Annotated in this window: 46 protein-coding genes (2 of these 46 running past the window's edge); 8 read left to right on the top strand and 38 right to left on the bottom strand. The window is 45.3% G+C overall.

All coding sequences use genetic code 11. The annotated features are described in order from the left end of the window. From addA to DWZ93_RS08400, 6 genes are all read right to left on the bottom strand, one after another. On the bottom strand, window positions 1-1,547 hold the 5' portion of the coding sequence (gene addA, locus DWZ93_RS08425) for a helicase-exonuclease AddAB subunit AddA (RefSeq protein ID WP_118452575.1). 2,086 nt of this gene lie to the left of the window's left edge; the window shows 1,547 of its 3,633 coding nt (coding positions 1-1,547); it begins with the start codon at window positions 1,545-1,547; its stop codon lies off the left edge, out of view. Further along, window positions 1,508-4,927 (bottom strand): PD-(D/E)XK nuclease family protein, encoded by a 3,420-nt coding sequence (locus tag DWZ93_RS08420; protein ID WP_118452599.1) that lies wholly within the window; start codon window positions 4,925-4,927, stop codon window positions 1,508-1,510. Before DWZ93_RS08420 ends, addA begins: the two co-directional genes overlap by 40 nt. A gap of 49 nt (window positions 4,928-4,976) precedes the next feature. Beyond that, window positions 4,977-6,224: a GTPase HflX gene (hflX, locus tag DWZ93_RS08415; protein ID WP_118452574.1), complete on the bottom strand. Its 1,248-nt coding sequence runs from the start codon at window positions 6,222-6,224 to the stop codon at window positions 4,977-4,979. A 27-nt stretch (window positions 6,225-6,251) separates the two neighbouring features. Continuing rightward, window positions 6,252-6,779: a tetratricopeptide repeat protein gene (locus DWZ93_RS08410; protein ID WP_118383951.1), complete on the bottom strand. Its 528-nt coding sequence runs from the start codon at window positions 6,777-6,779 to the stop codon at window positions 6,252-6,254. A gap of 183 nt (window positions 6,780-6,962) precedes the next feature. After that, window positions 6,963-9,602, bottom strand: a complete 2,640-nt coding sequence (locus tag DWZ93_RS08405) for a YfhO family protein (RefSeq protein WP_118452573.1) — start codon at window positions 9,600-9,602, stop codon at window positions 6,963-6,965. Then, complete coding sequence (locus DWZ93_RS08400; RefSeq protein ID WP_118452572.1) at window positions 9,583-10,539, bottom strand: glycosyltransferase family 2 protein; 957 nt, start codon at window positions 10,537-10,539, stop codon at window positions 9,583-9,585. Before DWZ93_RS08400 ends, DWZ93_RS08405 begins: the two co-directional genes overlap by 20 nt. A gap of 145 nt (window positions 10,540-10,684) precedes the next feature. Here DWZ93_RS08400 and DWZ93_RS08395 point away from each other — a divergent pair, with 145 nt between their 5' ends. Together DWZ93_RS08395 and DWZ93_RS08390 are read left to right on the top strand one after the other, a co-directional pair. Then, window positions 10,685-11,389 (top strand): response regulator transcription factor, encoded by a 705-nt coding sequence (locus DWZ93_RS08395; RefSeq protein WP_118452571.1) that lies wholly within the window; start codon window positions 10,685-10,687, stop codon window positions 11,387-11,389. Then, the gene (locus DWZ93_RS08390; RefSeq protein ID WP_243061228.1) at window positions 11,382-12,758 is read left to right on the top strand and encodes a sensor histidine kinase; all 1,377 of its coding nucleotides are present in this window, start codon (window positions 11,382-11,384) and stop codon (window positions 12,756-12,758) included. The genes DWZ93_RS08395 and DWZ93_RS08390 overlap by 8 nt, the downstream gene beginning before the upstream one ends. Here the strand turns inward: DWZ93_RS08390 and DWZ93_RS08385 are convergent. From DWZ93_RS08385 to pepT, 3 genes are all read right to left on the bottom strand, one after another. Further along, window positions 12,755-13,369 carry an N-acetyltransferase family protein gene (locus DWZ93_RS08385; RefSeq protein WP_330421748.1) on the bottom strand — a complete coding sequence of 205 codons (615 nt, stop codon included), beginning with the start codon at window positions 13,367-13,369 and terminating at the stop codon, window positions 12,755-12,757. The genes DWZ93_RS08390 and DWZ93_RS08385 overlap by 4 nt on opposite strands. 234 nt (window positions 13,370-13,603) lie before the next feature. Beyond that, a complete protein-coding gene (locus tag DWZ93_RS08375) occupies window positions 13,604-14,983 on the bottom strand; it encodes a peptide MFS transporter (protein WP_118452568.1) in 1,380 nt (459 codons plus the stop codon). A 136-nt stretch (window positions 14,984-15,119) separates the two neighbouring features. Beyond that, the gene (gene pepT / locus DWZ93_RS08370; protein WP_118452567.1) at window positions 15,120-16,337 is read right to left on the bottom strand and encodes a peptidase T; all 1,218 of its coding nucleotides are present in this window, start codon (window positions 16,335-16,337) and stop codon (window positions 15,120-15,122) included. 195 nt (window positions 16,338-16,532) lie between these two features. Between pepT and aroF the strand changes: the two genes are divergently transcribed. Genes aroF through DWZ93_RS08355 form a run of 3 tightly spaced genes read left to right on the top strand, consistent with a single transcriptional unit; the run spans window position 16,533 to window position 19,401 of the window. Then, on the top strand, window positions 16,533-17,546 hold the full coding sequence (gene aroF, locus DWZ93_RS08365; protein WP_118383960.1) for a 3-deoxy-7-phosphoheptulonate synthase: 1,014 nt from the start codon (window positions 16,533-16,535) through the stop codon (window positions 17,544-17,546). A 13-nt stretch (window positions 17,547-17,559) separates the two neighbouring features. Further along, window positions 17,560-18,618: a 3-dehydroquinate synthase gene (gene aroB, locus DWZ93_RS08360; protein WP_118452566.1), complete on the top strand. Its 1,059-nt coding sequence runs from the start codon at window positions 17,560-17,562 to the stop codon at window positions 18,616-18,618. Window positions 18,619-18,654: 36 nt separating this feature from the next. After that, window positions 18,655-19,401 (top strand): SDR family NAD(P)-dependent oxidoreductase, encoded by a 747-nt coding sequence (locus DWZ93_RS08355; RefSeq protein ID WP_118452565.1) that lies wholly within the window; start codon window positions 18,655-18,657, stop codon window positions 19,399-19,401. 45 nt (window positions 19,402-19,446) lie between these two features. Here DWZ93_RS08355 and DWZ93_RS08350 read toward each other — a convergent pair whose 3' ends face one another. The 25 genes from DWZ93_RS08350 to DWZ93_RS08230 form a co-directional block, all read right to left on the bottom strand. Continuing rightward, a complete protein-coding gene (locus tag DWZ93_RS08350) occupies window positions 19,447-20,382 on the bottom strand; it encodes a bile acid:sodium symporter family protein (RefSeq protein ID WP_118452564.1) in 936 nt (311 codons plus the stop codon). Further along, the gene (locus DWZ93_RS08345) at window positions 20,366-21,280 is read right to left on the bottom strand and encodes a ketopantoate reductase family protein (protein WP_118452563.1); all 915 of its coding nucleotides are present in this window, start codon (window positions 21,278-21,280) and stop codon (window positions 20,366-20,368) included. The genes DWZ93_RS08350 and DWZ93_RS08345 overlap by 17 nt, the downstream gene beginning before the upstream one ends. Window positions 21,281-21,304: 24 nt before the next feature. Beyond that, a complete protein-coding gene (locus tag DWZ93_RS08340; protein ID WP_118452562.1) occupies window positions 21,305-22,123 on the bottom strand; it encodes a tetratricopeptide repeat protein in 819 nt (272 codons plus the stop codon). 130 nt (window positions 22,124-22,253) lie between these two features. Beyond that, window positions 22,254-23,402 carry an iron-containing alcohol dehydrogenase gene (locus tag DWZ93_RS08335; RefSeq protein WP_118383966.1) on the bottom strand — a complete coding sequence of 383 codons (1,149 nt, stop codon included), beginning with the start codon at window positions 23,400-23,402 and terminating at the stop codon, window positions 22,254-22,256. 113 nt (window positions 23,403-23,515) lie between these two features. Next, window positions 23,516-26,005, bottom strand: a complete 2,490-nt coding sequence (gene hpfG, locus DWZ93_RS08330) for a (2S)-3-sulfopropanediol dehydratase (RefSeq protein ID WP_330421747.1) — start codon at window positions 26,003-26,005, stop codon at window positions 23,516-23,518. Between the two features lie 56 nt (window positions 26,006-26,061). Then, window positions 26,062-27,021: a (2S)-3-sulfopropanediol dehydratase activating enzyme gene (gene hpfH, locus DWZ93_RS08325; RefSeq protein ID WP_118383967.1), complete on the bottom strand. Its 960-nt coding sequence runs from the start codon at window positions 27,019-27,021 to the stop codon at window positions 26,062-26,064. 188 nt (window positions 27,022-27,209) lie between these two features. Continuing rightward, entirely contained in the window at window positions 27,210-28,127 is a 918-nt protein-coding gene (gene sucD / locus DWZ93_RS08320) for a succinate--CoA ligase subunit alpha (protein WP_118383968.1), read from the bottom strand. A gap of 2 nt (window positions 28,128-28,129) precedes the next feature. Next, window positions 28,130-29,263, bottom strand: a complete 1,134-nt coding sequence (locus tag DWZ93_RS08315; RefSeq protein WP_118383969.1) for an ATP-grasp domain-containing protein — start codon at window positions 29,261-29,263, stop codon at window positions 28,130-28,132. Between the two features lie 110 nt (window positions 29,264-29,373). Next, a complete protein-coding gene (locus tag DWZ93_RS08310) occupies window positions 29,374-30,732 on the bottom strand; it encodes an aldehyde dehydrogenase family protein (protein WP_243061225.1) in 1,359 nt (452 codons plus the stop codon). Window positions 30,733-30,842: 110 nt separating this feature from the next. Further along, window positions 30,843-32,273: an SLC13 family permease gene (locus DWZ93_RS08305; RefSeq protein WP_118452560.1), complete on the bottom strand. Its 1,431-nt coding sequence runs from the start codon at window positions 32,271-32,273 to the stop codon at window positions 30,843-30,845. 384 nt (window positions 32,274-32,657) lie between these two features. Next, window positions 32,658-33,236: an SGNH/GDSL hydrolase family protein gene (locus tag DWZ93_RS08300; protein WP_118452559.1), complete on the bottom strand. Its 579-nt coding sequence runs from the start codon at window positions 33,234-33,236 to the stop codon at window positions 32,658-32,660. Between the two features lie 17 nt (window positions 33,237-33,253). Further along, on the bottom strand, window positions 33,254-34,048 hold the full coding sequence (locus DWZ93_RS08295) for an IclR family transcriptional regulator (RefSeq protein ID WP_118452558.1): 795 nt from the start codon (window positions 34,046-34,048) through the stop codon (window positions 33,254-33,256). A 33-nt stretch (window positions 34,049-34,081) separates the two neighbouring features. Next, entirely contained in the window at window positions 34,082-35,218 is a 1,137-nt protein-coding gene (locus DWZ93_RS08290; RefSeq protein WP_243061222.1) for a response regulator transcription factor, read from the bottom strand. 49 nt (window positions 35,219-35,267) lie between these two features. Continuing rightward, the gene (locus tag DWZ93_RS08285; protein WP_118383974.1) at window positions 35,268-35,777 is read right to left on the bottom strand and encodes a heme-degrading domain-containing protein; all 510 of its coding nucleotides are present in this window, start codon (window positions 35,775-35,777) and stop codon (window positions 35,268-35,270) included. A gap of 286 nt (window positions 35,778-36,063) precedes the next feature. Further along, on the bottom strand, window positions 36,064-36,765 hold the full coding sequence (locus DWZ93_RS08280) for a response regulator (RefSeq protein WP_118452557.1): 702 nt from the start codon (window positions 36,763-36,765) through the stop codon (window positions 36,064-36,066). Then, complete coding sequence (locus DWZ93_RS08275; protein ID WP_118452556.1) at window positions 36,758-38,446, bottom strand: DUF4118 domain-containing protein; 1,689 nt, start codon at window positions 38,444-38,446, stop codon at window positions 36,758-36,760. The genes DWZ93_RS08280 and DWZ93_RS08275 overlap by 8 nt, the downstream gene beginning before the upstream one ends. A gap of 31 nt (window positions 38,447-38,477) precedes the next feature. After that, entirely contained in the window at window positions 38,478-39,125 is a 648-nt protein-coding gene (locus DWZ93_RS08270) for a potassium channel family protein (protein ID WP_118452555.1), read from the bottom strand. A 12-nt stretch (window positions 39,126-39,137) separates the two neighbouring features. Next, window positions 39,138-40,475: a TrkH family potassium uptake protein gene (locus tag DWZ93_RS08265; RefSeq protein ID WP_118452554.1), complete on the bottom strand. Its 1,338-nt coding sequence runs from the start codon at window positions 40,473-40,475 to the stop codon at window positions 39,138-39,140. Between the two features lie 146 nt (window positions 40,476-40,621). After that, window positions 40,622-41,401, bottom strand: a complete 780-nt coding sequence (gene trpA, locus DWZ93_RS08260) for a tryptophan synthase subunit alpha (RefSeq protein ID WP_118452553.1) — start codon at window positions 41,399-41,401, stop codon at window positions 40,622-40,624. Continuing rightward, entirely contained in the window at window positions 41,394-42,584 is a 1,191-nt protein-coding gene (trpB, locus tag DWZ93_RS08255) for a tryptophan synthase subunit beta (RefSeq protein WP_118452552.1), read from the bottom strand. Before trpB ends, trpA begins: the two co-directional genes overlap by 8 nt. Continuing rightward, complete coding sequence (locus DWZ93_RS08250; RefSeq protein ID WP_118452551.1) at window positions 42,581-43,189, bottom strand: phosphoribosylanthranilate isomerase; 609 nt, start codon at window positions 43,187-43,189, stop codon at window positions 42,581-42,583. Before DWZ93_RS08250 ends, trpB begins: the two co-directional genes overlap by 4 nt. Next, the gene (gene trpC, locus DWZ93_RS08245; protein WP_118452550.1) at window positions 43,186-43,971 is read right to left on the bottom strand and encodes an indole-3-glycerol phosphate synthase TrpC; all 786 of its coding nucleotides are present in this window, start codon (window positions 43,969-43,971) and stop codon (window positions 43,186-43,188) included. The genes DWZ93_RS08250 and trpC overlap by 4 nt, the downstream gene beginning before the upstream one ends. A gap of 2 nt (window positions 43,972-43,973) precedes the next feature. Next, window positions 43,974-44,999, bottom strand: coding sequence for an anthranilate phosphoribosyltransferase (gene trpD / locus DWZ93_RS08240; protein WP_118452549.1), 1,026 nt, complete (start codon window positions 44,997-44,999; stop codon window positions 43,974-43,976). A gap of 449 nt (window positions 45,000-45,448) precedes the next feature. Further along, window positions 45,449-46,852: an alanine/glycine:cation symporter family protein gene (locus DWZ93_RS08235; protein ID WP_118452548.1), complete on the bottom strand. Its 1,404-nt coding sequence runs from the start codon at window positions 46,850-46,852 to the stop codon at window positions 45,449-45,451. A gap of 26 nt (window positions 46,853-46,878) precedes the next feature. Further along, window positions 46,879-47,259, bottom strand: a complete 381-nt coding sequence (locus DWZ93_RS08230; RefSeq protein ID WP_118452547.1) for a C-GCAxxG-C-C family protein — start codon at window positions 47,257-47,259, stop codon at window positions 46,879-46,881. Between the two features lie 478 nt (window positions 47,260-47,737). On the opposite strand from DWZ93_RS08230, the gene DWZ93_RS08225 reads away from it, so the two are divergent. The 3 genes from DWZ93_RS08225 to DWZ93_RS08215 all read left to right on the top strand — a co-directional run bounded on the left by DWZ93_RS08225 (window position 47,738) and on the right by DWZ93_RS08215 (window position 52,425). Further along, window positions 47,738-48,796 (top strand): NCS2 family permease, encoded by a 1,059-nt coding sequence (locus DWZ93_RS08225; protein ID WP_118383982.1) that lies wholly within the window; start codon window positions 47,738-47,740, stop codon window positions 48,794-48,796. Between the two features lie 16 nt (window positions 48,797-48,812). Further along, the gene (locus DWZ93_RS08220) at window positions 48,813-49,382 is read left to right on the top strand and encodes a phosphoribosyltransferase family protein (protein ID WP_118452546.1); all 570 of its coding nucleotides are present in this window, start codon (window positions 48,813-48,815) and stop codon (window positions 49,380-49,382) included. A gap of 202 nt (window positions 49,383-49,584) precedes the next feature. Continuing rightward, window positions 49,585-52,425, top strand: coding sequence for an HD domain-containing phosphohydrolase (locus DWZ93_RS08215; protein WP_243061220.1), 2,841 nt, complete (start codon window positions 49,585-49,587; stop codon window positions 52,423-52,425). Between the two features lie 25 nt (window positions 52,426-52,450). Here the strand turns inward: DWZ93_RS08215 and DWZ93_RS08210 are convergent, their stop codons facing one another. The 4 genes from DWZ93_RS08210 to DWZ93_RS08195 all read right to left on the bottom strand — a co-directional run. Further along, window positions 52,451-53,206, bottom strand: coding sequence for an inositol monophosphatase family protein (locus DWZ93_RS08210; protein WP_118452545.1), 756 nt, complete (start codon window positions 53,204-53,206; stop codon window positions 52,451-52,453). Between the two features lie 20 nt (window positions 53,207-53,226). Next, complete coding sequence (locus DWZ93_RS08205) at window positions 53,227-55,290, bottom strand: toll/interleukin-1 receptor domain-containing protein (protein WP_118452544.1); 2,064 nt, start codon at window positions 55,288-55,290, stop codon at window positions 53,227-53,229. 158 nt (window positions 55,291-55,448) lie between these two features. Then, entirely contained in the window at window positions 55,449-55,883 is a 435-nt protein-coding gene (locus DWZ93_RS08200; protein WP_118383986.1) for a V-type ATP synthase subunit K, read from the bottom strand. A 21-nt stretch (window positions 55,884-55,904) separates the two neighbouring features. After that, window positions 55,905-57,671, bottom strand: the 3' portion of a protein-coding gene (locus DWZ93_RS08195) for a V-type ATP synthase subunit I (protein WP_118452543.1). It continues 75 nt past the right edge of the window; the window shows 1,767 of its 1,842 coding nt (coding positions 76-1,842); its start codon lies beyond the right edge, outside the window; its stop codon occupies window positions 55,905-55,907.

Below are 57,671 nucleotides of genomic sequence, written 5' to 3'. Positions count from 1 at the left end.
GCTTGGGGATCTGATATTTCAGGATAACTTGCCCCCGGATATAACGCTGCCCGGTCATCGTATTCTACACCGCCCAGATCCCTGATCATGATCTGCCGAAAAATGTCATTGGCTCCGGCCAGCACTTCTTTCCTGCTTCGAAAATTCTTATGCAGATCAATTCTCTGCTCCGGTCCATCCGTCAATGTATAAGAATCGTATTTCTCCATAAATAATTCCGGTCTGGACAGACGGAATCGGTAGATGCTCTGTTTCACATCACCTACCATAAAGATATTATTTCTGCCCGTCCATTTACCGGACACACTGGTCAAAATTGTTTCCTGTATCAGGTTACTGTCCTGATATTCATCGATCATGATCTCATAGAATTGCTTCTGATACTCCTCCGCCACCTTGGATGGCACAAGTCTGCCATCCTCTTCGCGGGTAAGAATCCGCATGGCATACTGCTCCATATCATCGAAGTCAATCATATTACGGGAACGTTTTATCTCTTCAAAGCGCTTCGAAAAGTCAGTTGTCAGGCGCGCCAGCATCTGCATATAAGGTCTGCACCGTCCGATTTCTGTCAGCACATCCTCTCCCGGTAATTCATAATACAACGACTTCAGGTCTTTTATCATGTCCTTGACGTTATCCCGCACTCGTTTCACGAAATTCGCTTTCTCTTCCGAAGCCTGATTCTTGCGGTTCGAAGCAAGACGTTTCCAATTAATCCGCTGAATGGCTTCGTAAGTCTCTTCGTATCCTTCTGCCTGTTCCAATCGTTCAATCTGACGCAGGTCATCTTCCAGCGCATCCATATACATCTGCGGTCCATCCGGTGCCATACATACAGCAAGTCCCTGCTGCAAGAGCTCTTTTGCTCCTGCCATATAGCCCACCATATTTTTCTGCATTGCCTGATAATACACCGTCGCCTGCAGTTCTTCCATATTCTCCACTTCGTATGCATGTACACATTCTGCCAGCCATCTGTCCGGTTCCGGATAGCTGCGCGAAAATTCATACAGACGCTCGATCAGTTCCTCGATCTTCTTATCATCACGGCTTCCTCCGTAGCTTTCTACCAGATTTAGGAACTCCGGATCCGCTTCTTCATAATACTGTTCTAACATTTCCTGCATCACATCGCCACGCAGAAGCTTTAATTCTCCCTCTTCGCCAATCCGAAATGCCGGATCCAGATCAATGGTATGAAAATGTTCCCGGATTACGGATAAACAGAAACTGTGAATGGTCGTAATCTGCGCACTGTGGATCAATGTCGCCTGCCGGTTCAGATTCGCATCCTCCGGCCGCTTCTCTGCCTGATCTTCAATTGCCTGTCGGATACGCTCTTTCATCTCTGCCGCTGCTGCCTCGGTAAATGTCACGATCAGCAGCCGGTCTACATCCACAGGATTCTCTTTTCTGGTGAGCATGGTAATGATTCGTTCCACCAGCACCGCTGTTTTTCCGGAGCCAGCTGCCGCCGACACCAGAATATTACGCCCGCCAAGCTCTATGACCTGCCGCTGTTCTTCGGTCCACTGAACTCCCATGACGTATCCTCCTTTCTAATAAAAGCATCAGGTGTCTTTCCGGTTTCTCCTGATACTGCACTCTGCATCTTTGCAAACGCTTCCTCGCGCGTCAGCTTCTTTCTGTCCAGATATTCATAGCCGTCAAGCTGCGGATCAAATCCACAGATCTGCTGATAAATACAATGCTCGCACCCATGATTTTGACCCTGACGATATGGCTGCACTGCCACCTCCCCCCGGACAATCTGCTGTCTGATCTCTGCTGCTTTCTGATCCGCATACTCCATCATGGTGTGAAAGTCTTCCTGTCTGACCGCTCTGGATACTTTAGCAAGGCTTCCGTCATTATTAAACTTCACCGGCACAGCCAATGAATCTCCTGTACGATCCCTTTCCAGATGTTCCAGACTATTCTGCTCCAGATTCACCACGCCGTCCGGGCGCAATTCCTTCAGAAGCCTTTTTTCAAGATCTGCTTTACCATTTTTCTCCAACAGCGGATCCTTCATCCGGTAATAAAATACGCCCGACGGGATCACCTGTTTACCCGGATATCGTTTCTTCATACGGTCGGTTGCCGCATTCATATATACCATCAGCTGTAACTGCAATCCATAATAAAGTGCTGACACATCGAATCCCTTCTGTCCGGTCTTATAATCGATAACCTTCACATAGACTTCATCCCGTGTCTCGCACACATCAATCCGGTCGATCTTGCCACTGCCAAAGGACAGCTCATATGCCGACGGCTCAAAATCACCCCTGGCTAACTGTTCGGTAAGTGCCCAGACCGTGCGGTTCAGCAGACGGTCAAGTCTTGTGATCATGTATTCATTTCTGGCAGAACTGTACAGTACAGAATTACCGTAATCCGCAATGGATTCATCCAGACTCTCCCGCACCAGCTGCTGTCGCTTCTCTTCTTCTATCTTTGTCCATCCGCCTTCTTTTTCCGCTTTGCCGGAATAGCGCTCCATCGCACTGTGAAAGACATTTCCCAGATCCAGTGGCTGGAACTCGTATTCGTTCCGTTCCTTCAAACGTAATCCGTACGCCAGAAAATGTGCAAATGCACAGGCAGAGAATTTCTCCATTCGGGAAATGCTGTTCTGGAAATGCGTACCGTAAAGGAGCTTTGCAGCTTCCTCACTGATCTGTTTCGGATGATAAGAATAAAATGACGCATCCAGAAGATTTCCGATCTTCTCTGCCCATTCGGGATGCTTCTTATACCAGTTATAAAGCTCCATCCAGCTGCTGCCGCCTGCATCACTCTGCATGCGGAGTCCCCGGATCAGTTCCTGCAGTCCGATCTCCGGCGTCAGCTCCTGCTCAGTTAACGGCCTTGACGCCTCATCGATCACCGGCGCATCCGGGAATAATCTGCGGATCTCACCGATCAGATACGCCGGACGCTTTGCTTTGCCATCTGCTCCCGATCTGCTGTAAAACAAATGCAGTTCCTCTTCCGGTTTGGTCAGATTCAGATACAGATAAAATTTCTGAATATATGCCTGTTCTCTTCCACCCGGTGTGAGTGAGAGATTTTCCTGCTCAAACTGCGCTCTGTCCTGTTCACTTAACAGTCCTGTCCGCATCAGATTGCCCGGAAGCAGCGAATCATTGACTCCAAGCATCAGCAGTACACGGATATCTTTTAATCTGGTTCGCTGTACATCCCCGGCGATCACCTGATCCAATCCCGGCGGAATTACACCAATCTTAATCTCATTCAGTCCGGCATCCAGAAGTTCCACGTATTCCTTTAATGTTACCGGTTCGTCTCCCAAAAGCTCTACAAATTTGTCGAAGAGACCAATCAAAGCACTATATACCTGTGCATATTCTCTGGCAAGCGCAAGTTCTCCCTCTTCCGTGAATGCATCCTCCTGCCGTTTTAATTCCTGCTGCAGTTCCTGCTCTTCCAGAAAACGATAAAGTGCCTCGGTAATATCACGCACCGTTTTCTTCCGCTGCCGCAGTACAAAAAGCAGACCGTCCACCAGCTCCACCAGTTTCACCCGAAGGTGATTCAGATGCTCCAGTTCGTCCTCTGTCACATCTGCACCTCTGCGCACCCATCGCTGCTGCCAGTTTTTATACCCACGGATACCAAGTGCCAGACAGTAATTCTCCAGCTCATCCACCTCGTCATCTGTAAACGGTCCATAACCTGCTCTTAAGAAACGAAACACGCTCTCATAAGTAAAGCTCTGCTCCGCCATATTCAAAATGCTTCGCACATACTCCACAAAAGAATTCAGCAGAATACTCCGCTTATAATCCATAAATACCGGAATCCTGTATTTGGCAAATGCTTCTTCCAGATAATCGCCATAGCCATTAAGATCCGTTGCCACTACGCCAATCTCCCGGTAGCGCATGCCCTCTTCCCGCACAAGCCTGCGGATCTGCGCAGCTGCCGCATAGGCTTCTTCTTTTGGTGTTCTGGTCTCATGAATCGCGATCGTGTCCGGCTTCCCGATATAATATCTGCCCGAATAACGGAAAAGATGCTCCTCCAAAAAGGCAAGTGCCTCGCTTTTCCGGAAACGGTAAAACGGTCTCTTTTTGAGCCATACCGGTTCCCTCTGTTCCACACCGCACGCTCTGGCAATCCTCGTCAGTGTTGTCACCGTATGCTTACTCATCCCAAACATCTGGCAGGCATCCGTATAACGGTAAGGATCTTCTCTGTCATCGATGGTTACTGTCACGATCACATCTCTGGCAAGCTTCATAAGCTCCGCAAGCAGTCTGTTCTGCACCGGAGTAAATCCGGTAAATCCATCCAGCACGACCACACTCCTCTTCAGCAGTTCCGATTCTGGCACTGTTCTGCACAGCACATCCAGAATTTCCTCTTTGGTAATATATCTGTCCTGGAGATATTCCCGAAACTTCTTATATATAAGTCTCATATCCTGTAACTTATAATACAGATAAGATTCTTCTCCTGCCCGCTTCATCACGCAGTCCAGTTCTTCTTCCCCGATATCATACTGGTCGAACTCCGACAGAACCGACTTCACCTCACTGATATAGCCGAGACGCTTCATGTTGCCTTTCAGCACACGCAGCTCCGGTTCGATGTCTCCGGCAATCTTGCGCAAGATCAGGTTCTTGCCCTCATCGTCCAGCACAGGTGTATTTCCTTTCCCTGTCTCTTCAAAAATCCGATATGCCAGTCGTCCGAAACTCAACACATCGATATTCATAATGCCCTTTTTCTCGTTCATCAAAACAAGGTCCTTCTGCGTCTGCATCGTAAACTGCTCCGGCACCAGGACCATGTAATTAAGGGCAGGGTGTTCCCCTGCCTCCTGTATAATTCTCTGATATAAATAGTGGGACTTTCCGGAACCGGAACCCCCAAATACAAATTGTAATGCCATATATTCCTCCCGGCATCTGTCTTGAAATCTGTCAGCCAATTCTTCCAGGCTATGAATCTGCAAATATTTTTCCATATATCGGAATCGGCACATAGGCTTCCACAGCAATGCCGTCTTCCAGATATTCTTCTCTGAGAAGCTCTCCGTACTTGCGGATCAACTGGATCTTCGCTGCGTCTTTATATGGAAATGTATACTCTACCAACGCCTTCTGTCCCCGGAGCACCTCTTCCAGCTTGCTCTCCAGTGCATCAATCCCCGCTCCTGTCGCCGCTGAGATCGGCACTGTCGCATCTGCCTGAAAATCCCGCAAGATCACAGGCTCTGTCAGCAGATCCTGCTTATTAAACACGGTGATCACAGGCTTATCCTGTACGCCCAGTCCCCGCAGCGTCTCATATACAATATGCATCTGCTCATCCAGCTGTGGATTCGACGCATCCACCACATGCAGGATCAGATCTGCATACTTTGCTTCCTCCAGTGTACTGCGAAATGCATCAATCAGGTGATGCGGCAGCTTCCGGATAAATCCAACCGTATCTGTAAACAGCACCTTTTGTCCGCTGCCAAGCTGATATCCCCTGGTCGTCGGATCCAATGTGGCAAATAGCTTATTCTCTGCCAGCACTTCCGCTCCCGTCAAATAATTCAGAAGCGTCGACTTGCCCGCATTGGTATAGCCTACAATGGCAATAACCGGAAGCATCTCCTTCTTCCGCTGTTCTCTTGCCACCTGTCTGTGATTCTTCACTTCCGTAAGTTCCCGGTTCAGTCTGGCAATTCGTCCTTTGATCAGTCGTCGGTCCATCTCCAGCTTCTTCTCACCGGGACCTCTGGTACCGATACCACCTCCAAGCCTTGAAAGTGATGTACCATATCCGGTAAGTCTCGACTGACGATACTTTAACTGTGCAAGCTCCACCTGGATCTTACCTTCATTGGTAGATGCTCTCGCGGCAAAGATATCCAGGATCAGCAGCGTCCGGTCCATGATCTTCGTATGCAGCTCATCCTTCAGATTGCCGATCTGTGCCGGCGACAACTCGTCATCACAAATAATGCCATCTGCTTCTGTCTCCCACAAGAGATCTCGGATCTCGTCAATCTTACCCTTGCCCACATAGGTTCCCGGATGGATCAGTTCTCTCTTCTGGATCACTCTGCCCACGCACTCCGCTCCGGCAGTGCGCGCAAGTTCTTCCAGCTCATCCAGCGACTGATCCACATCCTCTGCATCGGATAAACTGATTCCCACCAGAATTACCCGTTCTTTTTTCTGTTCTGTCTCATACATCTATGTTCTGTTCCTTCTGTAATTCTGTTATTGTGTCTCCAGAAATTCTGCTTCCTTCGTTCCGCGTTCGTCATCCGGATAATCCTTCACATACTCCTTCAGCTTTGTCCTGGCATTCTCCCATTTGCCAAGCTTCTCATATGCTACAATCTCGTTATACTTCATCTCCTGCATCAGTTCCTTGCTGGCATCATCACATTCCTGCCCAAGATTGTAATAATTCAGAGCTTCTTTTGGATTATCCAGCTTCAGTTCACAGCTTCCGAGGAAATTATACAGTGCCGCGGTCTTCTCCGCACCATTATCCAGCGCTGACTGAAATGCACTGAGTGCTGCTTCATACTCACCCAGTTCCCATTTCGCCATACCGATGCCGCGGTACGCCTCTCCGGTATCCTGTCCTTTATCCGCTGCCTCCTTGAACTTCGTGACAGCTTTTTTATAGTTGCCATCCTCCAGGTAAGTTGTACCCTCTTCGATCGCTTTGGATCCACAGCCTGTCAATGCCAGGCACAGCAGCATACATATTGCAATAAAACTTACATGTCTCTTCATGTTATCCTCCCCATTAGAGATTATTCTATGAATCCATTATGCCAAATCCAGAAAGACATTTCAATACGAAGAAAGGAACTTACCTTAGTAAGTCCCTCTTTTTGTCCGTCTCTTCTCTAGTCAAGCGGATATTCGCAATCCGCTTCGCTACTTGCTCATAACCGAATGCTGCTTTGCAGCTTATCAGGAGTGGCTTGCACCACTCCTGATACAAGCAATTGAAGCAGGGGACTTGCTTGATTCGGTTAAAAAAATAACTGCCATCATCACAAGTCCCACAAGACTTAAGAATTTGCCTGCTGCCACACCGGAAGCGTGATATATGATCACAACACTGTGTTCGCCTGATTCTATTGGAAATCCTAAAAATGCTGTGTTCACCTTTTTAGGCACTGTCTGGTCCCCATCCACATAGATGGTAAAGTTCTTATCATATGGGATCGACGTAATAAAATATCCGGTATTCTGTACATCGATCTTACCTGCGATCGTATTGCCTTTTGTATCATCCCTGTCCACCTGAAATGCAGACTGATACAAATTCTGATCTTCTTCCATATCCTCCGTATACGCACTTGCGGATCCTATATAACACTGTACTCCTGTCAGCTCATATTCACCTGCTCCAAAGGTTATCTTCAGATCAGTCTGGTCTGACGGAAGTGTCATCACGTAGGTAAATGTCGTATTTCCATTATAATATAAGTGACTTTCGGAACTCAGCTTATTACGGATTCCATTTACCCAGATTGCCACATCATGATTCGGTCTGTGATTGTCCACCTGAAACTGAAGATATAGATTATAGTCTGTCGCTTCACTATATGCTGATGTCTCCGCAGGCACAGATACATTTACCGAAGTTTTATTCTTTGCCTTAATCTCAATGTTACCATCTGCATCCGTTGATATCTTTATCTGTTTTGTATTCATATCCGGAATCGTAAATGTACTTTTTTCTGCCGTAGCTTCAAACAGACTCTTGCACCCCTGATCATCCGCATCTGCCTCCGCATTATCTGTACTGTTTGCATTTACTACAGCGTAATTCATCAGCGCAGTCTGGTTATATGGAAATGCAAGCGTCTGATACTCTTCCTCCGCCATCACACGGTCTGTAGCATAGGCCACCGGTGCCACGCCTGCATTTTCCGTTACGATCGGTGTTCCGTCCTTTTTCTGTCTGATCTGATACTTTACACCCATAAACCGCTGATATAATGGATTCTTCGCCACACTCTGCATCAGATTATTGCGGTATGGCTGTTCCAATCCAAACGTATCCTTGCGGAAATCCTGATAATCCGTATTATACGCGGAAGAATAAAGGGATGACACCCACTGTCCGGATGACCAGACCCGATTCAGATCTGCGGCATTTTCCGTGTCTTTCCCCATCTGTTCGATCCGATAAAAGGAAGAATCATGCTGCAGGATATCATTCACGGTATCTCCAATCCTGCTGTCTGTCACTTTCGCATACTCTGCGGGTTCGATCAATTCACTGCTGTACGCATTGGCCACACCTTCAAACAGTGTCAGACAGATCAATGGTGGAACGATCAGTACCGCTATCCTGCGTTTCCAACAAAATACAGCAACGGATATCAATGCGATCACTCCATCCAACATGAGCAACTGCCACTGCATTTCATACGAAATCGTTGCATTTCTTCCATAATAGTCATACATAATCACTGCCAGCGTAAGCACTGCAGCAATCAGATTAACCGGCAATGAAATCTCATGTTTCTTATTCTTCCAAAGATATAACGCGATCAGATAGCAAATCAGCGGTAAAAATGGAATGACAGCCTTATCTCTTATATATAATCCACCATTCAGAAGCCATGCAAATACCGGCAGGCTAATAACCAGCATACAGCCCCAGGCAAGTACACGCTCACTCCACCTTCGGTAAGTAAGTCCGACAATTAATACGGTAATTGCAAGAGTGGTAAGTCCCAGTCCATAAGTTCCATACGCTACACGAAGCGGCGGAAACTGCGGTATCAAAAGCTCCCCGATCTTCATGCCGGCTGCTTCCTGCTTTCTCCCAAAAAGGGCTCTTGCCGTCGGCACCAGCAGGATACCACTCATACATACAGCTGCAAGCATCGGCATCACAAAGCGAACTCCATCTCGCAAAAATACAGGTACCCGGAACTTTGGTGTGATTTCCAGATACCGGTACACACCATAGAGCACCAGTGCCAGCATACCGCCAATGCTGAAATAAAAGCTGGTCATAATCATCAGAAATACACTGATCAGATACAGATCCGATCGTTTCTTATCAAAATACCGATCGACCCCGATCAGTGACATATAAAGGAACGGCATATAGTTGACAAACATCACCTGATGACAGGACTGATAGATCACAGGCCCTGCCAGCATATACATCAGTGCTACGCCAAGTCTTATCTCTTCCGGAAATCCGCGTCTGCCAAGCCAGTAATACAGCAGGCACACAGATACCGCGATCCCTGCAATGCTGACTGCGATTATATAATCGCTCATTTTTACAAAAGGCAGCAGATAGGACAACAGAATTACCGGACTATATAAACCGTAATAGGAAAAATTATAAATATTCTGTCCACCGCCAAGATTGGCTGCAAACTCCGGAAACAGTTCTCCTGTATCATAGAACTGCTGTCTGAAATAATCCGGAATCACGCTATGCTGGCTGATCCAGTCTACCTTTGCCCCAAACACACCATTTCGTCCCACAAAGAGCCAGCAGACAAATACGGTCAGCAGGCATAGCAGCAGATAGATCACACCACGGATCTTTTTCTTACCTTTTATGATCTGCATACATCTCTCCTTCCTCACTAGATTCCCGAAGCAGATAGATCGGACGATGCTTAGTCTCAAGATAAGTCTTAGACAGATACTGTCCAAGAATTCCAAGGCACAATAGCTGTACACCGCTGACCATGAACACGATACATGCCATGGACGGCCATCCGGATACCGGATCTCCCCATACAAGTGTCCGGATAATAATTACCAGGATCACCAGTGCCGACAGTCCACAGAACAGAATTCCCAGTACCGATGCAAGCGCTAATGGTACTACTGAAAATCCGGTGATTCCTTCTAATGAATAACGGAACAGTTTCCACACTGACCACTTCGTCTCACCTGCAGAACGCTCTACATTTTCAAAGTCCAGCCATTTGGTCTTAAATCCTACCCATCCAAAGATTCCTTTGGAAAAACGGTTGTACTCACTCATCTGTAATACTGCATCTGCCATCTTACGGTTCATCAAGCGGTAATCTCTTGCGCCATCTACGATCTCCGTCTTAGATATTTTGTTGATAAAACGATAAAACTGTCTGGACAGGAACGACCGTATCACCGGCTCTCCTGCTCTGGTGGAACGTCTCGTTGCCACGCTGTCGTAATCTTCTTCTTTTAATATCCGGTACATCTCCGGCAAAAGTGACGGCGGATCCTGAAGATCTACATCCATCACCGCAATATAATCTCCTTCTGCATGTGTAAGTCCCGCATAGATTGCTGCCTCTTTTCCGAAATTTCTGGAAAATGACAGGTATCTGCACCGGGCATCTATCTCGTGAAGCTTCTTCATTTCCTCCAATGTTTTATCTGCTGAGCCATCATCTACAAAGATTAGTTCAACGTCTGTATCCATCTGACCTATGATCCGGCTCATTTCTTTATAATATATCGGCAATGCCGCTTCCTCGTTCCAGCACGGAACGATAATTGATATCTTATCCATAATCTTATTCACCTCTGGCGGATATTTTATCTCACATATCTTAAGTATTTGTCAAATTAAATCTTAAAGTTTCTTAAATTAAAATGATTTTTTATTAAATTCTTGTATACTTATCAGCAGAACGAATATGAAAGGAGATTTTATTATGGATGCCCATATTCTGGCAGTAGATGACAACCCGGAAATCCGGGAGATTATAGAGATACTATTAACCGGTGAAGGCTTTGCAGTCGATCAGGCAGGAGACGGCACACAGGCGCTTGCTATGCTGAAAGAAAAGCATTATGACCTGATTATTCTGGATATTATGATGCCAGGCATGAATGGATACCAGACCTGTCTGGAGATCCGTAAGCTCACCAATGCTCCAATTCTGTTCTTAAGTGCCCGCACCAAAGACAGTGATAAAACTCTAGGCTTCTCCAGCGGCGGAGACGACTATCTGGCGAAACCTTTTTCCTATCCGGAGCTGATCAGCCGGGTAAAGGCATTGATCCGACGTTACCAGATATATAAAGGAAAGGATGAAGAGACAATTACCGAAGTCCCTTCCCATATCCATTACCACAATCTGGATATTGACAGGAATACCGAAACCGTTTACCGGGATAGTGAAGCAGTAGATCTTACCAGCACCGAATATGCCATGCTGCTTACACTGGTTACCCATCCTGGTCAGATTTTTTCTGCCGAGCGGCTGTTCGAAGTTGTCTGGAATGAGCCTTATTACTATGGTGCCAGCAATTCCGTCATGGTGCACATCCGAAATCTGCGCCGCAAGATTGAAGTCGATCCTGCTGCTCCGACCCTGATCACAACCGTCTGGGGAAAGGGGTACCGCTGTGAATAAGCTCCGTACTAAAATTCGTACCAAACTTCTGCTTCTGATCATCATCACCGGGCTTGCAAGTGCACTGCTTTTCCAGGGAATGTGGAACTGCAGATGGAAGGTCTGGGACGTACTGTCAGATGCCGGATTTTTTGATGATATACTGCCGAGTGCAGACGATAATTTCTGGAATAATCTTTTTAATAAAGCTGCTGATTATGACCTTCCTGCCTCCGAAACGGATTCCAAGGCAATCGATGCACTGACTCCTTTCTTCGATGAAACAGCAGACGAATATACCAGCATATATCTTTATTCTCTGACCGAAGGGGAATATCTGGTCGGTCGTTATGCCCAGATTATGGATTCCGAAAATTTTCGTGTACCATTTGACATTGCCTACCGATGGACAGACGGAGCCAATGAAGAACGCTTCGAAATGCCGGTTAAGTTTAAGAATGGATATGCTACTGTCATCGTCTATTTCTATCATCAGACGTATTTCATTACACCATATTTCTTCGCCTGCCTTATCTGCTGCCTGACGCTGTTCCTTGGAAGCATCCTGTACTTTGTCCGGCGCAAAATGAAAGAAGTGGATCGATTAGAACAGCATATCCTGACCATGGCATCCGGTGATCTGACAACACCTGTAATCCCCGGCAGCAAAGATGAGCTTGGCATACTTGCAAGAGAACTTGACAACCTGCGAATCACACTGCATGAAACAATCACCAATGAGCAGGAAAGTCATCAGGCAAATCAGGATCTGATCACCGCCATGTCCCATGATCTGCGCACCCCGCTCACGGTACTGAAAGGCTATCTGGAAATACTGCGTCTCGGAAAAAATGCAGACATGCAGACCGAATACCTGAACCGCTGTATTCAGAAAACCGAAGATATCCAGGAAATGTCAGACCGGATGTTTGAATATGCACTCGTCTATGAAAAGGACATCCAGCCTGAATTTCGTAGGCTCCCTGCTACACTTCTGCTGGAACACCTGATGGAAAATGCAGACTTCCTGCATCTGACCGGATTTCAGACTTCACCTCAGATCCCCGGTGAACCACTTTCTGATTTTGAAGGCGATCCTGCGCTGATCAAGCGAATCTTTAACAATCTGTTCTCCAACATTCTCAAATATGGAGACAAAAAAGCTCCGGTCGTCATTACATTCTGTCAGAATACAGACAGTCATAATGTGCCGCAGCTGATTATCACCTTAGAAAATGCTGTCAAATCAGACCTTGCCGGCATCGAGAGCAACCGGATTGGTCTGAAGAGTGCAGAAAAAATGATGCAGCTGATGCATGGTCAGCTGAACTATACACAATCGAGTAATTTCTTCACTTCTACCTTAACATTTAAAGGGCTTGCGGATTAATCTTCCGCAGCCCTTTTCCATATCTCTTCACATTTTCTATTATATTGTTCCTGTAACTCCGTAAACCAGATCACAGGTTCCGGCGTATCCGGATGCTCTGCAATCGCTTTTTCCATCCATACCATATGATACCAGCGTCCGAATTTGTACGCACACTGGTGGAATGTTCCGATCAGCCGGTAACCGAGATGTTCATGATACTCTACACTATTGTTAGTAAGATACTCATCCGGTTCTTCCGGATACGCAATACACGCATTCAGATTGATGATGTGCATGGCATCCAACGTGTCTTCCAATGCCTGATAAAGACGGCTTCCGATTCCATGTCCGCGTACATTCTCTGCCACATAGATCGACGTCTCTACCGACCAGTCATAGGATTCCCTGGTATTCAGCGGAGAGGCATAAACATAGCCCACGATCTTTCCGTCCAGCTCTGCTGCCAGATAGGGATATTTTTCCAATGTGTGACGTATCCGCTGTCGAAATTCCTCCACGGACGGCACATGACACTCATAAGTGATCGCCGTATGCTCCACATAATATCGATATATTTCCACCAGCGCCTCTGCGTCATCCTCACTGACTACACGTATCTTAAGTTCCATTCCCAACATCCTTTCCCGAAAATTATCTTCTCTATTCAAGAATGCCTCGGCGTTCTTGCTGCGAGGTGCGTGTCATGCAATTGCATGACATACTTCTACTGCGCACCTCTGCAATCCTGCCGGAGGCTATATCAGCTGGGTGATTGACTCCCATCTGATATACTGCATCTACGATAGCACACAAAAAAATATCACGCAACCATACAAACATGGTGCGTGATATTCATATATCTCTTAATCTTCTACCAGTTTATTCAACTGCTTATTCGCCGCAAACAGCAATGCAGTAAACGCCATCATGATCACGAAGATTCCAACGAATACCGGGAATACATCGAATTTCTCAATGAATGCCTGTACATATGGGCTCAGTTTATTTGCCACAAATGTAGATACCGCGATAACTCCCATCAGCAGTGACAGGTATTTCTTCGGTGCATATTTACTTACGAATGCATTACGCAGTGGCGAGAAGCACATCTCTCCGATGGTAATTACGGCAGAGAACAGGATCGGCCAGAGTACACTTGCCTTAACAGATGCATCTGCACCAACACCACGGAATAATTCGCATAATACCATTACACCGAATGCCAGTCCTACAAACAGAAATCCCAGACCGACTTTCTTGAACATATTCATATCGCCCTGCGGACGCTCTGCAAGCTTCTTCCAGATTGCAGCCATAACGCCACCAAGTACTACACACAGCAGACCGTTCCATGTAGTTGTGATCCATGACGGTGCAATTTCGAACGAGCCAAGGCTCATCTTCACATAGTCTGTCATGTAGATTACCAGTGCCAGATCCTGCTGATAGTAGAACAGCCAGAAGATGACGGACAATGCGGATACCAGAATGATCGCTCCCATTCGTTCCTTCTCTTTCTTTGACAATGGTTCTTTCTTGCCTGCGCCCTCGTCAGCAGTATGTGTAGATCCGATGATCTCACCCTTTTCATCCGTCAGGTACTTGAATGGCTTAATGCCCTGTCCCTGGAGATTGCCCCAGTTCAGCACAAACCATACCAGACCTACGATACACCACAGTGCTGCCATGAGGAAACACTGACGGAATCCAAGTACATCTCCCTTTTTAAACACATGTAGATACAAGAAGCCTGTCAGCAATGATCCCACAAATGCTCCTACATTTACATAGGAATACTGAATGGAAAATGCCGCATCCAATAATTCCTTGTTATGATACTGTCTTCCGATCAATGCGTTCAGATTGCCTTTAAATAAACCTGTTCCGATAGACACCAGAATGATCATTGCATTAATCATAGCCGGACTATCTGCCCGCCATCCTACAATGTATCCTAATGCCATAATAATGTAACCAAACGAGATGGCATATCTTGCCCCAAGCCATCTGTCTGAAATCACGCCTCCGATCAGCGGTGCCATATAAGTGTACGCTGTCAGATTCGCAGCCATGATCGCCGCGTCTGTCCTCTCAATTCCCAGACCACCTTCTGCCACAGCAGTAATCAGGAATAAGAGCAGCAACGGCTTTGCCCCATAGAATGCCAGACGTTCAAACATGAACGTGATACAGCACGCATAGAAGCCCTTTGGGTGTTTCTCTTTTGTCTTTGTTGCTCCCATTTTTGTTCTCCTTCTATACTTTGATGATCGCTGTCACTTCCCCAAATAACAGCAGACAATCCGTACTATACCATATTCTAGAACACGGTTCAATTAAAATAGTATAAACTCCACATTTTCCCTGTGTTTTAAATGTTTATTCTGCAATCTGTCTTACAATATCTTTCACGATTTTAACTCCGAGATCCATTCCCTCTACCGTAATGTGCTCGAACACACCGTGAAATGCGTGACCGCCCGTTCCAAGATTCGGGCATGGAAGTCCCATGAAGCTGAGTCTTGCTCCGTCTGTGCCTCCACGGATCGGTTCTACGACCGGTTCCAGTCCCACATTCTTAATCGCAGCAAGTGCCATATCTACCAGCTCCATACACGGTTCGATCTTCTCCCTCATATTACGATAAGACTCCGTCACCTTCACTTCTACGCTGCCTTCTCCGTATTTCTGATTAAGTACTTCAGCAATCTCCTGCATCTTTTCTGCGCGCTTATCAAAATTCTCCTTATCAAAATCACGGATGAGATACTTCATATTCGTAGTAGTTACATTACCACTCATTGCATTCAGATGATAGAAGCCTTCGTATCCTTCGGTCGTCTCCGGACGTTCATCTGCCGGAAGCATCTGGTGGAATTCCGTTGCGATCGTCTGCGAATTCACCATAATATCCTTTGCAGATCCTGTGTGTACACTGACGCCGTGACATGTTACAAAGCCTGTAGACGCATTAAAATTCTCATACTGGATCTCACCCTCTGCGTCACCATCCAATGTGTAAGCGTAATCTGCCCCAAATCCTTCTACATCAAAATGATCCGAACCTCTTCCGATTTCCTCATCCGGTGTGAATCCGATGCAGATCTTACCATGTGGAAGTCCTTCCTTTATAATCTCATCTACAGCTGTCAGGATTTCTGCAATACCAGCCTTGTCGTCAGCACCAAGAAGTGTCGTTCCGTCTGTTGTGATCAGAGTTCGTCCTTTCAGACCTGCCAGATGTGGGAATTCTGCTACTGATAATACATTGCCGCTTGCTCCAAGCACCACATCACCGCCATCATAGTTCTTGATAAGCTGTGGCTTGATATCTTTACCGGACGCATCCATCGCTGTATCCATATGCGCAATCAGTCCCAGAGCTGCTTTGTCCTCGCATCCCGGTGTAGCAGGAACAGAACCATATACATAGCCCTTGTCATCCACTCTCGCATCCTCGATGCCAAGTCCTTTCATCTCTTCTACCAGCTTCTTCGCCAGATCCAGTTCTCTCGCTGCTGAAGGAACCGTATCGCTGTTCTCATCACTTGTTGTCCATACTGCAACATACTCCAAAAATCTTTCGTACGCTTTCATTATTGTAGTCTCCTCTCAATCATTAATCTACGTTCTATTCTATCCCATTTGTATACAATCTTCTACACATTTTTTGCAAAATCTATTGACATCCTCTTCGATCAGCTGTATCATACCATTAGTTTCACACTTTAAACAGCTAAAATTTTACAGCGCGAATATTTTACAGTATGAATGTCAAGGAGGATTTACATTATGATTTTAGTATTAAAACCACATACCAGTGCCGAAGATAATGCTCGTGTTGAATCACTGGTTAAGAACAAAGGATTGACACCTCACATGGTAGTCGGCAACGAAATGACCATCATCGGCTGTGTCGGTGACACATCTAAGGTAGATCCAAGACTTTTTGAAGTAGATCCTTCAGTAGAACGAGTTATGCATGTGCAGGAACCTTATAAACTTGCCAACCGCGCATTCCATCCGGAGAATTCCATCATCGATGTATCAGGAGTTAAGATCGGCGGCGATCACCTTGGACTGATCGCAGGTCCTTGTTCCGTTGAGACTTATGAACAGGTACTTGGCATCGCAAAGGCTGCTAAGGCATCCGGCGCCAACCTGTTAAGAGGCGGCGCATTCAAGCCTCGTACGAGTCCATATTCATTCCAGGGACTTGGGCTGGAAGGTCTGGAGATTCTGGAAGCTGTCAAAAAGGAAGTTGGTCTTCCAATCGTAAGTGAATTAATGTCTCCGCAGTATCTGGATGTTTTCAACGAAAAGGTTGACCTGATTCAGATCGGTGCCCGCAATATGCAGAACTTTGATCTGTTAAAACAGTTAGGACAGATCGATCGCCCGATCCTGCTGAAGAGAGGCCTTAATGCAACTTACGAAGAATGGATCATGTCTGCCGAATACATTATGGCAGCAGGTAATGAAAATGTCATTCTCTGCGAGCGTGGTATCCGTACATTTGAAACCTATACAAGAAACACGCTGGATCTTCAGTGCATCCCGGTACTCCGCAAGCTGACTCATCTTCCAATCATCATCGATCCGAGTCATGCAGGCGGCAAATGGTGGCTGGTAGATTCTATGGCAATGGCTGCTGTAGCTGCAGGTGCGGACGGACTTATGATTGAAGTTCACAACAATCCGGAAGCAGCCCTCTGCGACGGTGCCCAGTCATTAAAGCCTGAGAAATTCGACAATCTGGTCAGGAAAGTTTCACAGATTGCCCATGTAGTAGGAAAAGAAGTTTAAGGAGTATCAACCCATGAAATTAACTGTAAATCTGGGAGCCAACAGCTACCCGATCTATATAAAAAACAACATACTGAGTCAGGCGGATACTTATATCCACGAAGCCTTTCGTGGTCACAAAATTATGATCATCTCTGATGATATCGTGTATCCGATCTACGGAGAGGCTTTGACCGCCAGACTTGCTGATTGGGAATGTTATCATATCGTACTGCCACACGGCGAACAGACCAAAGACTTCCAGACTCTGCCTCAGATCTACGAAGCTATGGCCGAGGCTCACTTTACCAGAACCGACATGATCATTGCCCTGGGTGGCGGTGTCATCGGAGACCTCGCAGGATTTGCAGCATCTACCTATATGCGCGGCATCAAGCTGGTGCAGATTCCTACTTCTCTGTTAGCACAGGTAGATTCATCCGTGGGCGGCAAGGTTGCTGTCGATCTTCCACAGGGCAAGAATCTGGTCGGTGCATTTTATCAGCCATCTCTGGTACTGATCGATCCTACAGTCCTTGACACACTGAGTGAGCGTTTCATCATCGACGGTATGGGCGAAGTCGTCAAATATGGCTGTATTGAAGATGCGGACCTCTTTGAGACACTGGCATCCCACACTTCCTTTAAGGATCTGAAAAAGGTGCTTCCGGAAGTAATTACCAGATGCGTAGACATCAAACGCGAGATTGTAGAAGAAGATCAGTTCGACACCGGCAGACGTATGCTGCTGAACTTTGGACATACACTTGCACACGCCATTGAACAGCATTTCAATTACCAGATGCAGATTCACGGTGAAGCAGTTGCCATCGGTATGTATCAGATCACCCGCATTGCTGAAGAACGTGGACTGACAGAAGCCGGCACTGCTGAAAGAATATTAAACGTGTTGAATATTTACCGACTGCCACACAAATGCGGATTACCGCTCGGCAGTCTGACCAAAGCCATTTCTTTAGATAAGAAGAATATGCACGGAACATTGAATCTGGTATTGTTACACGATATTGGAAACAGTTATGCAGAGCCATCCTCTCTTCAATTCTTTGATGAGCCTAAGCGGATGATATAAACAAAACAGAGCAAATTAAAGGAGGACATATTTATCATGAACAAATTAAGTGGAAAAATTGCTATTGTCACAGGAGCAGGTAAAGGTATTGGACGCGAAGCTGCTCTCGCTATCGCTGCTGAAGGGGCTACTGTTGTAGCCGTTGCCAGAACGCAGACAGATCTGGATGAAACTGTAAAGATGATCGAGGATAACGGCGGCTCAGCCATTTCTCTATCAAGAGATCTGACAGACGGTGAACAGGTGCAGTCTATGGTTGATACTGTTATAGAAAAATACGGTAAAATCGATATTCTGGTCAATAATGCCGGTGGATATCCTAAAGAGATCTATAACAATATTGAACACCAGGCAATCAAGATCTGGGAATGGTCTGAGGAACAGTGGGATCAGATCATCAAGACCAATCTTCGCATTCCGTTCCTTTGCATTAACAAAGTCGTTCCAGAAATGATCAAACAGCATAGTGGTAAGATTGTAAGCGTGTCTTCCCGTATGGGACGAATCGCCTCTCAGATGGGTGCATATGCAGTTGCAAAAGCAGGTATCGTTACTATGACGAAGACAACTGCGATCCAGACCAAAGAATACAGTATCCAGTGCAACGCCGTAGCGCCTGGTATCGTAGATACACCGGGACAGCGCGTATATAATCATTCCGTTGGTCAGGACGGTGTAGCAATGGGCAACGCAGAAGACGTAGCAAAAGCAATCGTCTATCTGTTGGCAGATGCTCCGTTCGTCATGACCGGACAGGTAATTGATTTGTTTACAACTGTATAAAAGACATAAAAAAGATGCGTTCCTGCGCATCTTTTTTTAATGTCTTTATTCCAGCTTAGATACCAACACCTTGCCATAGAACGCCGCTAACACCTGTTGGAACAGCGTTCCGATCATCACCGGGTACATGACTGCTCCAGGAAAGCATGCGCCTGCAATAACCGCTCCCGCGCTGATATTGCGCATTCCGGTTCCGTAGATCATAGAGATTGTGGTCTCTTTATCTTGGTGAAGGACTCTCGCCACACCCCAGCCCAACGCATAGCTGCCTGTAGCCAGCACAAGAATCGCAGCACCGATCGCCACCCTTTCCAAATTCATATGCCGTACATACGGTGCTACTTTTGAAGAATTGGATGTTACCACAAACATTAACGCAAATTTAGAAAATAATGCCAGCTTCTTTGGCCAGGTATTCTTCACTGCACCGTGTGTCACCTGATTCAGCACCATGGCCGCGATTGCCGGAAGTGCCACCATAAATATTAACTGCCGCATCATCATCGTCGCATCAATCTCCACCTGTGAGCCAACCAACACCCGGAGTGTAACCGGGATCAGAAACGGTGACAGGATCGTATCGATCACAACCAACGACAGGGACAACGGATTATTACCATTATAAATGGTTACCCACATAAGTCCTACCACTGCTGTCGGTACGGAAAATTCCAGTACCATACCTGTGATCGCATAAGGGTCAGAGCCGAAGAACAGATGTCCTGCACCACATGCTACTGCCGGAATCACCACATGGATCATCACCAGCATACAGAGCAGCGGCTTCGGGTCATGGAATACCCGCAATACGTCTTTGAATTCGGATTTTAATGCACCGGTAAATGTGATAAACGCAAATACCAACGTCACATACGGAAGCCCATGTGCTGCCACATCCGGGAAGCTGATGCCCACCAGCATGCATAACGGCGTCACAAACGCCATCCATTTCTCTATAAATTGATTACCTTTCTCCAGCAAGCTTCTTCGCCACCTTTTCATATTCCGGTACCGGCACATCATATTCCTTACCGAGTCTTACCACTTCATACACCAGACCGTCAATCTCCGACGGCTTGCCTGCCATAACATCTCTCTGCATGGAAGTTGTTGCTTCCGGTGCCAGTGTGGATAACACCTCCAGATTTCTCGTCACCATATCCTTGTGAAATGGATGACCCATTGCTTCTGCCAACGCTCCGATCTCGCGGATCATTTCTTTAAAGCTTTCCCTCGGTGCTCCTTCTTTCATAAAATCTGCTGCCGTTGCGTTATAATATAAGCCAGCCGCACCGATCGGTGACACATAGGAGAATTTCTCCAGTGCAGCTCTCTGAATATGATGTGAAAGAAGTGCTCGGATACCGCAGGATTCCAGATCTGCCCGGATCTCTTCCAGTTCCGGACGAGTTTCTGACTGATCCCGCACACCAAATACAAGGCTCAGCACCTTGCCGTACTGTTCTAATACACCTGGCTCTTTGATTGCTGCTGCCACATAGATACAGCCATCTGTTACAAGAATCTCCGGCAGTTGCTTCTGCAGCCTGCCGCCAGTGCCATAGATATTCAAAATCGGAATCACAATGGTATTCTTCTTCATAACCTTACGGATAAATGGTACTGTATCATCCAGAGAGTATCCTTTTACGCACACCAGTATCACATCCGGCTGCTCATCGTAATGCTCCATATCCACCGCTTTTACCGGAATGTTCTCTGTGGTTCCATTCCACAGGCGATCCATCGTAAGTCCATGTTCATTTAATGCCTTCAGATGCGCGCCTCGTGCGATCAGCGTCACATCTTTTCCGGCTTTTGTCAGATAAAAGCCTAACGGTCCTCCTGTGCCTCCGGCACCAATAATCAGATATTTCATAATATTCACATCCTGTCTTATGTATCAGGCATTACGGACTGCTTCCTCAATCGCAGCAATATTTCTGCAGAGAATCTCATATTCATGGTTCTTACCATAATGATATAAGGTCAGTTCCAGTGCCTGCTGATAAGCTTCTTTTGCCTCTTCCAGCTTACCCTGTTTATAATACAGGATTCCAAGGGAATTGTAAACGGATGCCAGATGTACCTGATGATTGGTATCTAACCGCTCATAGATGTCGACACTTTCTCTGAGATCTTCTTCTGCTCGTGTATAATCACCCATTTCCAGATACAGTGCGCCAAGATTTGAGTAGGTGATTGCCACATCCATCGCGCTGTTTTCCAGTGTTCTGGATGACTTCAATGCATCTGTCAACATCTCTTCTGCCTTGTCATACTCTTTCATATCCTGATATACCAATGCCAGATTATTTAAAATGCTGCAATAATACGAATTATCTTTTCCGATCGTTGTGGAATAGATCAGTGCACTTTCGTTAAACAGATCTGCTGCCTCTTCGTATTTGCCTGCCAGGCGGTATGTTCCTGCCAGATTATTCAGTACGGTCGCATACTGCACCGTCTTGTCTCCGATATGCACAAATACCAGACGCTTTGCTATCTCAAAGAACTCCGCAGATTTGTCAAACTGTCCCATGCCACGATAGAAGGATCCAAGTTCGTTGTTTACCGTGATCTCCATCGGCTCAAAGCACATATCACAGCCATGGGACATTTCTTTCAGGCGGTCATTTAAGTATAATTCCACAGCTTCCGGGCTGCCTGTCTCGTATACGTTGCTGAGCTGCTTGTAAAATTCATCAATTGTCATATCCATAATAGTTCTCCTCTAAAGTAAAACGGAGGGTACGAAGACCTGCCACAGCCTCCACCCCTCTGTTTTTCATACGTTAAAGCCAAACATATTTATTAAGTGAGATTAGTTATTTTTAAAGATTAGATTTGTATTAAAGCGCTTTTTTGTAAAGAGCAATCATTTCTTTCAGGTTGGTCTGTCTTGGGTTAGCAAGTACATTCGGATGAGCTACTGCATCTTTCGCCATAGCTTCGATCTTATCCTCTGTAACACCAACTTCTGACAGTGAAGAAGGAATTCCCAGATCCTTGTTCAGTTTCTTAACTTCATCAACCAGCATATCTGGTGTGAAATCAATTACAGGTTCTTTGTCTTCGCTGATGTAGTTGTAGATCTTCTCATAACGTCCGTTGTCTGCAAGTGCATTGTACTCTACTACAGTAGGAAGGATAACTGCATTAGCTACACCATGTGGTACATGGAAGTAAGCACTTACCGGATGACTCATAGCGTGTACGTTACCAAGCTTAGCCCATGCAAATGCCATACCGGCAAATGTAGAACCAACCATCATAGCGCATGCTGCTTCCTCATCCTTACGATTGGCAACAAAACGACGAAGATTTCCACCGATCAGTTCCATTGCTTTTTCCGCCATTGCATCTGAGAATGGAGATGCAAAATTAGATACATAAGCTTCCATTGCATGGATCAGAGCATCAACACCACATGATGCTGCGATAGATGCCGGAGCTGTCATGATAAGTTCCGGATCAAGTACTGCATATTTTGGAAGAATCTCATAGCTGATTACAGACATCTTGAAGTTCTTTGCTTCGTCTGTGATAACTGCAGAAGCAGTAACCTCACTACCTGTACCTGCTGTTGTAGGAATAGCGATCATCGGTACGATCGGTCCCGGTACTTTGTACAGACCTTCGTAGTCATTGATCTCTCCGCCGTATGTAGCAAGTACGCCTGTAGCCTTAGCTACGTCCATAGAAGAACCACCACCAAGAGCGATAATACTTGTTGCTCCGCTCTCTTTATACATCTTTGTAGAAGCGTTAACAACATCTACTGTCGGATTCGGAACTACATCAAGGAATGTAGTACATGTCAGTCCGCCAGCTTCAACGATGTCCTGTACTTTCTTAACAACTCCGATGCTCTCAAGACCGTGATCAGATACCAGGTATACATGTTCAGAATTGTTCTCTTTTAAAATCTCAGGAAGTTTCTTCAGGCTTCCTACTCCAAATTCGATGTTCTGTGGTACTTTAAATCTAAAATCTTTCATTATATTAATCTCCTTCTTCACCGGATGAGTCAAACGAATGACTCATCCAGTCATATTTAACAATAAGCAGTTATATTATGTATAATCTGTTGCAAGCCTTCTGCCTGGAAGTCTTAGAAGTGAAGCTCGGTACGTCCGATCAGGTCATCCTGAAGCGGTTTACCAAGTTCTACAAAGTATGCACTGTATCCGGCCACACGAACCAGCATATCTTTGTAATCTTCCGGTTTCTTCTGAGCTGCCTTCATGGTAGCAACACTCATGACATTAAACTGAACGTGCATAGCACCCTTGTTAATGTACTCTTCAATGAAGTTTGCAAGATTATCTCTTCCCTCAATTCCGCTTACAGCGTCCTGTGGGAATCTTAAGTTCATCAGCGTTCCGTTAGAAGCCAGTGAATGGTCAACCTTAGTCAGTGAGTTAACCAGAGCTGTCGGGCCACTGATATCATGAGAACTGAATGCTGTATGTACAGGTCCCATGTTTTCTGAAATAGGCTCACCTTTCTTACGTCCGTCCAGAGAAGCATTGGTATTCAGACCCATTGCTACGTTCGCATTTACTGAGTAAACACCTGGGTTGAACTGTCCTCCACGTGGAGTTGTTCTTCCTGCTACGTTCTTGCAGTAGCACTCGAACATGAACTTGAACAGTTCATCAGCGTAATCATCGTCATTACCATAGTGATGTACTTTTGAGCTATTTACATATGCGTACAGTTTCTCGTGACCTACCCAGTTATCCTTAACAGCCTGCAGAAGTTCTGCACCTGTGCACTTCTTCTCTTCGAATACCAACTGCTTGATCGTGCAGAGGATATCTGTAGAAGTAGCAAGTCCGGATGCCTGTGGTCCGATGCCGTTGTATTTTGCTCCCCCTTCTGTAAGGTCATGTCCGGACTTCATAGCGTCCTCATAGAATCCTGACAGATATGGCAGCGGTTTACGTGCTCTGTGGCAGTTATCGATCATGCACAGGCTTGAGCACATCTGATCTGTCCAATACTTGAACTGTGCGTTAACACTTTCCAGCACCTCATCAAATGACTTGTAAGTCTCAAGGCTTCCTGTATCTGGTCCCAACTGTTTGCCGGTATTCATGCTGCGGCCGCCGTTCATAACCATTTCCATCATCTTTGGTGTATTAACGTAGGCAGCATCATGCCATCCGTACTCTTTACCCGGAAGGTCGATCTCTACACATCCTACACAGATGTAATCTCTTGCTTCCTCAAGGCTCATACCTTTTCTCAGCATACCCTTAATAGCTGTTTCATCATTGAAAAGCTTCGGATGACCATATCCGGCACGGATACACTCTGTTGTCTTGATGAGCAGTTCGTATGGTGTATCTTTGTGCATACGTACACAGAGCCATGGGTTCATCATACGTGTGTGCACAGATGCTTCCAGACAGAGCATTGTCATATCATTGGTTGCATCATGTCCGTATTTGTCTACACCACCAACAGTCAGGGACTCACCACCGAATCCACGTCCGTTACGAAGTGCCATACTTCCTTTATCTTTCAGTTTCGTAGCGTTGTTCATCTTAACGTACTCAACTTCCAGAAGTTCAAGAGCGAACTCTTTTGTGATGATTCCGTTATCTACATCATGTTTGTAGAATGGATACAGCCACTGGTCGAAACGTCCGTAAGAAATAGAATGTCCGTTTCCTTCAACTTTCAGAAGCTCTGTAGCTACGTTGAACAACTGCATTGCTCCCCAGTATGTCTTTGGAGCCGGTCCGGCTACTTCATAACAGCTCTTAGCAATACCAAGTAACTCTTCTTTTCTCTTAGGATCTTTTTCTACTGCTGCTTTCTCTTCTGCAAGTTTTGCATATCGCTCGATGTATTTCTTAGCTGCCTCGTATGTAATGATAACAGAATCGTAAAACTCTACTTTGTTGTTGTACTCAACATCTCTCATATCAAGAGCCGCTTTGTACTTCTTAGCCTCGTCAATCAGTCCGTCGAAACCAAGTGACATCAATCTGCTGTAGTCCAGTGAAAGATGTCCTGCTCCTGCATAGTGATACAGGTTGGTCTGGAAAATCTTCTCTCCAGCCTCAGATCCTTTGATCTGATCATCTGTAAGTCTTGCTTCGATCATGTCAGCAACACTGCGTCCCTGCCACCATTTACACAGTTCAACGATCTCAGCTCTCTCCTCATCATTTCTGATGTAGAACTGATCATGCGCACGCTCTTCAAATGGAGAGTTCAGAATCTCTTCGATAATCCAGTTTACAGAAAACTCAGGATAGATCGGAGATGCTTTTGCAGGTGCTGCAATCTCGCCTACGATCAGGTCTTCGTCGTAAATGTACAGTGTGCAGTTGAGAAGAATGTTCTCAAATGCCTTTGCGCACAGAACTTTACGAGGAAGTTTGTTTTCATATTTCTGATAAGTTTCTGTAACCAGTCTCAATCTCTCGATATCTATCCAGTACTTTCCATCCAGAAATGTCTGGCGCAGGTGATTGACACGCGGGAATGGTGACCAGTCTTCATGGTGTACCTGATAACCAATACAATAATTCTTGTCAAATGGCTCAGTACCACATGCGGTTGTGTGTGTGTTCGTCATACTCATTGTTTTTGCCTCCTTAAAAATATTTGTCCTTTATTGCGTAAATATTTTAACAATATTTATTCCTTTTCCTTCGTCCCGACTACGCAGTGAATACCTCTGCTGTTAAAGTAATCGGCGATTTCATTGACATGTTCTGTAAATGACTCACGATCCAGATCGATAAAATCCATCTGATACGGCATATTCAGCGAAGCGTATTTCTCTTCCCCTAATCTCATGAAGCTCAGGAGCTGTAATACTCTGATTCTTCCCTGTAATTCATTCAATATGAAGTCTGCGCTTGCCTCTATATTTTTCTTGTCATCATTTATACCAGGTATTACCGGAATTCTCAGAATGAACTCCCGATTGTCATCGGTAATCCGCTTCAGATTCTCCAGTATTCTCTCATTGTGTACTCCCGTCCATTTTCTATGGACTTTTGTATCCATATGCTTCAGATCTGAGATGATGATATCTGTATACGGAAGTATCTTTTCTGCCTCTTCCCACTTTGAATAAAATGTAGATTCCAGGCAGGTCTGAAAGCCTTCCTCTTTGCACTGTTTAAACAATGCTGCCACAAAATCACTCTGTACCAGCGGATCACCACCGGATACGGTCACACCGCCGCCAGATCTGTCATAATACCCTTTATCACGTCGGATCACATCCATACACTCTTCAACGGTCATGTGCTTGCCCCAGAGTTTGATCGCATCTGACGGACACTCGTCATAACATTTCATGCACTTACTGCATTTGGTCCGGTCGATACCTATCAGCTTATCTTCATCTTCGCTGAATGTGAAGATATCGCCCTCCGGACAGACATCCTGGCATGCCCCGCAGAGTTTACCGGAAATACATTTGCTTTGATATATTCCAGGCTCACTGTGAAGCCGCCAGCTTTCCGGGTTACTGCACCACTTACATCGAAGTGGGCAGCCCTTTAAAAACAGTTCTGTTCGGAGTCCCGGTCCATCATGAATTGTGTATCTCTGAATATTAAACACATTGCCTGTAAGCTGTTCCATGATGCTACCTCCCAATCACTTTTTCATCGGATTTTCATCCGCGTCTTTCATTTGTTAAAATTATATCAACAAATGTTTTTTCTTAAAATCGGGTATCAGGATTATTTTTTTCTCTCTTTTAGGGCATCCCCTACCATACGCATAGGGAACATTCCCCATTACCACTACTCTTCGATATTAGAAGGCGATTAATCGATCTGTGGTTCAAGAGATTTTAACCTGCCATTGGTACGAGTATTGTACTCTTCCATAAATTCAACGATCTTGCCAAGCGTCGGGCAAACGGTAACTCCTGCATCTTCCAGAGCTGCTACTTTGGATTTCACAGTTCCCATACCACCGCTTACGATAGCTCCGGCATGTCCCATCTTCTTGTTTTCCGGTGCGTACATACCAGCGATGTATGCGCATACCGGTTTCTTAAGTCCAAGCTCTTTAATCTTAGCTGCCGCAAGCTCCTCACTGCATCCGCCGATCTCACCGATCAGTACGATTGCATCTGTTTCGTCATCTTTTGCAAATTCCTCGATAACATCTGCATGGTTCATACCAATGATAGAATCTCCACCGATACCAACACAGGTAGAAAGTCCATAACCCTTGAATGTCAGGTTGGATGCTGTCTCATGTGTCAGGGTTCCGCTTCGGGAAATGATACCGATGTGGCCTTTTCCATAAATATACTCCGGCATGATACCTAATTTGGATTTACCCGGAGAGATAACACCGATGGTGTTAGGTCCGATCACCTTAGCTCCCAGAGTCTTCGCTTCATGTACAATCTGAAGTGCGTCCATAACCGGAACGAACTCTGTGATGATAACCAGTAATTTGATACCTTCTCGCAACGCCTGCAATGCAGCATCTCTTACGAACTGTTTCGGAACGATCAGCATAGCAGCCTCGATCTCCGGGAATTTCTCTCTTGCTTCTGCAACAGTCTCGAATACCGGCACTCCTTCTACTTCCTGTCCGCCTCTTCCAGGAGCCACTCCCGCAAGCAACTTGCTTCCTGTGTCAAGAATATGTTTACAATGAATACGTCCCTGTTTTCCAGTGATACCGATGATCAGCATGGAGGTGTCCTTATCAATCAGAATACTCATAATTATTTGCCCTCCTTTAATTTCAATAATTTCATAGCAGCCTCATCGGTTGTTCCGTATTTTGTCTGCTCAAAGCCCAGTTTCTCGTAGATAGCCCAACCCTGCTCCTGATTAAAGCCACGGCTCTTAACTACAACCGGCTTGGTGCTCTTTAACTCTGTATATGCGCGGCTGATACCTTCTGCCATATCTGCGCAGTTGTTGATTCCACCGAATACATTTACAAATACATAATCTGTCTGTTCATTCTGAAGAAGGATCTTCATAGCCTGGTAAGTCTTTTCAGCTGTAACACCGCCGCCCAGATCCAGGAAGTTGTTAACTGTTCCGCCATAGTGTTTGATGGTATCCATCGTAGCCATACCGATTCCGGCTCCTCCGGCCATAGTTCCGATATCTCCTTCCGGATCCAGTTCTACATAGGTCAGATCATACTTCTGAGCTTCCAGTTCCTGCTCAGATTTCTTCTGTGATGTACGAGGAAGTAATGTATAATCTCCCTGACGATATAAGCTGTTATCATCAATAACCAGCTTACAGTCGATTGCAACCATTTCTCCATCTTCCAGAACAGCCAGTGGGTTGATCTCGATTGTTGTTGCATCCAGACCGAAGCATGCATCTGTCAGCTTCTCAGCGATCTCTACTAACTTATCCAGTCTTTCTGCCGGCAGTTCAAACTTGGCAACTGCCTCACGGAATGCTTTCTCATCGAATCCTGCTGTGCAGTCAAAGCGGAGCAATTTCTCCGGTGAATTTGCTGCCAGATCTTCGATATCCATTCCTCCAAATGGTGTATACAGCATTACCAGTGCACGGTTCTTAACATCCAGTGTCAGTCCCAGATAATACTCTTCTGCGATTGGAAGGAATCCTGTGGAAATAATGCCTTCCATATGTTTTCCGTTAATTGTGATCTTCTCAATGTCTTTCTTTACTTTCAGCAGTTCTTCCGGTGTCTTAACAACCTTTACAGCTCCGTGCTGTCCACGGTGTCCTGCCTGAATCTGTCCCTTTAATACGCAAGGAAATGTAACTTCCGGTGGGATCTCATCGCCCTCCAGAATGACGCCACCATTTGTACGGATGCCGTATCTTTCCAGCTGCGCTTTTCCTTCAATCTCTAAATAGTCCATAAATAATCCTTTCTTTAGAGTCATAGCACCACAACTTAATATGGTGCTATGACAATTTCAATATACATATTAGGAGTAAATCAAAGCCGATTTCATAATTGCATCAGGAATTAATCCCATGCTTTTGCCGGATCCGGAAGATAAGATTCTTCGTATGGATATCCAACACGTGTAATATTCATTAAGTGCTCGTAGTTAAAGTTACCACTGAAGCTGTTGTTACCCCATGATCCACAACCAAGTGTTGTTGTCGGAGGGTATCCGTTTGTCGGGCTTCCGCCACCGGTTGTACCTGCTGGCTGGTTAACGATACACCGAGATACTGAGCAATGGATTCCACAGTACTCAACATGCTCTGGATTGTTAGAGTGAATTGCAACACTGTGTCCCTTTCCTTCGAACTCAAGGTTCTTAACCATGTTAGCAACACCCTCTTCGAATGTGCCATAAGGCATGATGTTGATAACCGGGCAAAGTTTCTCACGGCAAAGGTCATCTCCCTTACCTACTACTGTAGCTGTAGCTCCAAGAACCTTTGTTCCTTCCGGTACTTCGATTCCAAGCTTCTCAGCAATCTTCTCTGCGCTAAGACCTACAACATCACGGTTGATCGGGCCGCCGCCTGGGAAGATACCTTCGCGAAGTTTATCAGTAGCTTCTTTACCTTCCGCATAGTAACCGCCCTGTTTGCGGAACTCTGCGATAAATTCATCAAATTTCTCTTCCGGAACAAATGCTGTCTGCTCACCAAGGCAGATCAGTCCGTTATCAAAACGACGTCCTGCGATGATCTTACCGCATGCTTCTGCGATATCTACATCTCTGTCAACGATAACCTGCACATTGCCCTGGCCTACACCAAGTGAAGGTTTTCCACTTGAGTAAGCAGCCTTAACCATTCCAGGACCACCTGTAGCAACGATCTCATCGACCATGCTCATCAGTTTATTACTGTCTTCCAGTGATACTTCTTCCAGACACAGTACCAGGTCTTCTGGTAATCCAAGTTTAGCCAGTTCTTTACGGAACAGGTCTACAACTACTTTACAAACATTAATTCCACGCGGATGTGGTCCAAAGATAATAGAGTTACGTGTCTTTAATGCAGCTGCCGCATTGCCCATTGGTGTAACAACTGGGTTCGTAGACGGAAGAACCGCACATACAACACCTACCGGTTTTGCAATCTCAAGCATTCTCTTCTCTTCGATTCTGCGGATAACTCCTACTGATTTCTTTCCTTTTAAACTCTCCCAGATCAGAGCAGATTTATTACGGCATTTTGCGATCTTGTCGTTTACATCACCCATACGCGATTCCTCTGCCGCCATCTTACCGAGCATCTCCTGATTGTCATACACTGCCTTACAAACGGCACGTGCCGCTGCGTCAGCCTGCTCCTGTGTAGCAAACTCAAACTGTTTCTGCGCCTCTCTTGAACGTGCAACTAATTCTTCAACTGTGCTCATTTCATTCATCTCCTTAAATTTTTAATAGAATCCATACTTTAAACATTTTTATATCAACGCTGATGCTCCTCAACACCAGCGTTGTAACCATTAATCAATTCTGCCTTATCTTACATGTATGACAGGTGTCCGAACATTGGCCAGAACTTCAGGAAGATATAACCAACGATAATTGCAAGCAGTGCTCTTACAATTACGAATGGAATACCATATCTCATCTGCTTGCTTGCATCCAGTCCACTGCCTACCGTGATAGCACGCACACTTACAGGAAGCAGGAACTCTGCATTGTAACCCATTACTGTAATGAACCAGTATGGTACCGGATTCAGTCCAAGGTTTGTACACAGTGTCAGGATGATCGGAATTGTTACAGCTGCTGATACGGTAGAGTTAGTAAGCTCTGAGATCAGAACTGCTGACAGTACAAATACTACGATGATTGCAAGGTCGCTTGTCAGGTGCATATCTGTGATAACCTTTGCGATACCTGCTCCGGCTCCTGAACCATTTACGATATTACCAAGTGCAAGACCGCCACCGAACAGAAGCATCATGCCCCACAGCATATTTTTCTGAGCATGTTCCCATGTAAGGATTGGGTTCTTCTTATCAGCTGATGTGATAACGAATGACAGCGCACCAAGGATTGCGAAAATGTAAGCAGGCTCCAGTGATGGAAGTGCCTTTGCAAACAGTGGTCGAGCAAATGCACCAGCCATTGCTAACAGGAACAATGTTCCACAGATCTTTTCGTCTCTCTTCATAGTTCCGAGCTCTGCATAAGCTTTCTCAAAGTAATCCTTTGTTCCTTCCAGCTTCTCACCTTTACGTGTGAAGAAGAAGAACATCAGTAAAAGTGTAACAATTGCTGTCAGGATAAAGAACGGAAGGATACGTACGATCCAGTCTACATACATGAACTCATGTCCTGATAGCTCTTGGAAGAAGGAAATAGCAGCTACGTTCATGGCTCCACCGAGTGGAGAACCTACACCACCAAGTCCGGCTCCCCATCCAATACAGAGAAGAATCGGAACTGCCGGAGCTGCTTTCTTGATATCCTCATATCCTGCGGCATGGATCATAGCTACAGCGATAGGTGTAAACAGTGCACATACAGCTACGTTAGGCAAGCAGGATGAGAAGATCATACTTGCAAGCAGCCATACGGTAATTTGAGATTTCATAGAAGGTCCTACCAATGAAAGTACCTTCAGAGCAACTCTCTTGTCCAGTCCTGTTGTTGCCCACGGAATCGTCAGCAAACAAGAACCGAAGATTAGGATGATACTTCCTGATGCATACTGAGCGATAACTCCGCTCTGTTCTACCATACCGAACAATGCGTTAATACCAACCGGAAGGAATGCTGTAACTGTCAGGCTGACTGGCTGTGTTGCCCACCAGAATACCATCCATAATAAAGTACCGATTGCCATTGCTCCAGGTCCTCCGAGCGCACCCTTCAGTGCCACTGAAGCGATCGCAAACAGGACAGGTCCGATGATCAAATAGATCAGTCTTTTTTTTGTGTCCATAATTTAGTCTCCTTTTAGAAATAAAATCTTTTTAAATTTCGTCATTTGCCGGCTGACAAAACTTGTTTCTGAAATAAATTATAGATATATTTCGGCTCGATACAAGCTTTTTCCCGACACTTCGCATTGTTCAAAACAGGATTACGAATCGCGATTTTACATTTCACATTTTGGTTATCAGTTGCAGTATATGCAACCGACTTTCGTATTTCATCATGCATTTTCAAAACAGTATGTGAATGTTATGCATTTCACAATGATTTTTCCATTATTTTTTGTCTATTTTGTATAAAAGTGTAAATGTATTCGTATAAAAACAAAGGAACCGGTACGCCACACTTCCGTGTACGTATCGATCCCTTTTCTCTATATAATCCAATCAGATTACTGCTTCTGTTCCATATTCTGTTTCATATCTGCCAGAATTGTACAATAAATGTATCCGGCAGCGAATTCAGATCCTGCCTCTGAAGCATGCGTGCCATCTTCATAATACATCTCGGTCTCCGGATGTTCTCTCCGGTACTCCCACCAGAACTCTCCTGCCGGAGCTAGCGGCACCTTATATTCTGCGGATGCTTTCTTATAAGAAGCTGTCATTGCAGCCTGTCTGTCTTCTCCGTCACATCTGGTCCACGGAAGATACAGGATCGGTCTCGCCCCCGTCTCTCTGATCCACTGCACCAGTATGGCTATCGATCTTATAAATCTTCTCTCGGATTCGAATGGATTCGACATATCCTGCAGCATCACATAGTCATAATGTCCATAACGGATATTAAACTGTACTTCCGGTTCTTCCACAAGCTGACTCAGCGACCAGCCTCCATGAGCGATCATTGCCACCTCACAGTCATATCCATCCTTTCGGAAACGTTCTGCCACCATCTCTGGCATATCATTAAAAAAAGTATGGCTGTTGCCCACAAAAAGGAGCCGCAGCCGTGTTGCATGTTCGTTCATAATATATCTCCAGTCTGTTAATATGGGTAGTAACCCAGTCTGCCGGATATTCTGGACGCAGTGATCTTAATCGCTTTTTTAAGTTCTGCTTCTCTCTGTGGTTGGCTTAGCGCATTTGCGCTGGTAGAGACACTGATCGCTGCCACCGGATTCCGGTCACGGTCTAAGATCGGTGCTGCAATAGACCCCTTGCCATAAGCCAGTTCGTTGACCAGAAGGCAGATACCCTGCTGACGTTCCTTCTTAAGCTCCTGCATAATCTCATCCACACCTACTTTTGTATCCGGTGTTCTCTTTTCTCTGTTACTTCTCTTTAAGATGTCTTCCGCCTTTGCTTCCGGCATATAGGCGAGCATGATACGCCCCATAGCAGAACAATACATCGGCTGTCTGTGTCCCATCGGCACAAACAGATCCATCGTATGCTCGCAGCAACAGCTGATCAGGTGCATGATCTCCGTGTCATCCTGAACACTCATATGGCTGTGTACGCCATAGCGGAATGAAAGAAGCTGTAATTCCGGAAATGAATAACGGTACACATCGCTGTCCTGCAGAGCTGCACCTGCAAGGGATATGATCTGTGTTCCAGGATAATAGCATCCCGTCTCGTCATCTCTTCGCAAAAATCCCCAGTCCAGAAGTGTATTCAAATGTCTGGACACGGTACTGATGTTCATCCCCAGCCGCGCAGCAATGTCAGATGTTCTCTGCATCGGTGTACGCTCATCAAATGTAGACAAAATTGCCAGTGTCTTGCTAACGCTCTTCGCATCAGATGCTTTTTTCCCTGTTTCGTGTGGATGCTCCATCCGGAGTGCCTCTCTTTCTCAATCTATGCCTTATTATTCCTGTGCCTGGTCTTCCATCCATTTATAAAGTTCATAACGGCTGTTGATTCCACACTTGGAATAAATATTCTGTACATGTTTCTTAACGGTATGATAACTTACCACCAGTTCGTCTGCGATCGCCTTATAAGTCAGTCCCTGACACATCAGTTCCGCTACCCTCTGCTCTGCATGAGTCAGAAGCGACTCTCCGCTTGCACTGATGCTCTTCGGTGCCGGTGACGCTGACACCGACTGCTCCTTCTTCTTCGAAATCGTAATCCAGTGATACCGGTCAATAATTCCATTGGAATAGGTCTGATCATAAGTATATATCTTAAAGATATAATTCTTGATCACCCGAGTCTGCACACGGTCCTCAGCCTGTACATCCTCCTCGCCTCCAAGCAGGAATGGCAACCAGCTGCACGGCGTAGAGCTGTCAATGTGTTCCACCATTGCCTCGCCAAGAATATCTACCAGATACTGCTGGGCGGTCTTATTGTAGCTCATCACATGTGTAAAATCATCTGTCACCAGAAATGCCTTTTCCCCTGATGCAATGATCTCACTCTGAATGTTCGCTATAATCTTCGCCTGTTCATACTTTTTAAAGTTCTTATAGGAATTGGCTACATATACATAAATTTCCTTCAATTCCTCGATCTCTTGTTCTGTAAAATCACCGTCTTCCCTGCTCTTGAAGAATGCTGCCTGAATATACGCATTGATTCCAAAAGCAAGTGTCACACTGTAGTGCTTCCGAAAATTCTCTTCCAGAAAACGGACATATGGTGAATTCTCATAATCCTTTTCTCCGATCACATCCGTTGCCTTGTACAGCCTTGGCTCCACATTGAAATAGGTCAGGTGATCTCTTACAGCCTCAATATAAATACGATAACGCACTACATCATTCTCCATAAATCTGCGGTAAGGATGACCTTCATAGTCTAGCAGTGCACCGCTTCGGTTCGTCCATGACAGGAAATTGCCATGGGTATCAAAATAAGAGATCAAAATATCATTAAAGCCAAAATTGCGGTACAGACTATCCAAAAGAACGGTACTGAAAAACTCCCTCGCCGTAATCTGATATTCAGACATCTCTGAAAAAAAGTTCATCTGATTCGCATTCTCGTTCCCCATCATTCTCTCAAGTACCTCCAATTCCTGCCTCTGTATGCTATCTATTCTATCATTATAACATTGGAATTTCCATATCCATAGCAGGTGCTTTCTTGCCAAGGAATTTCTCCAGACATCCTACAATGAACGCATGATCCTTCTCGTGCGCCAGTGCAGACACTGTGATCACATGCGTCATGCAGCCATTCACACGGATCGGGAATCCGCCGCCGCACAGCTTATACTCTTCGTAGTTCAGTCCAAAATCCTCTACCAGACTTCTTCCAAGGAAATGCGCTCTTGCTGTTGCAAGAAGTGAACTGCACTCCATATAACTTACCATGTTAAACTTACGGTCTGTCCAGTTCTGGTGATTCAGATTTGCACCCTCTGATGCATATGCAAATATGATATGTCCATTCATTTTGCGAATGCTGACAGTAAGATCGATCCCCTGATTCCTAATCTCTTCTACCATAATATTGCCAAGCTTCCATGCGTCCTCACTGGTAAATGAATCAAACTGCAGGATCTTCTCCTGTTCTGAAAGTATACGAATTGCCTCCTGATAATCTGTTGCCATATTTATGCCCTCCTGTATCTAGGTACTGTTACCTATTTTTAGTCATTTTTACTATACTTCTATTGTTATATAGGCGTCAATAAGGCGAATTGGCTAATTTTTATAAATTACGCAAATCGTACAATAGCATTATCACACATGTTTAAATAATAACAAGTTTTACGTAAGATTTCAAATTATTTTTGTCTTATTGCAATGTTTCCATAATACCAAAAGAAAGGACAGCACTTTACTGCTGTCCGGATATGGATACTATCCATGTACTCAGGATGAATCTTATGTCAGCTCAGTCTACCCGCAGCATGCGGTAACCGATACCGATATGGGTCTGGATATACTGTGCAGAGCCAGAATCTGCCTCCAGTTTTTTCCGCAGTGTCGCCATAAATACCCGGAGCGATGCGATATCCTTTTCCCAGCTGCTTCCCCATATCTGCTGCGTAATATACGTATGCGTCAGAACTTTCCCCACATTATGCGACAGAATACAGAGCAGCTTATATTCAATCGGCGTCAGGTGCAGTTCTTCCCCTTTCAGGTAAGCACAGCCTGCCGCATAATCGATCTTCAGGTCCCCATTTATAAATACCGATGCCCCTGCTTCCGTTCCTGATCGCATCAGTTTTAACCGGCGTTCGGTCACTCGCAGACGGGCAAGCAGCTCCTCAACGGAAAATGGTTTCGTCAGATAGTCATCTGCACCTGCGTCCAACGCCTCGATCTTATCAGATTCCTCACTTCTGGCACTGATCACGATAATCGGCATGTTGGACCATGTTCTGATTCTTTTAATCACCTCAATACCATCCATATCAGGAAGTCCAAGATCCAGAAGTATGATATCCGGATTATGGGATGCTGCCTCCATGACAGCTTCGTTTCCGTTTTCTGCGGTCAGATATTTATAATCATGCGTCTTTAACGTCGTGACGATCAGATTGCGCACCGGTCTGTCATCTTCCACTGTCAATATCAATGTTTTATTCATTTAATGTCACCTCACTGACTGGTAATGTAAAAGAGAAAATACAGCCATGTGGCTGATTATCTGTCAGGGTCAGTTCTCCACCATGTGCCTCTACAATGGATCTGCTAAGTGCAAGTCCAAGACCAAGGCTTCGACGGCTGTCTGCAACCGTGGTCTTACCGACATAGAACATTTCAAACACATGCGGCTTCATGGCATCCCGGATGCCCCCTCCATTATCTGACACTCGGATACAGACTTTATCCCCCTGTCTATGGGCACTGATCTGTATCTTAGAACCCTGCTGTGTATATTTAACTGCATTTTCGATCAAATTAACCAATACTTGTATGATAAGCCGCGCATCCATACGCGCCAGTAATAACTCTTCACAATCTGTGCCGATAACATGCTCTCTGCCCAGACGGCTGACGTGGCGTACCGCTTCATCCACTACCTCATCTACCAGCTGATCTGTCATGTTCAGTTTCAGCCGGTTATCATTCAGTCTTGTAACAGACAGAAGATTTTCTACCACTCCGACAAGCCATTCTGCATCATCATAAATGTCTGTGTATATCTGTTTTCGTGTGGCATCATCAATCCCTTCCTCATTATGCAGAAGCGTATCTGCATTGCCGGAAATAGCACATAACGGTGTGCGCAGGTCATGTGAGATGGATCTGAGGAGATCTGCACGTAGCTGTTCGTTCTTGGCCAACACAGCCGCTTTTTCCATCTCTTTTAAATGATGCACATTATCCATAGCAAGTGCACATTCATTTAACACAGAACGTACCGTACTATACTCAAAAGAATCCAGAGGCTTCTGCGTCATTGGTATACCAACTACGCCGTAGACACTATCTTCTTTACAGATTGGCATATAAAGGCTTCTTGCCTCTTTGCAGTAATCGGTTCCGATACCGGCACTTTTCCGGTTCTTCAGAACCCATTCTGCCGCCGCATGTTCTGACGCTTCCAGCAGTCTGATATCCTTTCCTCTTGCTCCGCCGGCATAAACCGTCCCCTCTGAAAGCCTGTCATCTTCCACAAGATAGGCAACGATACTGCAATCAAATAGTTTGGTCAGCTGTTCACACGTTGTACGGAGGATATCTTTTTCATCTCTTTTCCTCTGGATCAGGCGGTTCGTATCAAACAATACCTGTATCCGAAATGCCTGTCTGGATGACACCTCCGCATGTGCTTTTAACTGGGCAGCCAGTGTACCGGTAATAATTGCAGCAAGGAGCATTACCGCAAATGTCACCGGATATCCCACTGCATAAGTCTGAAAAGAAAGCCGCGGTTCTGTCAGGAAGAAGCCAAACAACAGCACACTCAGAAATGCGCTTACAACGCTATATACATACCCCTTGGTAACCACTGCAGTCAACAATACCCCCAGGATATATATCATGACAATATTCGTATCTGTAAATCCAAGCTTAAAAAAGCAGAATCCGACCGCTGTGCATATTGCAAGCATCAAAGCAGTGAACGCCAGATCTTTGCAATATCCTTTCTGGTAAAAAGCAGTTTTCATAACTCTGGCTGGCACAGAATCATCATATATCTTGTACTCTTTCTCATTATCTCTCCAGTTTTTCAGAAAAAATCCTTCAAATTGATTAGCTGAAATCCATCCAAGTACGGCCACAAATGGAACACTCAATGCCAATACAGCTCCAACTCCCATAACTTCCACCTCTGTCTCTGTAATTATAACATTAAATCTTAAAACATTTCTGGATTACTTTATATTCTCCAAGAACTATCAATGTAATATGATCTGTCAACACGGTTTCTGGTGAAACTATTTCATGTATTTTACCATTTTCTTTGACCGCCATGATATTAATATTATATTTTTTACGGATATCCAGTTCACCGACCGTTTTTCCCAGCCATTTTTCCGGAACTTCCACTTCAAAAAATGCATGTGTATCATCTACTTCTACGTAATCCAGGATATGGTCAGACGCATAACGAATCGCTGTCCACTTAGCAATCTGTTTTTCCGGATATACCACTTCATCCGCACCGTTCCGCAGCAGGAATTTTTTCTGTACATCCCGCTCTGCCCTTGACACGACCAGTCTTGCACCCAGTTCTTTTAATAACGATGTTGTTTCCAGTGAATTTTGGAAATTGCCGCTGATCGTCACAATGCATACATCAAAATTACTGATTCCCAGTGATTTCAGGAAATTATAGTTGGTGCTGTCTCCAATCTGTGCATTCGTAACATACGGAAGCACAGTATTGATTCTCTCTTCATCAATATCCACTGCCATAATCTCATGTCCCAGGCTATTCAACTGGATTGCAATGTGTTTTCCAAATCTTCCAAGACCAATTAACAATATATTTTTCATCTTTCTGTCTCCTTATCCAACATTTACTTTTTCTTCCGGATATCTTGCAATATATCTGCTTTTCTCCGGAACAGCTGCATAGATCAGTGTCAGTCCCCCAACACGGCCAAAATACATCAGTATGATTAAAATGCCTTTCGACACTACTCCCAGACCTGGCGTCACGCCAAGTGTCAGCCCTACTGTTCCGACAGCTGATGCTGTCTCAAATAAACAGGCGGATAACGGGAGATGCTCTATGACGCTGATTGCAAAAGCACCGCAGAAAAACAGCGCAATATACATTCCTGCAATCGTTGAAGCATTTCTCACAACCTCATCCTTGAGTCTCCGGTGAAACACCTGGATCTGATCCCTTCGCCGGAACGTTGCAGCCGCATTGGCGATCATCACCGCAAAGGTGGTCGTCTTCATTCCTCCTGCCGTCGATCCCGGTGCACCTCCGATCAGCATCAGTATGATCATGAGAGCCTGGGATGCTCCTGACATTGCTGCCAGGTCTGCCGTATTATATCCTGCTGTTCTCGTTGTAACAGACTGGAACAGTGCATTCCACACACCATGCATACCTGTAAGCCCCCGGAAATCTTCAAAATAAAAGAACACTGCCGGAACCACGATCAGAAATGCTGTGGTACACAGGATCAGTTTACTCTGCAGCCGGTATCTCTTCCACTGAAAACGATTCAGATAAATGTCTTCCCATGTCAGAAAGCCGATTCCACCTATGATGATCAATAGCATAATTGTTATATTGATCACGCCATTTCCACTGTAGCCGGTAAGTGAAGCAAATTGGTGTGTCTTTGTTCCCAGAATATCAAACCCTGCATTACAGAACGCAGATATCGAGTGAAATACTGCCATCCAGATTCCACGCATTCCATATCTGCTGCAGAACGATGGCATCATAGCCACTGCTCCTGTTATTTCTATCAGAAATGTCCCACCCAGGATAAAACGGGTCAGTCTTACGATACCGCCCACCTGCGGTGCTGAAATTGCGCTCTGCATAACGCTTCTCTGCATCAGCGAAATCTTTTTCCCTGAAAGCATTGCAAATGCCACCGCGATCGTAATAACACCCAGACCGCCGATCTGGATCAGAAGTAATATTACAGCCTGTCCAAACATCGTCCAATAGCTTCCGGAATCTACGACCACCAGTCCTGTCACACATACTGCTGACGTTGAAGTAAACAGCGCATCAAAAAATGGCGTTATCTTTCCTGATGTACTGGAACATGGCAGCATAAGCAGGAATGCACCTGCCAGGATTACTCCTGCAAATCCCATAATGATGATCTGAAACGATGTCAGATGTTTTTTTAGTCGCATATATCTACGCATAGTACATAAAACTCCTTTATCTTCATTCCGTTTAATACTATACGAGTCTTTATCTTAAGATGGTATAAGGGTATTTCCATTTGTATTAAGATAGTATAAAGAACGGACAGCAATATTCTGCTGTCCGAATAGATATTACAGGAATCTCAGGCTTCACCAATGGTTCCTTTTTTCATAGCTTTTACATATTCACCCACATACTTTGGTGATTCTTTTCCGTATTTCTCTATCAATTTTACAATCGCAGATCCCACGATCGCACCGTCAGAAATCGCTGCCATCTTGCCAGCCTGCTCCGGCGTCGAGATTCCGAATCCGATCGCACATGGAATATCCGTATTCTGGCGTACCACATCTACGATAGATTTCAGATCTGTCTTAATCTCGCTTCTGGTTCCGGTTACACCAAGACTGGACACAATGTACAGGAATCCTTCTGCTTCTTTTGCGATCATAGAGATCCTGTTCTCAGATGTCGGTGCGATCAGCGAGATCAGCTCCACATCATACTTATGACAGATTGGCAAAAATTCTTCTTTCTCTTCATATGGAATATCCGGAAGAATGAGACCGTCGATACCGATATCTTTACAAGTAGAGATAAATGTCTCTGTTCCATATGAAAATACCACATTCGCATAGGTCATAAATACCATCGGTACAGTTATATCTGTCCGTAAATCTCTTACCAGATCAAAAATCTTGTCGGTTGTCACGCCACCGCTCAATGCACGGATATTCGCCCCTTGAATAACCGGTCCTTCTGCCGTCGGATCAGAAAATGGGATGCCCAGCTCAATCAGATCAGCCCCATTTGCAACAGCTGCTCTGACTGCTGCCGCCGTCGTCTCAAGATCCGGATCTCCACAGGTGATAAATGCGACAAATGCTTTGCCCTGTTCGAACGCTTTCTTTATATTACTCATGGATATCCTCCCCTCTGTATCTGGCGATGGCTGCACAGTCCTTATCGCCTCGTCCGGAAATGGTAATTACGATAATCTTGTCTTTATCCATTGTCGGTGCCAGCTTGATCGCATGCGCCACCGCATGTGCAGATTCGATTGCCGGAATAATGCCTTCTGTCTTAGCCAGATATTCGAATGCATTGACCGCTTCGTCATCCGTTACCGGCACATACTGCGCTCTTCCAATATCGTGAAGATGCGCATGCTCCGGTCCGACTCCCGGATAATCCAGACCTGCGGAAATCGAATATACCGGTGCGATCTGCCCGTATTTATCCTGACAGAAATACGACTTCATACCGTGGAAGATACCTACGCGTCCGGTATTAACCGTTGCCGCTGTCTCAAAGGTATCAATCCCTCTTCCTGCTGCCTCGCAGCCGATCAGCTGTACCTCTTTATCCTCAATAAAATTATAAAAACTTCCAATCGCATTAGAACCGCCGCCTACACATGCAAGCACTGCATCCGGCAGTCTTCCCTCAGCTTCCAGGATCTGTTCCCTGATCTCTTTTGAAATGACTGCCTGAAAATCACGCACGATCGTCGGGAACGGATGTGGACCCATTACAGATCCCAGACAGTAATGGGTATCGCTGATACGGGAAGTCCACTCACGCATTGCCTCGGATACCGCATCCTTGAGTGTTGCTGTTCCGCTCTTAACCGGGATAACCTCTGCGCCCAGCAGACGCATGCGATATACGTTCAATGCCTGTCGGATGGTATCTTCTTCTCCCATAAATACTACACACTCCATCCCAAAGAGTGCCGCTGCTGTCGCTGTTGCCACGCCATGCTGGCCTGCTCCGGTCTCCGCAATCAATCTGGTCTTGCCCATTTTCTTCGCAAGAAGTGCCTGCCCCAGTACGTTATTAATCTTGTGCGCTCCTGTATGGTTCAGATCCTCACGCTTCAGATAGATCTTTGCGCCGCCCAGATCCTTTGTCATCTTCTCTGCATAATAGAGTCTGGATGGTCTGCCTGCATAATCATGAAGCAGCGCATCCAATTCCCGGTTAAATTCCGGATCATTTTTATAGTGATTATATGCTTCTTCCAGTTCGATCACCGCATTCATCAGTGTCTCAGGAATATACTGCCCTCCGTGAATACCAAATCGTCCTTTCATATTCGTCATAATGCGTCTTCCTTTCTTGCCGCAGCGACAAACGCTGTCATTTTCTCTTTATCCTTATATCCATCGGTCTCAATGCCTGAACTGACATCTATGCCATATGGATTTAGTTTCGCTTTTACCGTCCCGAGGTTCTCCGTATCCAGTCCGCCGGCCAGAAAATACGGTCGCCGGATCGCCTGCAGCAGATCCCAGTCAAAAACTGTGCCCGTACCGCCTGCGCCAGAATCTAACAGTACATAGTCTGCCGTACTGTCATTGGCTCGTTCCACATCTTGCTCTGTATCAATTCGAAACGCCTGGATCAGCGGATGATCGGTAAGTTCCCGAAGCCGTCTGATCTCCCTCTCGCCTTCCTGTCCATGAAGCTGTGCCACATCAATTGTTCCAGCCTCAAGAAGTGATACGATCTGCTCCGGCTCCTCGTTCACAAAAACGCCTACAGCTTGAATCCCTGGCGCGAGCATGGCTTTTAATTCCTCTGCCTTTTCCGGGCTCACATATCTTCTGCTTTTCTTTGCAAATACAAATCCGATATAATCCGGCTGCAGTTCATTGACTGCTTCGATATCACAAGGTCTCGTCAGTCCACACAGCTTGATCTTCATAGCTGCCCTCCCCGGAGCTTTGCAAGCATTTTAGTCTTATCTTCTGCACGCATCAGCGTCTCGCCGACCAGCACTGCATCTGCTCCGATCTCACGGAGTGCCGCTACATCCTCTGATCCTTTCACACCGCTTTCAGATACGAAGATAACCTCCGGCGGAATCATTTCCCGAAGCTTTTTACTGTTATCCGTGTTCACAGTAAAATCCTTGAGGTTCCGGTTATTTACACCGATGATCCTTGCTCCTGCGCGGAGTGCCATCTCCACTTCTTCTGCATCATGTGCTTCTACCAATGCCGACAGCCCCAGTTCTTCACAGACTGCCATATAATGCTTCAGTTCTTCCTCATTTAAGATGGAACAGATCAGGAGCACTGCCGATGCTCTAAGAAGCTTTGCTTCGTAGATCATATATTCATCCACAGTAAAATCTTTCCTCAGACACGGAATCTCTACCGCCTCAGCAATTTCCTGCAGATACCGTTCACTCCCCAAGAACCATTTTGGTTCTGTTAGCACCGAGATACAGTCAGCACCTGCCGCTTCATACGCCTTTGCAATCTCCAGATATGGAAATTCCGGTGCGATCAGTCCTTTTGACGGGGAAGCCTTCTTGCATTCACAGATAAAAGAAATGCCCGGTTTCTTCAACGCTGTCTCAAATCGGTAATCTCCTTTTGGCAATGCAAGTGCTGCCTTCTTCACCTCTTCCGGTGATCTCTTTTTCTTAGCCTCCGCGGTACGCACTCTGGCGTAGTCCGCAAGTTCGTCTAATATCGTCATTCTTACACCTCCGGCCGGTTGCTGACTTCGATCAGTTTCTCCAATGTCTCCAGTGCTTTACCGGAATCAATCAGCACACTCGCCAGTTCAATACCATCTTTCATATTTTCAGCCTTACCGCCAATGTACAGTGCCGCACCTGCATTCATCAAAACGGCATCACGCTTTGGTCCTTTCTCTCCTTTCAGAATGTTCTTCGTGATCTCTGCATTTTCATCAGGAGTACCACCCACCAGATCTTCTTTGGTACAGCGTGTGAGGCCGAAATCTTCCGGCTTGATCACGTAAGTTTTAAACCATCCATCTTTAATCTCACATACCTTAGTCGGTGCGCTCATTGAGATCTCATCGAGTTTATCCTGACCGTATACGACCATGCCTCGCTTTACTCCAAGACTGATCAGTACCTGTGCCAGCGGCTCTACCAGATATTCATCGTACACACCAAGCAGCTGCATAGACGGTGTTCCGGGATTAGTCAGCGGTCCCAGAATATTGAATACCGTACGGAATCCAAGTTCCTTGCGGATTGCTCCTACATACTTCATGGATGAATGATATTTCTGTGCAAAGAAGAAACACATACCGGCTTCTTTTAACAGCTCCACACACCGTTCCGGACTCTGCTGGATATTCACGCCCAGCGCTTCCAGACAATCTGCCGTCCCACACTTGGAAGAAGCTGCGCGGTTACCGTGCTTGGCTACCTTCATACCGCCTGCTGCCGCTACCAATGCAGAAGTGGTAGAGATATTAAAGCTATGTGCATTATCTCCGCCGGTACCTACGATCTCAAACAACTCCATGTCTGTCTCAACCTTCAGCGCATGTTCTCTCATCGCTGCTGCACAGCCTGCGATCTCATCCGTTGTTTCTGCTCTCGCACTCTTGGTAGAAAGTGCTGCTAAGAAAGCTGCGTTCTGTGTCGGAGAAGTCTCACCGTTCATGATCTCATTCATCACGTCGTATGCTTCTTTGTATGTCAGATCTTCTTTGTTTACGATTTTTACAATGGCTTCTTTAATCATAGCTTATCTCTCCTTTTCTCTCTATCGTATGAAAGCTGCAATCATCTGTTTTCCATCCGGTGATTTGCTCTCAAATCATAAAAAAGTCCCTGACAGAAAGATACTCTTTCTGTCAAGGACGAATGTACGAATCACTATCCGCGGTGCCACCTTGTATTCACAGGCATAAACCTGTGCTCTTATCAGGATACCTCTATATCCCCGGCAACTGACGTATGCCTTCACGTTGCAGAATACTCTGTGAATCCATGATACAATGATCAATAAAATCCGGTTCACATTTGACTGCACCCTCCGTGGTCCATTTGACAACTTGTTTCTCATCCGGTTCTCAGCATCCCGGACTCTCTGTAAAGGCATGATTGCCGTTATCTCCACTTCATCGGTTTGAAGTATTAATTTACTAAATAATAGCACGATGAAAAAATCATGTCAACGGTGAATTTTATTTAATTCCAACAATCGGTCTCATATTCCAGATCAATATTTTTTGCCTTAAACACAGGGTTCACTCCTGCTTTCATCTGCTTCTCATAATCTGCCAACGCCTTCAGTGCAATATTAGACAGGATTAGAATGACCGGAATATTAATGAGAGCCATGACTCCCATCAACACATCTGAAATGTTCCAGAGCATGGACACTTCCATCCCGGCACCCAGGAATACCACCAGTGCAGATATCAGACGGAATCCTTTCATAAAACCTTTACTTGGTTCACCTTTATGAATATAATTCAGCAGATTATCACAATAGAAACAGTTGCCAAGTAATGTGGTAAATGCAAAAAGTACCATTGCAATTGCGATGAAGATCGGTCCGAAGCCGCCCAGTGATTCACGCAGTGCTTCCTGTACCCACGGTGCACCTTGCAGTTCTTCTGTCGGTGCAATACCGGATGACATACACATCATCGCAGTTGCAGTACACAGAAGCAGTGTATCAATAAACACAGACAGCATCTGCACCATTCCCTGTTTAACCGGATGACTGACCTGCGCTGACGCAGACGCATTCGGTGCTGAACCGATACCTGCTTCATTGGAATAAAGCCCACGACGGATTCCCTGCATCATGGCTGATCCTGCGAATGCTCCAAAAATTGCATTGAAATCGAATGCTTCCTCAAAAATCTTAGTGAATACCATCGGCAGATAGGCATGATTAATAATCATAACCACGATCGAGATCAAGATATACGCCACTCCCATAATCGGAACCAATGTAGAAGTCACCTTCACAATACGGGAACCTCCACCCAGCAGACACCATCCGGTAATCACTGCCAGAATACCTCCAATGATCCATGGCGACCACTTTACATCATAAAATGCAAATCCGGAAAATGTGGACTGCAGATTGTACGATGCAAGCATGTTAAATCCAAATGCATAAGTCGCAATCATAGAGATGCAGAAAACAATTGCCAACGGTCTGCTGTGAAGAGCTGCTTCTATATAATAAGCAGGACCGCCATAACATTCCCCGTCTTTTCCTTTTTTCTTAAATATCTGTGCCAGTGTACTTTCTACAAATGCAGATGCACTGCCAATGATCGCGATCACCCACATCCAGAATACGGAGCCGAATCCTCCGATACAGATTGCAGTCGACACGCCGACAATATTACCGGTTCCTACCCTCGATGCGGTAGAAACCATCAACGCCTGAAAAGATGATACTCCTTCATCATCCTCCGGCTTCTCTACAACTGCCATGCATGCATCTTTAAATAATCTTATCTGTGGCAGTTTTGTCCGGATCGTAAAATAGATTCCGGCTCCGATCAGCAGTATCACCAGCAGCTTGCTGTACATGAACGTACTGATAGTGTCAATAATCATTCCCAACATAAAACTTCTCTCCTTTATCTTCCAGCTTAGCCAAGCTGTTTCTCCAATAGTTCGGCAGCTGCTCTGATGCAGTCATCACAAGGCAGGATTACCTTTCCTGTCTCCACACCCTTAAGTTCCTTACAGACTACTGTTCCGTATGTCTCCTTAAATTCTGTCATGATCGCACGAATATCCTCTGTTGTCTTCTTGCGATCCTTATGGATCAGTCCTAATACCATCGCTGCACCTGACAATGCACCACAGTTGCCTTCCATAGTCGCAAGCCCAACCCCAAATGCCTGAGTAGCTGCTTTTAATGTCTCCTCATCTACCCCGGCTTCTTCTGCGAAACTACATGCAACAGCCTGTGCACAGTTACACTTTCCATTGTACTTCTTTTCAATTGCCAACTCCGCTTTGCTCATAACCAGATTTCCTCTCTTTCGTTAATTTCAAGAATGCCTCAGCATTCTTGCTGCGAGGTGCGCGTCATGCTATTGCATGACATACTTCTACTGCGCACCTCTGCAATCCTGCCAGAGGCTATATCAGATGGGGGATTGACTCCCACCACTGATACCAGCTTGTTTCTCACCACCTATAGAGGTGGAGTCATCTCCCATCTGATATAATCATTTCTTGATTTATGATTACTTCCCAGTTGATTCTACTATACATCATAAGTTTTTTCCAGAGATATTTACGGATGCCAGGGGCAAAAAGCTATTTATTAGCATAGGTTATCAATGTCCGTTAAAAGTTCTCATGACCAGACTCATTTACACCCACAGCATTCGATGTTACACTTTTATTTAGGCAGGACATCGTACGACAACGTACTCATGATCCTGCCGAACCACGTTGTTGACTTAATACTTACTACTTATTCTAGGAGGAAAAACTATGAATGCAATTATGACTGACCTGATGGCTGTAATCGGTGTCGTACTGAATGGACTTCCGCAGGGACTCCTGGCACTGGCTTATGGATTCGCCTCTGTACCTACTGCACTGGCATTTTTTGTAGGTGCGATCGGTAACACGGTAACACAGAGCGTGGCTCCGATCTCTTTCCAGGCTGAGACGATCACTTACGCCGGAACAGCCGGCAAGGACCGTTCTGAGCGATGCACCATGATCTTTATCGGCGGTGTGATCATGGCTCTGATCGGTGCTCTGGGTCTTTTAACTAAAATCGTGAATTTTGTCGGTGAAGATGTCGCTTTCGGTATGATGGCCGGTGTTGGTATCATCCTTACCAAAGCTGCAATCGATATGGTAAAAAGTGATGCCATTTCCGGAGGCGTATCTCTGGCAGTAGCACTCATTACTTATTATTTCACAAAAGACAGTGCTAATACACTGGTATATACCATCGTAATCTCTGTTGTCGCATCCTGCATTGCCAATGCAATCTTCAACAAAGAAAAATCAAGCATTATCGTAGAGGATGACAAATTCATCCGTCAGAAATTCACTATCAACGCTAACGTAATCCTTGGTGCTCTCGGAATGGTATGTCTGAACATCGGTTCCAACATTTCCTTCGGAGGAATCACAGCCGGAATGGCAACAGGCGGTAATTACAATGTAGATACGCTGACTGTAATCTCCTCTCTGGCAGATATGTGCTCTTCTTTCTTCGGTGGTGCTCCGGTAGAGTCTATCATCTCTGCTACCGCTAATGCGCCGCATGCTGTATGGGCCGGTGTTGCAATGATGGTTGTGATCGGTGTGATCCTGCTTCTGAAACTGCTTCCGAAGATCGGTAAATATGTACCGGCTTCTTCTATCGCAGGTTTCTTATTTGTACTTGGTATCTTCAAGACCGTTGTACTGGATGCCCCTTCTGCCCTGGCAACAAATGCTGCAGTAGGCGGAACAACTATGGTCGTAACAGCAGTAACCAATCCATTCCTCGGAATGCTCGCTGGTGTTGCAGCTAAGTTCCTTGGATTATAAGGAGGAATATGTTATTATGAAAACATACAATATGACTTTGTGTAATGTAGATCGTACCCTTCCATTCATCCCGATCAGCGAGGATATGGCATTTGCAAGTTTCGTAGTCCTTGGCGACACAGAACTGGTCAGCGCCTGCGCACCTGAACTTGCCAAAAAAATCGGCAATGTGGATGCTATCGTAACCGCAGAAGCCAAAGGTATCGCACTGGCATATGAGGTCAGCAGACAGCTTGGTCTCAAAGAATTTATTGTAGCCAGAAAGAGTACAAAGTCTTACATGAAAGATGTGGTATCCGCATCCGTTCATTCCATTACAACTGCCGGAGAGCAGCATCTGTATCTGGATGGAAAAGACGCCGATAAGATCCGTGGCAAAAGAGTCTGCCTGTTGGATGACGTCATTTCTACCGGAGAATCTCTCCACGCACTGGAGTGCCTGATGGAAAATGCAGGCGCCGAGGTCGTTAAGAAAGCCGCAATCCTTGCAGAAGGCGATGCAGCAGACAGAGAAGACATCATCTTCCTGCAGAAGCTTCCGCTTTTCCGCAAGTTATCCGATGGTGAATATAACGCTATCGACTAAACTCGTTTTTCATCTCGAAAAGCCCCGGGGTATACGGTCCAGCAGCCGTGTATCCCGGGGCTTTTCCCTTTCTTCACTTCTTTCTTCCATACAATTGCAAATGCATCCTGCACCGCTTATAATAAATATAGCAGGAGCAAAAGGATTGCTCCCACCACAAACAACCATCTCCCACCAATAAAATACAAGGAGTATTTCTGTCGTGACAAAAGATAAATACGTAATCAGTAAAACCAAACGCTACCCCTATTATATCCTGATGTTTGCAATCCTGATCTGGTTTGTAGCTATGGAGATATTTGGGGCAAATGAACGAATGATTGATATGTCAGCAGACTCTCTCATTTATTCCGGAAGTTTTACCTGGCAAAAGCCAGATGGATCCACAGAATCTGTCGATGTACCCGGACATTATTCCATTCCCGCCGGAGAGACTATGATTCTCACGACGACGCTTCCCGATGATTACAATGCCCATGTGATTGCATTTCGTTCTTCTCTGCAGGATGTCAAATGCTATATTGACGGCGAACTGCGAACCGAATACAGCACCAAAGATACCAGACTATCTGGCAAGAACTCAGCCAGCCGTTATATATTCTGCGATACCTCTTCTGCCGATGCAGGGAAAGAACTCCGCATCGAACTGACGACTTACACGCATAAGTATTCCGGCGTGATCAATCCGGTATACTGCGGCGACCGTGCCAAAATCTGGGTCTCTCTGTTTGACCAGAACGGATTAGAGACTATAATTGCATTCTTCATTCTCTTTTCCGGTATTATCAGCGTACTTTTCAGTATCGCACTGGGGCTGGTATACAAAACCAAATTCGATATAGAATATCTGGGCTGGTGTATGATCATGGGCGCAACCTGGATGCTCGGTGAGTCTAAGCTAAAACAGCTCCTGTTCCCTAATTCGTCCATCCTTTCCGCGCTGTGTTTTGTAATGATCATGCTGGTTCCGATTCCAATCCTGTTCTATGCAGACAGCGTACAGCAGGGACGATATCATAAGCCGCATCAGACTCTTGGCTATATTGCAGTCATTAACTTCACAGTCTGTACGATCCTGCATGTAACCGGCATCGCAGATTATATCGAGACACTTCCGATCAGCCAGATCATCTTAGCTGTCACATTTGTTAGTACCTTTATTACCTTTTATAAATGTATGAAACAGGGCCCGATCCGCTTTGACAGACTGACCTTGATCGGACTGTCTGCTGTTATGATATCAGCAATCATTGAAGGGCTGTCTGTCTACTTCGTAGTGTCCATTTCCGGTATGTTTATGTGTATCGGTATGATCATTCTGCTCTTTATGTCTGTACTTCGCACCATCCGTGATGTACATAATATGGAAGTCCAAAGACAGCAGCGCGCGCTTGAAAAACGCCGCCAGCAGACTGAGCGTCTGTCTCTGCAGATGATGCAGACCCTGGCTCTCACCGTTGAAGCAAAGGATGAATATACTCGCGGGCATTCTCATCGGGTTGCCGAATATGCTGCACTGATTGCAAAAGAACTTCACTGGAGTCCTAAAGAAATTCTGAATCTGAAATACGCAGCTCATCTGCACGACATCGGAAAGGTCGGTATCCCTGATACGATTCTGAACAAGCCAACCAGACTGACTCCCGAAGAATATGCCGTCACAAAAGAGCACACTGTCATCGGCGGTGAGATTTTGAAAAATATCACGTTGCTCAAACAGTCCGCTGATGTTGCCCGCCATCATCATGAACGCTATGACGGCAAAGGTTATCCGGATGGACTGAAAGGAACTGATATTTCATTGTATGCCCGCATCATAGCCATAGCTGACGGTTACGATGTCATGAACACCAATCATTCCTGCCGCAATTCACTTCCTGAAGCATCTATCATTCGGGAATTCCGTGAAAACAGCGGCACGCAGTTTGATCCGGAACTTACGGAGATTTTTTTAATGCTTCTGGAAGAACACCGATTAGATATCAATTCTGATTATCTGCATCCGGAAAATGATCTGGGATTTACCGCAATTGAAAATGATATCAACCGCTTTATCTCCAATGTCATGACTACGATGAAAACACAAGAGGACAGTGAAACTTATGATTTTCTGACCGGACTGCCGATGCGGAGTCGTGGTGAGAAGCTGGTGTCTCAGTTTATGCAGAAATACGATGGTTGTCTTGTCTTCATTGATATGGATAACCTCAAACAGATTAACGACACGCATGGTCACAAAGCCGGTGACCGGTCGCTGAAACTGCTGGGGACACTACTGTCAGATATGACACCGGACGCAGTTGTCTGTCGTCTGGGCGGTGATGAATTTCTGTTCTTTATGCCAAATGCCACTGAGGCAACGATCACAGCACAGGTTCACACTCTGTTCGATAAATTCAATGCAGCCAAGGCTAAGGATATCCAAATCCGCAGTGCTTCTTTGTCAGCAGGTCTGTGCATGACTACTACAAAAGATGCCTACGAAGACTGCTATACGAAAGCAGACAAAGCTCTGTACTATGTAAAACAGAACGGGAAAGGCAATCTCTATTTCTATCACCAGTTAGAACAGAAACTCACCTCTGATTCTGCCATCAATAAAGATCTAACACTGATTGCACGCTCCCTGCGCAGCAGCGGCGACTACTCCGGTGCACTGGATCTGGATTACCGTCAGTTTGCCAAGTTATACGAATACATCAACCGGTTGGGAAGCCGCCATCAGTATCCTTGTTATCTTGTCATGGTAACAATAGAAACTGCGCCGGAACAAATGACCTATATTGAAAATATTGAGGAAGCCATGGAATGCATGAAGCATTCGATCCATCAGAGTATCCGCTCCGTAGATATCTGCACCAGATACAGCTCCATGCAGTATCTGATCATCCTCTTCAAACCAGATGAGAACTATATCCCGAAGATCATGAACCGTATCTTCGCAGAATACTACAAGCTGTACAAGAAACACAATTTCATACCTGGCTATGAATATCTCCGTATGATGGATAAACCGGCAGCTGAAGAGACTCGGCAAAGATAATTCTTACCATTCAAAAAGGTGCGCCTTACGGCGCACCTTTAATATTCCGGATATCATCATTTCCAAAAATATACAGATCCCCTTTCTGTACATACGTCCCACCGGCTTCCGTAAGAATTAATATCCCGGCGGAAATGTCCCACAGATTCAGATCCAGTTCCAGATACATCTTCGCTTTCCCCGATGCTACCAGACAGATATCAAGAGAAGACGGTCCGATCCGCTTCATATCCGATGCGATTGCATAATACTTCTGTACAATATCTAATATCTTCCCTGTCTTCCTCCTGTCATATGGCATTCCAAACACCACAATCCCTTCATCCGGCGGAAATGTCCTGACTCGCAGCTGTGTTACCATTCCTTTTTCCAGGATATAGCTTCCCTTTCCTTTACATGCGTAATACCAGATATCATCTTTAGGGTTATATACCACCCCTAAGAGAATATGATCCGGCTGTTCATATACGAGAGCTACAGACACTGCATACTGCAGACCATTGATAAAATTAGTCGTTCCGTCAATCGGGTCAATAATCCAGTTAAACTTCTGCTCCAATTGTGCTTCCGTTTCCTCTGCGATCACCCCGGAACCCGGCACCAGCTGCTGAAACCGATCGATCAGTTCCTGTTCTATCTTCTTATCAACCGTTGTAACAAAATTACCCTGTCCCTTTTTTTCGATTGAATACGATGTACCTACATACTTATCCACCACATTTTTGATGGTTGGGATCAGTGTTTTCTCGCAAAATTCCAGTCCATACTCCATATGATCCATTATCTCTTACTTCCTTCTCTTTAATATATCCACATAAATTCACATTGCTCTGTCAAAAAAGAGCTCAATTCTTCCAGATAGGAATTGCCACCTATATAGTTGGTCTTTCCATCAAAAATTTTAACAGGCAAAAAGATCGATTCTGATATCCGATTCCTTTCCGAAGTTGAATCACCGATCAGAAACTGTATTGACAGACTGTTCTGTGTCTTGGCAGACAGGACGCCCTTGTATGTCTTTAACTTACGCACATTGCGGTTGCAGACAATATCCAACACCTTACTTCCAATACATATGCGGAATGTATATGCCGGAACAAACGGTGTCCTTTTGCTGACCGTCCCTTCTTTTGCCTGGCATTCCTTTATGCTTTCTACAAACAGTTCGATCAGATTCTCAATATCACTGAAATCCACTTCCCAGTACGTAGAACGGTTTGTAATATACTCGACCAGTTCGATATACTCTCTCCAGTGCATTCCTTCCCGATATGAAATGATCCGGTCCAGTGACCAGTTCTCAAGATAGAAATTATCACCGATCTCCCCGATCTTATCAAGTATCGCCTCGTTGCCGAAAAATTCTGAAAAAGCATATTCCAGCTCATCCGGACTCACTTCTTTCAGTCCATGTGTCAGATACAGCTGATGGATAAATGTATCCTCCGGTCGTATATCACTGGGAATCAGGGCTGCACAATTAAAAAAGTTCGTGAAAATAGAATTATAATATACATCTATCATTTTTTTCAATTCCCTGTGAAATGGCTTGTTTTCATCAAATATGCAATTCAGTACCGGATCCGGATGATTTTCTGACTTATCAACCACCACAAAATTACGGTAAAACGCTGACCGGCTGTATCCTTTCACATCTGACCTACGTCCCGTCCCAATGATGTGTGTCTGCAAAAACACAGACATTTCGATCTCCTTCAACGTTGATAAAAATTCTTTTTTCTGAACGACATCAAAATCAAAACATTCTGCCAGCATATCATTCGTCTCTTTATTAAATGCCAGTGTTGTACACTGCTTCACGAGTTCCTGACTGTGTTTGTCTACCGGCGTCTCCCAGTTTTCCCGGATACAGTACATGGCGATCTCTGTACACAGCCGGTTCCATTCATCGACTGCATGGCGCATCGTAGAGTACTCCGGCAGCTCATCCACATACGGCGTCAGTTCATGGTCACCATACAAAAATACAATAATGCTTCCGTTCTTCAGCAAATGTGCAAATGCATTCTGCTCCCGTTCCTTGTATTCGTGTGCAAAATATAATTTCTGCAGACTTTTGCTGTTAAGGATCGATGCCCTGTTTAAGATGATCTGTCTTGTATGCATCAACGCAAGATACAGATTCTTCATCTGATATGTCTCTAAAAACTGCTGGACACATTCTGCTTCAAACCCATAATGCATAAACTGCCCCTTCATGTCTGAATCATCCGCAATGATCTCATCCGGCAGCCACTGGTTATCCAATGCAAAAGGAAATGCTGTCGAAGGAGCAAGGTCACTTGCATGTACCCGGTAAAAGCAATTCTCAGCAACATTATCATATACCTTCTCCGGCACCCCGGCCTCGTAAATATATTCATTGCTTTTGCGGAAATCAATCCCTTCCGTATACGTCATCTTACCATTCAATGCACGTATCAGCTCCTGCATTTTTGCAATACTGATCGTCCCTTTTGCATCAAGCTGGATAAACTGGATAACTTGCAGACACTCGATAATCTTCTTCACCTTGCCGTCACCGGTATCCGGAAACCACGATGGATGCACATTGCCAATGACTACAAACAACACATAAAAGTTCTCATCTTTTTCATTTCTGTCCAGTGCTTCCGATATTTCACGCAGTACTTCCATCCTCCGCACTGAATTCTTGGAAATCAGTGCAATCATCATGTCTGCTGTCTGCAGTGCTTCATTGATATTATTGGCCCAGCTCTGACCAACCACTAATTTATCCACATCTATCCAGACATCATATCCCTGTCTGGTAAGAAACCGTGCAATTCCCTTTGCACACACGCTGTCCTGATGTGAATAGCTGATAAAAACTCTCTTGCCCATGCAGTTCCCTCCCCAAAAAGCTGACTTAATTATAAAGGAAATATCAGAGAATTTCCACCTCTTCAAATGCTTTCAAAAAAAAGCCTGCTCGACTCGTCGCACATACAAAAATGGTGCCGGGAATAAATCCCGACACCATTTTAATTTTTTTATTCTTCTTAGCCTAACAGCAGTAAGCCGAATACCAATGTAAAGAGGGCTACTGTCTCTACGATACCGATTACGATAAAGTAGTTCGCTGTACCTTTTCCGGTTGCGCCAAGTGCATCAGCTGCTCCGGCTGCACACTTGCCCTGGAATAATGCGGAAAGTCCGATTGCAAGTCCGCAGAAAAGTCCAACGCCAAGTGCAAGTCCTGCGTCTGCTCCGCCATCTACTGCACTCTTGATAAAGTTCATAAGAAGGAATCCGTAGATTGTCTGTGTCAGAGGTGCTCCGGCAAATGCGATCATAATGAACGGTGCCGGTTTACCGCTTGCATAACACTTTTTCCATGCTCCTACTGCTGCCTGTCCTGCAAATCCTGCACCAAATGCTGATCCTGAAGCGGATAAACCAAGTGCAGCTGCCATTCCAATAAATGCTAAATTCATAATCTTTCTCCTTTATAAATACTATTTTTCAATCTTATCGTTTACTTTAAATGGTTCGTATGCGACTCCTGTCCATTCCAGACCTGCCTGGCCTGAGAACTCCAGCACATTCAGTCTGACACCGTGTACTACGACTGACAGGAAACACATGACAATGTTCAGTGCATGTCCGATCAATACAACCACAATACCAATGATGATAAGTGGTCCGTGGAATCCGGCTGCAATTCCGTTGAAACTCTGAGAAATGGCAAGTCCTGCCATACCTACCGCAAACAGACGGATGTAACTCATAACGTTACCAAAACAGCTGATCGTATTTAAGAATACGGTAAATGCATCTGCGAGTCCTGCTTTAAGTCCCTGTGCAAATGTACGATCCGGTGCCATGCCGCCAAAGAGGACTACCAGCGCAAATGCTACGCCGATCAGTACAAAGATTGGTTTGATCGCCAGCTTCTCGCCGATTACCAGATAAAGTGCCAACAAATACATTGCAACAATCGCTACAAGCCATCCCAGGTCTGCCACCCAGCTCAGATCTTTGTTAGAAAGCTTCTTCTTGATCGAGATCAGACTTCCAAGTGCCATCTGAATTGCTCCGATGGAAAATGAGAACTTCATGATCGTGTTTTGCTGCGTAAGAGCAGTCACGCCAAAGTACCCCGGATAGTTTGCAAAATCAGGTATTACCAGTGCCCTCAGGAACGGAACATTCATTGCCGATTCCAGACCAAACCAGGTTCCGGTTATCGCACCCCATATGATCGTCACGATCGATAATACAAATAGCAAATAAACTGCATTATTAAATTTCTTTGATTTCGCTGCATATGCAATGGTTCCGATAAGAATCAGGCATCCATAACCTGCATCTCCAATAATCATCGCAAAGAACAGTGTAAAGAACAGGAAGAACCAAAGGGAAATATCCGGTTCTCTGTATCCTGGAAGAATACCAAGTATATCAAATACCGGTTTGATCAGTCTGGATACTTTACCGTATTTCACTTTTGTAGGAATCTGCATATCATCCTCAGCTACATCTTCCTGCGCCCATGCCCAGCCATTTTCCTTCGCAGCTGCTTTGAATCTCGAAAGATCCTCTTCCGGAAGATATCCGGAGATCCACACAAAATCCTCATCGCTTTCTGCGGTCTCGCTTGCAGATGAATAATTCTCCGCGTTCTGGGCTTTCAACATCTGAACCTGAAAGCTTGACTCATACACTGCTGCTTTCTTAAAGACTTCATCACACTCAGCAATCTGCTTCTGACTGTCTTCTATCTCTTTTGTCAGTTCGTCGATTCCCTTTTCCGGAATTGCGAACTCTGCCGCAGGTATGGTCGCCGGCAGGCTTCCTATTACAGCAACGGTATCCATCTTGTCAATCGATGCCAGCCGGACCATCTGTACACTTTCATCCTGTACTGCCATCTCATACTCACGCTTACCTAATCGGTAAAAATGAAGATCATACCCTGCTTCTTTTAATTGTTTTAATTCAGCCGGAGAGAACTCACCCCAGGCTTTGATTCGTTCGATCTCTGCATTGGCTGCACTAATATCCTGAACCAGCGTGGACTTCTTATCCAGCGCATTCAGTACGCCCTGATACATTTCCTCAAATTCTTTGTCGGAAAGAACAGGTGCACTGTTTTTGTTCTTTGATTTCTTATCAGGTGCATAATCCAGCAGTTCCGTCGCCGTCTTGGAAAGTGTTGTAAATCTTTCCGTCGCCGCACGTGCCGGACTCTTCTTTTCTGCCAGATGCAGAAGTCCGAGATT

This window comes from Dorea sp. AF36-15AT (assembly GCF_003477705.1).
Taxonomy (GTDB): Bacteria; Bacillota; Clostridia; order Lachnospirales; family Lachnospiraceae; genus Claveliimonas; species Claveliimonas ammoniilytica.
This window is presented reverse-complemented; position numbering and strand designations above follow the sequence as displayed.

What these genes read in the sequence shown, in the direction of transcription:
- DWZ93_RS08210 (WP_118452545.1), bottom strand. Translation starts at nt 53,206, where the DNA reads ATGGATCATATGGAGTATGGACTGGAATTTTGCGAGAAAACACTGATC.
- DWZ93_RS08285 (WP_118383974.1), bottom strand. Translation starts at nt 35,777, where the DNA reads ATGGCAACAGATTATCAGGAGGCAATTCGTATACTTTCAGAACAGGAG.
- DWZ93_RS08300 (WP_118452559.1), bottom strand. Translation starts at nt 33,236, where the DNA reads ATGAACGAACATGCAACACGGCTGCGGCTCCTTTTTGTGGGCAACAGC.
- DWZ93_RS08290 (WP_243061222.1), bottom strand. Translation starts at nt 35,218, where the DNA reads ATGATGGGGAACGAGAATGCGAATCAGATGAACTTTTTTTCAGAGATG.
- DWZ93_RS08315 (WP_118383969.1), bottom strand. Translation starts at nt 29,263, where the DNA reads ATGGACTATTTAGAGATTGAAGGAAAAGCGCAGCTGGAAAGATACGGC.
- DWZ93_RS08250 (WP_118452551.1), bottom strand. Translation starts at nt 43,189, where the DNA reads ATGAAGATCAAGCTGTGTGGACTGACGAGACCTTGTGATATCGAAGCA.
- hflX (WP_118452574.1), bottom strand. Translation starts at nt 6,224, where the DNA reads ATGTATGAGACAGAACAGAAAAAAGAACGGGTAATTCTGGTGGGAATC.
- DWZ93_RS08200 (WP_118383986.1), bottom strand. Translation starts at nt 55,883, where the DNA reads ATGAATTTAGCATTTATTGGAATGGCAGCTGCACTTGGTTTATCCGCT.
- DWZ93_RS08340 (WP_118452562.1), bottom strand. Translation starts at nt 22,123, where the DNA reads ATGGATATGACAATTGATGAATTTTACAAGCAGCTCAGCAACGTATAC.
- trpD (WP_118452549.1), bottom strand. Translation starts at nt 44,999, where the DNA reads ATGATTAAAGAAGCCATTGTAAAAATCGTAAACAAAGAAGATCTGACA.
- DWZ93_RS08230 (WP_118452547.1), bottom strand. Translation starts at nt 47,259, where the DNA reads ATGAGCAAAGCGGAGTTGGCAATTGAAAAGAAGTACAATGGAAAGTGT.
- DWZ93_RS08295 (WP_118452558.1), bottom strand. Translation starts at nt 34,048, where the DNA reads ATGGAGCATCCACACGAAACAGGGAAAAAAGCATCTGATGCGAAGAGC.
- DWZ93_RS08345 (WP_118452563.1), bottom strand. Translation starts at nt 21,280, where the DNA reads ATGAAATATCTGATTATTGGTGCCGGAGGCACAGGAGGACCGTTAGGC.
- DWZ93_RS08275 (WP_118452556.1), bottom strand. Translation starts at nt 38,446, where the DNA reads ATGGGAGTTGGAGCTGTATTGGCATTGAGTGTTCCATTTGTGGCCGTA.
- DWZ93_RS08225 (WP_118383982.1), top strand. Translation starts at nt 47,738, where the DNA reads ATGAATGCAATTATGACTGACCTGATGGCTGTAATCGGTGTCGTACTG.
- DWZ93_RS08420 (WP_118452599.1), bottom strand. Translation starts at nt 4,927, where the DNA reads ATGGCATTACAATTTGTATTTGGGGGTTCCGGTTCCGGAAAGTCCCAC.
- DWZ93_RS08220 (WP_118452546.1), top strand. Translation starts at nt 48,813, where the DNA reads ATGAAAACATACAATATGACTTTGTGTAATGTAGATCGTACCCTTCCA.
- trpA (WP_118452553.1), bottom strand. Translation starts at nt 41,401, where the DNA reads ATGAGTAATATAAAGAAAGCGTTCGAACAGGGCAAAGCATTTGTCGCA.
- DWZ93_RS08280 (WP_118452557.1), bottom strand. Translation starts at nt 36,765, where the DNA reads ATGAATAAAACATTGATATTGACAGTGGAAGATGACAGACCGGTGCGC.
- hpfG (WP_330421747.1), bottom strand. Translation starts at nt 26,005, where the DNA reads ATGAGTATGACGAACACACACACAACCGCATGTGGTACTGAGCCATTT.
- aroB (WP_118452566.1), top strand. Translation starts at nt 17,560, where the DNA reads ATGAAATTAACTGTAAATCTGGGAGCCAACAGCTACCCGATCTATATA.
- trpC (WP_118452550.1), bottom strand. Translation starts at nt 43,971, where the DNA reads ATGACGATATTAGACGAACTTGCGGACTACGCCAGAGTGCGTACCGCG.
- DWZ93_RS08395 (WP_118452571.1), top strand. Translation starts at nt 10,685, where the DNA reads ATGGATGCCCATATTCTGGCAGTAGATGACAACCCGGAAATCCGGGAG.
- DWZ93_RS08310 (WP_243061225.1), bottom strand. Translation starts at nt 30,732, where the DNA reads ATGAGCACAGTTGAAGAATTAGTTGCACGTTCAAGAGAGGCGCAGAAA.
- DWZ93_RS08400 (WP_118452572.1), bottom strand. Translation starts at nt 10,539, where the DNA reads ATGGATAAGATATCAATTATCGTTCCGTGCTGGAACGAGGAAGCGGCA.
- DWZ93_RS08265 (WP_118452554.1), bottom strand. Translation starts at nt 40,475, where the DNA reads ATGCGTAGATATATGCGACTAAAAAAACATCTGACATCGTTTCAGATC.
- DWZ93_RS08375 (WP_118452568.1), bottom strand. Translation starts at nt 14,983, where the DNA reads ATGGGAGCAACAAAGACAAAAGAGAAACACCCAAAGGGCTTCTATGCG.
- sucD (WP_118383968.1), bottom strand. Translation starts at nt 28,127, where the DNA reads ATGAGTATTCTGATTGATAAGGACACCTCCATGCTGATCATCGGTATC.
- DWZ93_RS08355 (WP_118452565.1), top strand. Translation starts at nt 18,655, where the DNA reads ATGAACAAATTAAGTGGAAAAATTGCTATTGTCACAGGAGCAGGTAAA.
- DWZ93_RS08405 (WP_118452573.1), bottom strand. Translation starts at nt 9,602, where the DNA reads ATGCAGATCATAAAAGGTAAGAAAAAGATCCGTGGTGTGATCTATCTG.
- DWZ93_RS08235 (WP_118452548.1), bottom strand. Translation starts at nt 46,852, where the DNA reads ATGTTGGGAATGATTATTGACACTATCAGTACGTTCATGTACAGCAAG.
- pepT (WP_118452567.1), bottom strand. Translation starts at nt 16,337, where the DNA reads ATGAAAGCGTACGAAAGATTTTTGGAGTATGTTGCAGTATGGACAACA.
- hpfH (WP_118383967.1), bottom strand. Translation starts at nt 27,021, where the DNA reads ATGGAACAGCTTACAGGCAATGTGTTTAATATTCAGAGATACACAATT.
- DWZ93_RS08270 (WP_118452555.1), bottom strand. Translation starts at nt 39,125, where the DNA reads ATGAAAAATATATTGTTAATTGGTCTTGGAAGATTTGGAAAACACATT.
- trpB (WP_118452552.1), bottom strand. Translation starts at nt 42,584, where the DNA reads ATGACGAATATGAAAGGACGATTTGGTATTCACGGAGGGCAGTATATT.
- DWZ93_RS08385 (WP_330421748.1), bottom strand. Translation starts at nt 13,369, where the DNA reads ATGGAACTTAAGATACGTGTAGTCAGTGAGGATGACGCAGAGGCGCTG.
- DWZ93_RS08335 (WP_118383966.1), bottom strand. Translation starts at nt 23,402, where the DNA reads ATGAAAGATTTTAGATTTAAAGTACCACAGAACATCGAATTTGGAGTA.
- aroF (WP_118383960.1), top strand. Translation starts at nt 16,533, where the DNA reads ATGATTTTAGTATTAAAACCACATACCAGTGCCGAAGATAATGCTCGT.
- DWZ93_RS08410 (WP_118383951.1), bottom strand. Translation starts at nt 6,779, where the DNA reads ATGAAGAGACATGTAAGTTTTATTGCAATATGTATGCTGCTGTGCCTG.
- DWZ93_RS08205 (WP_118452544.1), bottom strand. Translation starts at nt 55,290, where the DNA reads ATGGGCAAGAGAGTTTTTATCAGCTATTCACATCAGGACAGCGTGTGT.
- DWZ93_RS08305 (WP_118452560.1), bottom strand. Translation starts at nt 32,273, where the DNA reads ATGGACACAAAAAAAAGACTGATCTATTTGATCATCGGACCTGTCCTG.